The organism is Enterobacter sp. RHBSTW-00994, from assembly GCF_013782625.1.
In the GTDB taxonomy this organism is placed as follows: domain Bacteria; phylum Pseudomonadota; class Gammaproteobacteria; order Enterobacterales; family Enterobacteriaceae; genus Enterobacter.
Genome location: NZ_CP056199.1, coordinates 1,267,894 through 1,325,564 on the forward strand (window position 1 = coordinate 1,267,894; position 57,671 = coordinate 1,325,564).

General features: G+C 51.1%; 54 protein-coding genes and 7 tRNA genes (2 of these 61 only partly in view). 17 read left to right on the forward strand and 44 right to left on the reverse strand.

The window, feature by feature from the left end:
• Together HV346_RS05930 and HV346_RS05935 are read right to left on the reverse strand one after the other, a co-directional pair.
• Window positions 1–666, reverse strand: partial view of a phosphoadenosine phosphosulfate reductase gene (locus HV346_RS05930; RefSeq protein WP_181622634.1) — the 5' portion only. Its footprint begins 558 nt before the window's first position; 666 of the gene's 1,224 nt are visible here — the first part of the coding sequence; it begins with the start codon at window positions 664–666; its stop codon lies beyond the left edge, outside the window.
• Between the two features lie 167 nt (window positions 667–833).
• Entirely contained in the window at window positions 834–1,733 is a 900-nt protein-coding gene (locus HV346_RS05935; protein WP_181622635.1) for a LysR family transcriptional regulator, read from the reverse strand.
• 657 nt (window positions 1,734–2,390) lie between these two features.
• On the opposite strand from HV346_RS05935, the gene ahpC reads away from it, so the two are divergent.
• Both ahpC and ahpF read left to right on the forward strand, forming a co-directional pair.
• Window positions 2,391–2,954 carry an alkyl hydroperoxide reductase subunit C gene (gene ahpC, locus HV346_RS05940; RefSeq protein ID WP_181622636.1) on the forward strand — a complete coding sequence of 188 codons (564 nt, stop codon included), beginning with the start codon at window positions 2,391–2,393 and terminating at the stop codon, window positions 2,952–2,954.
• Window positions 2,955–3,129: 175 nt separating this feature from the next.
• A complete protein-coding gene (ahpF, locus tag HV346_RS05945; protein ID WP_181622637.1) occupies window positions 3,130–4,695 on the forward strand; it encodes an alkyl hydroperoxide reductase subunit F in 1,566 nt (521 codons plus the stop codon).
• Between the two features lie 61 nt (window positions 4,696–4,756).
• Here the strand turns inward: ahpF and uspG are convergent, their stop codons facing one another.
• From uspG to rnk, 3 genes are all read right to left on the reverse strand, one after another.
• The gene (gene uspG, locus HV346_RS05950; protein WP_181622638.1) at window positions 4,757–5,185 is read right to left on the reverse strand and encodes a universal stress protein UspG; all 429 of its coding nucleotides are present in this window, start codon (window positions 5,183–5,185) and stop codon (window positions 4,757–4,759) included.
• 127 nt (window positions 5,186–5,312) lie between these two features.
• On the reverse strand, window positions 5,313–5,402 hold the full coding sequence (gene yldA / locus HV346_RS23495; RefSeq protein ID WP_275943328.1) for a small membrane protein YldA: 90 nt from the start codon (window positions 5,400–5,402) through the stop codon (window positions 5,313–5,315).
• Between the two features lie 138 nt (window positions 5,403–5,540).
• Window positions 5,541–5,951, reverse strand: a complete 411-nt coding sequence (gene rnk / locus HV346_RS05955) for a nucleoside diphosphate kinase regulator (protein WP_181622639.1) — start codon at window positions 5,949–5,951, stop codon at window positions 5,541–5,543.
• A gap of 255 nt (window positions 5,952–6,206) precedes the next feature.
• On the opposite strand from rnk, the gene HV346_RS05960 reads away from it, so the two are divergent.
• Both HV346_RS05960 and HV346_RS05965 read left to right on the forward strand, forming a co-directional pair.
• Window positions 6,207–7,037, forward strand: a complete 831-nt coding sequence (locus tag HV346_RS05960; RefSeq protein ID WP_181622640.1) for an alpha/beta hydrolase — start codon at window positions 6,207–6,209, stop codon at window positions 7,035–7,037.
• 89 nt (window positions 7,038–7,126) lie between these two features.
• A complete protein-coding gene (locus HV346_RS05965; RefSeq protein WP_181622641.1) occupies window positions 7,127–7,738 on the forward strand; it encodes a flavin reductase family protein in 612 nt (203 codons plus the stop codon).
• Here HV346_RS05965 and rna read toward each other — a convergent pair.
• Entirely contained in the window at window positions 7,735–8,544 is an 810-nt protein-coding gene (rna, locus tag HV346_RS05970; protein ID WP_181622642.1) for a ribonuclease I, read from the reverse strand. The two genes, HV346_RS05965 and rna, sit on opposite strands and share 4 nt — an antisense overlap.
• A 91-nt stretch (window positions 8,545–8,635) precedes the next feature.
• Window positions 8,636–10,009, reverse strand: coding sequence for an anaerobic C4-dicarboxylate transporter DcuC (gene dcuC, locus HV346_RS05975; RefSeq protein ID WP_181622643.1), 1,374 nt, complete (start codon window positions 10,007–10,009; stop codon window positions 8,636–8,638).
• 343 nt (window positions 10,010–10,352) lie between these two features.
• Here dcuC and HV346_RS05980 point away from each other — a divergent pair, with 343 nt between their 5' ends.
• The 7 genes from HV346_RS05980 to cspE all read left to right on the forward strand — a co-directional run bounded on the left by HV346_RS05980 (window position 10,353) and on the right by cspE (window position 17,843).
• Window positions 10,353–10,754: a hypothetical protein gene (locus HV346_RS05980; RefSeq protein ID WP_181622644.1), complete on the forward strand. Its 402-nt coding sequence runs from the start codon at window positions 10,353–10,355 to the stop codon at window positions 10,752–10,754.
• 54 nt (window positions 10,755–10,808) lie between these two features.
• Entirely contained in the window at window positions 10,809–11,123 is a 315-nt protein-coding gene (locus tag HV346_RS05985) for a copper-binding protein (protein WP_181622645.1), read from the forward strand.
• A gap of 11 nt (window positions 11,124–11,134) precedes the next feature.
• Window positions 11,135–12,391: a TolC family protein gene (locus tag HV346_RS05990; protein ID WP_181622646.1), complete on the forward strand. Its 1,257-nt coding sequence runs from the start codon at window positions 11,135–11,137 to the stop codon at window positions 12,389–12,391.
• The gene (locus HV346_RS05995) at window positions 12,388–13,593 is read left to right on the forward strand and encodes an efflux RND transporter periplasmic adaptor subunit (protein ID WP_181622647.1); all 1,206 of its coding nucleotides are present in this window, start codon (window positions 12,388–12,390) and stop codon (window positions 13,591–13,593) included. The genes HV346_RS05990 and HV346_RS05995 overlap by 4 nt, the downstream gene beginning before the upstream one ends.
• A complete protein-coding gene (locus tag HV346_RS06000; protein WP_181622648.1) occupies window positions 13,590–16,706 on the forward strand; it encodes an efflux RND transporter permease subunit in 3,117 nt (1,038 codons plus the stop codon). The genes HV346_RS05995 and HV346_RS06000 overlap by 4 nt, the downstream gene beginning before the upstream one ends.
• A gap of 162 nt (window positions 16,707–16,868) precedes the next feature.
• Window positions 16,869–17,444, forward strand: a complete 576-nt coding sequence (pagP, locus tag HV346_RS06005) for a lipid IV(A) palmitoyltransferase PagP (RefSeq protein WP_346010420.1) — start codon at window positions 16,869–16,871, stop codon at window positions 17,442–17,444.
• A gap of 189 nt (window positions 17,445–17,633) precedes the next feature.
• Window positions 17,634–17,843, forward strand: a complete 210-nt coding sequence (cspE, locus tag HV346_RS06010) for a transcription antiterminator/RNA stability regulator CspE (protein ID WP_000034825.1) — start codon at window positions 17,634–17,636, stop codon at window positions 17,841–17,843.
• Between the two features lie 219 nt (window positions 17,844–18,062).
• Here cspE and crcB read toward each other — a convergent pair whose 3' ends face one another.
• Window positions 18,063–18,446, reverse strand: coding sequence for a fluoride efflux transporter CrcB (gene crcB, locus HV346_RS06015; RefSeq protein WP_181622649.1), 384 nt, complete (start codon window positions 18,444–18,446; stop codon window positions 18,063–18,065).
• A 67-nt stretch (window positions 18,447–18,513) separates the two neighbouring features.
• Between crcB and HV346_RS06020 the strand changes: the two genes are divergently transcribed.
• On the forward strand, window positions 18,514–19,302 hold the full coding sequence (locus HV346_RS06020) for a deaminated glutathione amidase (protein WP_181622650.1): 789 nt from the start codon (window positions 18,514–18,516) through the stop codon (window positions 19,300–19,302).
• 126 nt (window positions 19,303–19,428) lie between these two features.
• Entirely contained in the window at window positions 19,429–19,632 is a 204-nt protein-coding gene (tatE, locus tag HV346_RS06025) for a twin-arginine translocase subunit TatE (protein ID WP_014069320.1), read from the forward strand.
• An 84-nt stretch (window positions 19,633–19,716) separates the two neighbouring features.
• Here the strand turns inward: tatE and lipA are convergent, their stop codons facing one another.
• The 14 genes from lipA to leuS all read right to left on the reverse strand — a co-directional run bounded on the left by lipA (window position 19,717) and on the right by leuS (window position 34,692).
• A complete protein-coding gene (gene lipA, locus HV346_RS06030; protein ID WP_181622651.1) occupies window positions 19,717–20,682 on the reverse strand; it encodes a lipoyl synthase in 966 nt (321 codons plus the stop codon).
• A gap of 207 nt (window positions 20,683–20,889) precedes the next feature.
• Window positions 20,890–21,843 carry a YbeF family transcriptional regulator gene (locus HV346_RS06035; protein ID WP_181622652.1) on the reverse strand — a complete coding sequence of 318 codons (954 nt, stop codon included), beginning with the start codon at window positions 21,841–21,843 and terminating at the stop codon, window positions 20,890–20,892.
• Between the two features lie 301 nt (window positions 21,844–22,144).
• Window positions 22,145–22,786 carry a lipoyl(octanoyl) transferase LipB gene (gene lipB, locus HV346_RS06040; protein ID WP_181622653.1) on the reverse strand — a complete coding sequence of 214 codons (642 nt, stop codon included), beginning with the start codon at window positions 22,784–22,786 and terminating at the stop codon, window positions 22,145–22,147.
• 94 nt (window positions 22,787–22,880) lie between these two features.
• Window positions 22,881–23,144 (reverse strand): DUF493 family protein YbeD, encoded by a 264-nt coding sequence (ybeD, locus tag HV346_RS06045; RefSeq protein WP_003022706.1) that lies wholly within the window; start codon window positions 23,142–23,144, stop codon window positions 22,881–22,883.
• A 106-nt stretch (window positions 23,145–23,250) separates the two neighbouring features.
• Window positions 23,251–24,462, reverse strand: a complete 1,212-nt coding sequence (dacA, locus tag HV346_RS06050; protein WP_181622654.1) for a D-alanyl-D-alanine carboxypeptidase DacA — start codon at window positions 24,460–24,462, stop codon at window positions 23,251–23,253.
• Between the two features lie 139 nt (window positions 24,463–24,601).
• Complete coding sequence (gene rlpA / locus HV346_RS06055; RefSeq protein WP_181622655.1) at window positions 24,602–25,720, reverse strand: endolytic peptidoglycan transglycosylase RlpA; 1,119 nt, start codon at window positions 25,718–25,720, stop codon at window positions 24,602–24,604.
• Between the two features lie 16 nt (window positions 25,721–25,736).
• A complete protein-coding gene (mrdB, locus tag HV346_RS06060) occupies window positions 25,737–26,849 on the reverse strand; it encodes a peptidoglycan glycosyltransferase MrdB (RefSeq protein WP_014069325.1) in 1,113 nt (370 codons plus the stop codon).
• 2 nt (window positions 26,850–26,851) lie between these two features.
• Window positions 26,852–28,753: a peptidoglycan DD-transpeptidase MrdA gene (gene mrdA / locus HV346_RS06065; RefSeq protein WP_181622656.1), complete on the reverse strand. Its 1,902-nt coding sequence runs from the start codon at window positions 28,751–28,753 to the stop codon at window positions 26,852–26,854.
• 28 nt (window positions 28,754–28,781) lie between these two features.
• Entirely contained in the window at window positions 28,782–29,249 is a 468-nt protein-coding gene (gene rlmH / locus HV346_RS06070; protein WP_038159501.1) for a 23S rRNA (pseudouridine(1915)-N(3))-methyltransferase RlmH, read from the reverse strand.
• Window positions 29,250–29,252: 3 nt separating this feature from the next.
• Window positions 29,253–29,570, reverse strand: coding sequence for a ribosome silencing factor (gene rsfS / locus HV346_RS06075; protein WP_181622657.1), 318 nt, complete (start codon window positions 29,568–29,570; stop codon window positions 29,253–29,255).
• A 263-nt stretch (window positions 29,571–29,833) separates the two neighbouring features.
• Window positions 29,834–30,505, reverse strand: a complete 672-nt coding sequence (gene nadD / locus HV346_RS06080; RefSeq protein WP_181622658.1) for a nicotinate-nucleotide adenylyltransferase — start codon at window positions 30,503–30,505, stop codon at window positions 29,834–29,836.
• Window positions 30,498–31,529, reverse strand: coding sequence for a DNA polymerase III subunit delta (gene holA / locus HV346_RS06085; RefSeq protein ID WP_181622659.1), 1,032 nt, complete (start codon window positions 31,527–31,529; stop codon window positions 30,498–30,500). Before holA ends, nadD begins: the two co-directional genes overlap by 8 nt.
• Window positions 31,529–32,095, reverse strand: coding sequence for an LPS assembly lipoprotein LptE (gene lptE, locus HV346_RS06090; RefSeq protein WP_181622660.1), 567 nt, complete (start codon window positions 32,093–32,095; stop codon window positions 31,529–31,531). The genes holA and lptE overlap by 1 nt, the downstream gene beginning before the upstream one ends.
• Before the next feature lie 14 nt (window positions 32,096–32,109).
• The gene (leuS, locus tag HV346_RS06095) at window positions 32,110–34,692 is read right to left on the reverse strand and encodes a leucine--tRNA ligase (protein WP_181622661.1); all 2,583 of its coding nucleotides are present in this window, start codon (window positions 34,690–34,692) and stop codon (window positions 32,110–32,112) included.
• Between the two features lie 214 nt (window positions 34,693–34,906).
• Between leuS and HV346_RS06100 the strand changes: the two genes are divergently transcribed.
• Window positions 34,907–35,389 (forward strand): zinc ribbon-containing protein, encoded by a 483-nt coding sequence (locus HV346_RS06100; RefSeq protein WP_181622662.1) that lies wholly within the window; start codon window positions 34,907–34,909, stop codon window positions 35,387–35,389.
• Window positions 35,390–35,474: 85 nt separating this feature from the next.
• Here HV346_RS06100 and rihA read toward each other — a convergent pair whose 3' ends face one another.
• The 10 genes from rihA to miaB all read right to left on the reverse strand — a co-directional run bounded on the left by rihA (window position 35,475) and on the right by miaB (window position 45,770).
• The gene (rihA, locus tag HV346_RS06105) at window positions 35,475–36,410 is read right to left on the reverse strand and encodes a pyrimidine-specific ribonucleoside hydrolase RihA (protein WP_181622663.1); all 936 of its coding nucleotides are present in this window, start codon (window positions 36,408–36,410) and stop codon (window positions 35,475–35,477) included.
• Window positions 36,411–36,530: 120 nt separating this feature from the next.
• Entirely contained in the window at window positions 36,531–37,256 is a 726-nt protein-coding gene (locus HV346_RS06110; protein WP_181622664.1) for an amino acid ABC transporter ATP-binding protein, read from the reverse strand.
• Window positions 37,256–37,930 carry a glutamate/aspartate ABC transporter permease GltK gene (gltK, locus tag HV346_RS06115; protein ID WP_181622665.1) on the reverse strand — a complete coding sequence of 225 codons (675 nt, stop codon included), beginning with the start codon at window positions 37,928–37,930 and terminating at the stop codon, window positions 37,256–37,258. The genes HV346_RS06110 and gltK overlap by 1 nt, the downstream gene beginning before the upstream one ends.
• The gene (gene gltJ, locus HV346_RS06120; protein ID WP_181622666.1) at window positions 37,930–38,670 is read right to left on the reverse strand and encodes a glutamate/aspartate ABC transporter permease GltJ; all 741 of its coding nucleotides are present in this window, start codon (window positions 38,668–38,670) and stop codon (window positions 37,930–37,932) included. Before gltJ ends, gltK begins: the two co-directional genes overlap by 1 nt.
• 155 nt (window positions 38,671–38,825) lie before the next feature.
• The gene (locus HV346_RS06125) at window positions 38,826–39,737 is read right to left on the reverse strand and encodes an amino acid ABC transporter substrate-binding protein (RefSeq protein ID WP_181622667.1); all 912 of its coding nucleotides are present in this window, start codon (window positions 39,735–39,737) and stop codon (window positions 38,826–38,828) included.
• A gap of 411 nt (window positions 39,738–40,148) precedes the next feature.
• Window positions 40,149–41,687 (reverse strand): apolipoprotein N-acyltransferase, encoded by a 1,539-nt coding sequence (gene lnt / locus HV346_RS06130; protein WP_181622668.1) that lies wholly within the window; start codon window positions 41,685–41,687, stop codon window positions 40,149–40,151.
• Window positions 41,688–41,692: 5 nt separating this feature from the next.
• Window positions 41,693–42,571, reverse strand: a complete 879-nt coding sequence (gene corC / locus HV346_RS06135) for a CNNM family magnesium/cobalt transport protein CorC (RefSeq protein ID WP_181622669.1) — start codon at window positions 42,569–42,571, stop codon at window positions 41,693–41,695.
• 89 nt (window positions 42,572–42,660) lie between these two features.
• On the reverse strand, window positions 42,661–43,128 hold the full coding sequence (ybeY, locus tag HV346_RS06140; protein WP_181622670.1) for an rRNA maturation RNase YbeY: 468 nt from the start codon (window positions 43,126–43,128) through the stop codon (window positions 42,661–42,663).
• Window positions 43,125–44,171 (reverse strand): PhoH family protein, encoded by a 1,047-nt coding sequence (locus tag HV346_RS06145; protein WP_181622671.1) that lies wholly within the window; start codon window positions 44,169–44,171, stop codon window positions 43,125–43,127. The genes ybeY and HV346_RS06145 overlap by 4 nt, the downstream gene beginning before the upstream one ends.
• 174 nt (window positions 44,172–44,345) lie before the next feature.
• A complete protein-coding gene (gene miaB, locus HV346_RS06150; RefSeq protein ID WP_181622672.1) occupies window positions 44,346–45,770 on the reverse strand; it encodes a tRNA (N6-isopentenyl adenosine(37)-C2)-methylthiotransferase MiaB in 1,425 nt (474 codons plus the stop codon).
• A gap of 136 nt (window positions 45,771–45,906) precedes the next feature.
• Between miaB and ubiF the strand changes: the two genes are divergently transcribed.
• The gene (gene ubiF / locus HV346_RS06155) at window positions 45,907–47,082 is read left to right on the forward strand and encodes a 3-demethoxyubiquinol 3-hydroxylase (RefSeq protein WP_181622673.1); all 1,176 of its coding nucleotides are present in this window, start codon (window positions 45,907–45,909) and stop codon (window positions 47,080–47,082) included.
• Between the two features lie 97 nt (window positions 47,083–47,179).
• Here ubiF and HV346_RS06160 read toward each other — a convergent pair.
• The 12 genes from HV346_RS06160 to nagB all read right to left on the reverse strand — a co-directional run bounded on the left by HV346_RS06160 (window position 47,180) and on the right by nagB (window position 54,053).
• Window positions 47,180–47,254: transfer RNA gene (locus HV346_RS06160), tRNA-Gln, on the reverse strand.
• A 38-nt stretch (window positions 47,255–47,292) separates the two neighbouring features.
• A tRNA-Gln gene (locus tag HV346_RS06165) sits at window positions 47,293–47,367 on the reverse strand.
• 44 nt (window positions 47,368–47,411) lie between these two features.
• Window positions 47,412–47,488: transfer RNA gene (locus HV346_RS06170), tRNA-Met, on the reverse strand.
• Between the two features lie 20 nt (window positions 47,489–47,508).
• Window positions 47,509–47,583: transfer RNA gene (locus HV346_RS06175), tRNA-Gln, on the reverse strand.
• Window positions 47,584–47,615: 32 nt separating this feature from the next.
• Window positions 47,616–47,690, reverse strand: a tRNA-Gln gene (locus tag HV346_RS06180).
• Between the two features lie 23 nt (window positions 47,691–47,713).
• Window positions 47,714–47,798 (reverse strand) — tRNA-Leu (locus HV346_RS06185).
• Between the two features lie 8 nt (window positions 47,799–47,806).
• Window positions 47,807–47,883 (reverse strand) — tRNA-Met (locus HV346_RS06190).
• Window positions 47,884–48,107: 224 nt separating this feature from the next.
• Window positions 48,108–49,772, reverse strand: a complete 1,665-nt coding sequence (gene asnB, locus HV346_RS06195; RefSeq protein ID WP_181622674.1) for an asparagine synthase B — start codon at window positions 49,770–49,772, stop codon at window positions 48,108–48,110.
• A gap of 249 nt (window positions 49,773–50,021) precedes the next feature.
• Window positions 50,022–50,774 (reverse strand): ribonucleotide monophosphatase NagD, encoded by a 753-nt coding sequence (nagD, locus tag HV346_RS06200; RefSeq protein ID WP_181622675.1) that lies wholly within the window; start codon window positions 50,772–50,774, stop codon window positions 50,022–50,024.
• Between the two features lie 45 nt (window positions 50,775–50,819).
• Window positions 50,820–52,040, reverse strand: a complete 1,221-nt coding sequence (locus HV346_RS06205; RefSeq protein ID WP_181622676.1) for an N-acetylglucosamine repressor — start codon at window positions 52,038–52,040, stop codon at window positions 50,820–50,822.
• 8 nt (window positions 52,041–52,048) lie between these two features.
• The gene (nagA, locus tag HV346_RS06210; RefSeq protein ID WP_181622677.1) at window positions 52,049–53,197 is read right to left on the reverse strand and encodes an N-acetylglucosamine-6-phosphate deacetylase; all 1,149 of its coding nucleotides are present in this window, start codon (window positions 53,195–53,197) and stop codon (window positions 52,049–52,051) included.
• Window positions 53,198–53,252: 55 nt separating this feature from the next.
• Window positions 53,253–54,053, reverse strand: a complete 801-nt coding sequence (gene nagB, locus HV346_RS06215) for a glucosamine-6-phosphate deaminase (protein WP_181622678.1) — start codon at window positions 54,051–54,053, stop codon at window positions 53,253–53,255.
• Window positions 54,054–54,382: 329 nt separating this feature from the next.
• Here nagB and nagE point away from each other — a divergent pair, with 329 nt between their 5' ends.
• Together nagE and glnS are read left to right on the forward strand one after the other, a co-directional pair.
• Window positions 54,383–56,332, forward strand: coding sequence for a PTS N-acetyl glucosamine transporter subunit IIABC (nagE, locus tag HV346_RS06220; RefSeq protein WP_181622679.1), 1,950 nt, complete (start codon window positions 54,383–54,385; stop codon window positions 56,330–56,332).
• Window positions 56,333–56,512: 180 nt separating this feature from the next.
• Window positions 56,513–57,671, forward strand: partial view of a glutamine--tRNA ligase gene (gene glnS / locus HV346_RS06225; RefSeq protein WP_181622680.1) — the 5' portion only. The gene runs 509 nt beyond the window's last position; the window shows 1,159 of its 1,668 coding nt (coding positions 1–1,159); the start codon lies at window positions 56,513–56,515; its stop codon lies beyond the right edge, outside the window.

Consider the following 57,671-nt stretch of genomic DNA (forward strand, 5'->3'; position numbering starts at 1 on the left):
TGTTTTGGCAAACCAGGTCCAGATGTCGGCTGTTTTCCAGTCGTAAAGAGGGTAGATATACCAGGCGTGCCCACCGGGTGCGACGCTGGTCCAGGGTTTATCATCGGCAAAACGCCGTTTACGCGCGTTGGCGATAGTCAGAAAACGGTTGTAGGACTCGTCAGCGCGAATGCCGATCATGACCGTGGAGGGGCGTTGTTGCGAAAACCAATCGGAAAATGAGCGGACGAAGGCTTCAAAGGTCATGCCCTGCTGATAAAAATCGAAATATTCGGGGTCAGTAATGGCGTCTTCAGGGGGCTGACGTACCCAATGAACACCTGGCTCCCAACATTGCCATTCGGGCTGAAACTGTGAGAGTGCGTTTTGCGTAGTCAGGGGAAGTGCAACCCAGAAAAAACGATCGATAACATCGCGGTATAATGCACGCATATTTTGCACATGCTCAATGGTGCAGGAAAATTGTGCCTCCCAGTCGATAAACAACACGCTAATTTTTTTGTTCTGTTTCCTCGCATGTTGTGCAGTGAGATGCAACATGATGGTTGAGTCTTTTCCTCCGGAAAAAGAGACACAAACGTGAGGAATGTTTTCAAGCGCCCATTCAATTCGTTCTACGGCGGCTTCAAGCACATTCTGTGCAAGCGGATATTTATATATTGACACGATCAATTACTTCCTGGGTAATGAATACCGGACAGGTCTCGTCAATGGAAATGTAGCCGCAGATAGTAAAGGAAATACCGGGTGATTAAAGAATTAAATGGCTAAAAAGGATGACGTAAATCATGTTACTTAAATGTTTTGTTCGGACATTTAAGTAACATAGCCTCTCACTCCAGAGGAATTTGTTCGATGATTTGTGAGAAGACGGCGCTATTAAGCGATGCTCTATTGTAGAGCATATAGACCTCAGCGACAGGGAGTTCGAAAGGTATCTCTACTCGTTTTACATTCATTGATGTTTTATAGCTTTCATAGGCAATTTCAGGAATATAACCAATCAGATCTGATGTGCTGATAATATTGATTATCGAAATGAAAGAGTCGGAGCTGAATACAATGTTTCTGTCCGGAAATATAGATTCAGCCTGAGCCTGAAACTCTTTTACACCATGCTCATTGCTGTGAAAAAGCGTGAAATTCTCGTTCATCAGCTCTTCCCGGGTGGCCTTATCGCCGAGACGCGGGTGATCTTTATTGCAGATAAGTATCATCGGGATGACGCGAAAACGTGAGCAGATAACGGAGCGGTTATTAACAGGTGAAAAAGTGAACACCAAATCGGCTTTGCGGTAGGCGAGTAAATCTTCGGCTGACTCCGGTGAAAGCAGCATATCGCGCAGTTCGATTTTGTAATGGTGCTCTGAAATCAGGAAGTTAACCAGTGAAAGAAGCGCGCCGGGCGCAATAACCTGAGGACAGAAGATAACAAAGTTCTTCTTGAGCTCAGAACTATGCATGATGTTAATGGTTTGCTCAATCTGATTTAAGTTTTGTTCCAGATGATGGTGGAGATTGACCCCTACGGTGGTGGGCGTGATCCCCTTACCCGAACGGATAAACAGCGGGTCGTTAAGTTGATTACGCAGCCGTTGCAGTGACTGGCTGACCGCTGAAGGGGTAATGTAAAGTGTTTCCGCAGCCTTACTAATACTCAGGTGCTGATAAATACACTCAAAGATGACCAGAAGATTAAGGTCGAATTTTTTAAGATCGTAGAGATTGGCCATGGTCCATCCTGAGAGTGCGGTTTACGCCCGTCAATGTATACACATTAACTATAGAAGACGGTTAACTATTCGCAATCTTTTGCGTTAATCGACTTAATTCTTTTTTAATATTTGCTTAATATATCATGATTGCAGATTATTAAAATACGCCTGAATTTATCTTTAAGTTATTTTTATGCTAAAAACTGGATGGTCTCATCTTGAATGACAACTGTTATTTATGTTTAGAGTGATACCTATCATGTTTTTGAATTTATCAGCCGCATGATAACGCGATGCATTCTGTTATTTATATTGGGCTTACTTGCTGCAAACATGATGCTTTCTTTGGCAAAACCTATCGCAGCCATAGATAAGAATGCCTCTGCGGTGCATTGCTCAACGTCCAGACCGATGGTGTAATCACATGGCTGTTACGGCCTTGATATAGGGTATGTAGAGCGCAACGCAACGCCAGCTTTGGCTGGCACTGAAATACCAGTGGGTAATTCAGGTATCAGGGCCGCCCATTGAGGCGGCCTTTTTACTTTCAGCGGATGTTAACGGGGTCAGGCGTGTTGTTAGGTTTGACTGATTGATTTGATAAAGCGTACGCATTAGCCCTGATGAAAAAAGCGGGTTACCTTACATCTCAACGAAAACACGGAGGAAGTACAGATGTCTTTGATTAACACTAAAATTAAACCTTTCAAAAACCAGGCGTTCAAAAACGGTGAATTCGTAGAAGTTACCGAGAAAGATACTGAAGGCCGCTGGAGTGTGTTCTTCTTCTATCCGGCAGATTTCACCTTCGTATGCCCGACTGAACTGGGTGATGTAGCAGACCATTACGACGAACTGCAGAAACTGGGTGTAGACGTTTACTCTGTTTCTACTGATACCCACTTCACCCATAAAGCATGGCACAGCAGCTCTGAAACTATCGCTAAAATCAAATACGCGATGATCGGTGACCCGACTGGCGCCCTGACCCGTAACTTCGACAACATGCGTGAAGATGAAGGTCTGGCCGATCGTGCAACCTTCGTTGTTGACCCGCAGGGTATTATCCAGGCTATCGAAGTTACCGCTGAAGGTATCGGCCGTGATGCATCTGACCTGCTGCGCAAAATCAAAGCGGCTCAGTATGTTGCTTCCCACCCAGGTGAAGTGTGCCCGGCTAAATGGAAAGAAGGTGAGGCCACTCTGGCTCCATCTTTAGACCTGGTAGGCAAAATCTAAATTTAAGTCGCCTTTACGCTACAGGTTGCAACCTTCCTGTAATGCGAAATGCTTGCGAATTAATCCTTAAACGGGTGCGCCGCACCCGTTTATTTCCAGCACCATGATGCAAGTTGCATTCCGGCAGCCTGAATAAGGCAGCTTGCATGATGACGTTTTTAGAGAGGGAAGAATAATGCTCGACACAAATATGAAAACCCAGCTCAAGGCATACCTTGAGAAACTGACCAAACCTGTTGAGCTGATTGCCACGCTGGATGACAGCGCTAAATCGGCAGAAATCAAGGAACTGCTGGCGGAAATCGCAGAACTGTCGCCAAAGGTGACGTTTAAAGAAGATAACAGCCTGGCAGTACGTAAGCCGTCATTCCTGATTACGAACCCTGGTTCTGACCAAGGACCACGCTTTGCCGGTTCTCCGTTAGGACACGAATTTACCTCCCTGGTTCTGGCACTGTTATGGACGGGCGGGCATCCGTCAAAAGAAGCGCAAGCGTTGCTGGAACAGATCCGCAATATTGACGGTGATTTTGAGTTCGAAACCTATTACTCGCTCTCCTGTCACAACTGTCCGGACGTGGTACAGGCATTGAACCTGATGTCGGTTCTGAACCCGCGCATCAAACATACCGCGATCGATGGCGGTGTGTTCCAGAACGAAATTACCGATCGCAACGTGATGGGCGTTCCGGCGGTCTTCATGAACGGTCAGGAGTTTGGTCAGGGCCGTATGACGCTGACAGAGATTGTCGCCAAAGTGGATACCGGTGCGGAAAAACGGGCGGCAGAAGAGCTGAATAAGCGCGATGCCTACGATGTGTTGATTGTCGGCTCCGGCCCTGCGGGTGCGGCGGCAGCCGTTTACTCTGCGCGTAAAGGTATCCGTACCGGCCTGATGGGCGAGCGTTTTGGTGGTCAGGTCCTCGATACCGTTGATATTGAAAACTACATTTCTGTACCAAAAACCGAAGGCCAGAAACTTGCCGGTGCTCTGAAAGCCCACGTGAGCGATTACGACGTCGATGTGATCGACAGCCAGAGTGCCAGCAAACTGGTTCCGGCAGCCGTTGAAGGTGGCTTACACCAGATTGAAACCGCGTCTGGCGCAGTGTTGAAAGCACGCAGCATTATCATTGCAACTGGCGCTAAATGGCGCAACATGAACGTGCCAGGTGAAGATCAGTACCGTACCAAAGGGGTAACGTACTGTCCGCACTGTGATGGCCCATTGTTTAAAGGTAAACGTGTTGCGGTTATCGGTGGCGGGAACTCCGGTGTGGAAGCCGCGATTGATCTGGCGGGGATTGTTGAACACGTTACCCTGCTGGAGTTCGCACCTGAAATGAAAGCAGACCAGGTCCTTCAGGATAAAGTCCGTAGCCTGAAGAACGTCGATATCGTGCTGAATGCACAGACGACGGAAGTGAAGGGCGATGGCAGCAAAGTGACCGGGCTGGAATACCGTGACCGCGTGAGTGGCGATGTTCACAGTGTGCCGTTGTCGGGCATTTTCGTTCAGATTGGTCTGCTGCCGAATACCACATGGCTGGAAGGCGCAATTGAGCGCAACCGCATGGGCGAAATCATGATTGATGCGAAGTGCGAAACCAGCGTAAAAGGCATATTTGCGGCGGGCGACTGTACGACCGTACCGTACAAACAGATTATCATCGCGACAGGCGAAGGCGCGAAAGCCTCTTTAAGCTCGTTTGATTATCTGATTCGTACGAAAACAGCATAAGAAAAGAAAGTAAGGCGACACCTGCAAAATCAGAAGGCCACCGAAAGGTGGCCTTTTTTTGTTATCGGACGACCATCACCGGAATGTGCGTGTGGCGGATCACGCTTGAGGCATTTGATCCCAGCAGATGCGTGGTGATAGACGGATTACGTGAGCCGATAACAACTACGTCAGCTTTTATTTCTTCCGCCAGTTCATTGACGGCATCACGCACGCTGCCAAAGCGAACGTGCGTTTTTATACGTGATGGATCGATGCTGAAATGGCCTACCATCGTTTGCAGACGGGTTTCTGCTTCGTGCTGCAAATGCTCCTCAAAGCGGCGCACATCGGCGGCAAAACGGTGCAGGCTCAGGCTGGCCGAACCTGGCAAGACGTGCATGAGGTGAATAATGCCCTCCTGTTGCGCGAGGAATTCTGCGTGACGTACGGCTTTATCGCTTAGTTCCATTTCGAAAACATCAACCGGCATAATGATTCTCTTATACATACCCGTTTCTCCTTGTTTATAAACGCTAAAACCATTCAAGCACAAAATAGTATGCGTTTCTGATATCTGTCTGGCACTTTTTAATGCTGAGGAGGTTTTCTTTGAGTGGGGCTGTAGAGTGGAGGTGTTACCAGTAGCGCTCAAGATAAAGCACTGCCGTGACGATGATCGCCATAAAAATAAGAAATGCAATGGTGATGCCCAGCACTTCACCCATGACCGTCCCCGCGGCACTGAAACGGATTAAGCCTGGATTAAGGTGTTTTTGTGATAAATAGTAAGAATGTGTGAAATTACAGAAAGAGGATGCCTTTGCATCCTCTGTGCAGCGCAGTGAGCGCGTGTTTAGGTGGGATTAACGCAGGTAATCGCCCGCTGCTTCTGGCTGGTAGAGCAGTTCCAGCACTTCCAGGTGTGTAGAAACGCCGCCAGGCAATTCCCAGTGGATAGTATCGCCGGTACGCAGGCCAATCAGTGCCGCACCAACTGGTGCAAGAACCGAAAGCTGTGTGCTGCTGTCCGTCATTTGCGCGGGATACACCAGCGTGCGGGTACGTTCCTCACCGGTTGTGAGGTCGCGGAATTTGACCTGGCTGTTCATCGTCACCACATCATGCGGCATGGACTCGGGTGTACACATCTGTGCCCGATCCAGTTCGGCATTCAGCGCGTCGGCAATCGGCAGTGAGGCGAATTCTGGTTTTTCCAGGAGCCTGTCAATACGTTCTGCGTCGAGTTCATTAATGATAATTGTGGGTCTGGACATTTATTACTCCATGTCGTTAATGCTGCGTGTACCGCAGAAACCAATCCAAAAGAAAACCCTCGCCGTCTGGCAGCGAGGGTTTTAACTCTTCCGATGATACTGTCTGCGCGCGCAAGTTTGAAGTGATGAACATCACATTCATGGTGCATATGAATTTTTGGCGAAAAACGTGATCCCTCGCAAATTTGCATTATCCTTTTTAAGCGCCCTTTCCGGGGTGACTATCCGCATTCTGTGTTCCGTTGAGGAGATCTCATGAGCGATTACGACAAACTTACCTTGAAAGATGGCAGTTATTTGCACTTTAAGGACTGGGGAAGTGGGCAGCCGATTGTCTTTAGCCATGGCTGGCCACTGACGGCAGATGCTTTTGAAGATCAAATGTTATATCTGGGGTCAAAAGGATTTCGCGTAATTGCGCACGATCGCCGGGGTCATGGCCGTTCGGCACAGCCGTGGGACGGGCATAACATGGATCAGTACGCTGACGATCTTGCTGCGTTGACAGCACATCTGAATCTGAAAGATGCCGTTCACGTCGGCCATTCGACGGGCGGGGGAGAAGTAGCGCGATATATTGGTCGCCACGGTACTGCTCGGGTAGCAAAAGCGGTACTGATAGGTGCGGTGACACCGATTATGATCAAAACCGATTTCAACCCGAACGGGGTTCCTAAAGAGGTGTTTGATGGTATTCGGGATGGGGTGGTTAATGACCGGGCTGCATTCTTCTATGAACTTACCGCTGCATTTTATGGCTATAACCGCCCTGGTGCGAAAGAGTCAAAAGCGGTTCGGGAAAGTTTTGTTGAGCAGGGGCTTCAGGGCTCGATTAAGGCAATGTACGACTGCATAAAAGCCTTCTCAGAAACTGACCTGCGCGAAGATCTGAAAAAGATGACCATTCCGACGCTGGTGATCCATGGCGATGACGATCAAATCGTGCCATTCGAAACCTGCGGGAAAGTGGCGGCGGAGATCCTGCCTGATGCCCAACTGAAAGTGTATCCCGGCGGTTCGCACGGGATCTGCACCACCGAAAAACAGCAGATTAATGACGATTTGCTGAAATTTATTCAGTCTTAATCTGGGGCGGATTGCGTTACGCTGATCGTCCTGAATCAGGGCAATGAGCGAAGCGTATTTCGTGGCTGCCCCACCATTGAGAGAGCAATATGTACTTTTATCAACCTTCTCAGGGACACGGCCTGCCGCATGACCCGTTAAATGCCATTATCGGCCCACGGCCAATTGGCTGGATCTCTTCACGTGATAACGCCGGTCAGGCGAATCTCGCCCCCTATAGCTTTTTTAACTGCTTTAACTACCGCCCGCCAATCATTGGTTTTTCCAGCAACGGCTGGAAGGACAGTGTGCGAAATATTGTCGAGACGGGTGAGTTTGTCTGGAATCTTGCAACACGAGATCTCGCCGAAGCCATGAACCAAACATCAGCGATGTTACCGCATGGGGAGAATGAGTTTGCCTTTGCCGGGCTGACGCCAGCGGCGAGTCATCTGGTGAGCGCGTCCCGAGTGGCAGAAAGCCCGGTGAATTTTGAATGTCGTTTGTCGCAGTGTATTCAGCTAACCGGCGCAGACGGAACGGCGATTGATACCTGGCTGGTGTTAGGGGAAGTTGTCGGCATTCATATTGCCGAGTCGTTACTGGAGGACGGTATCTACCAGACCGCGAAAGCGCGGCCCATCCTGCGCGCAGGTGGACCATCGGCGTATTACGGCATCAGCGATGAGCACCGCTTTGACCTGGTGCGTCCTGGGGCTTAGTAACCCACTTTATCGATCACAAACTGTTTTCCGCAGTTACCCGGGTGTGGCTGTGGGGCGAAGGACGCGGAGGAGAGTGGCGCGTTGATGGTCGCGGCGTTAAGGGAAATTTGCATTTCCGTCAGATAAGCCGGGTTCCCGTCACAACTGAGTTTCACCGCGTTAACGCTGGCTTTGCCCCAGCTTTTGGCTACGGCATCATTGAAATCGCGGCGAGACACCGTTTTACCGTAGTTTTCCGCTAAAAAGTGTCCCAGGGCACTGCTCCTCACATCCTGATTCATGCGCACCATTGTGCCGAAATAGGCGTCAGGATCGAAGCCAAAGCAGACCCCATGCTTGGCATATTCATACCGTTCAAGACAGGCGTTACCGCCCGCGCCGGGCATCACGTTGCTGAGCTTTGCCGCCGTTTCCAGTGACAAACCCGTTTCAGCCGCCGAACATTTCCGGCTACCTTTCACCTCTGGCATGTTGGGGATCGGGCGCGTGGCACAACCAAAACGCATCCAGCGACGTTCATCGACTCCACGAGCGGCAATCGATTTTGGTAGACCAGGCCACAAGCCGTGAACCGTGAGGAAATCCGTTTTGGTCGCACTCTCTTTTTGCAGTCGACACTCGTCAGGCTCATTACGATTGCGATCGTGCATGCTCTGACAGAACCCGGTTTGCCAGGAAAGCGCCAATACATAGCGGTCGAAATCCGTATACTGAGTGGCCTTAAGCGGTTCTGCCTGTGCGGAGAAAACGCAGAGTGCAAGCGCCATCGCGCCAGACGGGATAACGACATCCTTTCTGAACATTTGAATTCCTGATTAATTAAGAGAGAGTGATTTACGGGAACGATTAAAGCACAAAAAGCGCCCGTAGGCGCTTTTTGTGTGCAGAGAACCGTTAGCTGACGGCAGTTCCTGGAACCAGAATTTCAGTCGCGATGATCACGATGATCAGACCAACAAGGACCGGAACCGATGTGCGTTTTACCACTTCAAATGGCGAGATTTTTGCCATCCCGGCAACGGCTACCACTACGCCGGAAACCGGGGAAATGGTGCGTCCCAGGTTTGACGCCTGCAACATCGGGATAGAGAGATAAGCCGGGTTAATGCCGGAAGAGTGCGCCAGTTTAGGGATCATTTCGACAAAGGCGTAGAACGGGGCGTTACCGGAGCCGGTCGTCATTGCCGCTAGCATGGTCAGAATGACCAGCACCAGCATCAGGATGATACTGGCTGAACCAAACGACGTGGCGATGGAGATCAGACTCTGGATAAAGCCAATTGTGCTAAGCCCCTGAGCAAAGACGCCCGCGGCGACCAGCAGCATGACCACGCCCGCAAAGGCGTCCGCCATACCACGATAGGCCACTTCCAGACCCGAGAAAACCTTCTGTGTATTAAAGCCACGCACGAATTCCAGAACCGCAGCCAGCAGCATACAGATGACCAGAATGGTGATGATATGTAGCTGAGGGCCCCATTTCCCGTCAAAAATCAGCACCCCGATGATCGGAGTAAAGGGCAGGATGGCGTAGAACGACGGTGCAGTGGTGGTGATTTCGCTCACATCCAGCATCTCGTGGCTGATGTTCTCTTTTTTGTCGAGATAGCGCTGCCAGAAAAAGTGCGCAACTGCCATGCCGATAATGGCGGCAATGGAAATTGGCAGCGTGGTTTTAAAGGCAAAGTCGATCAGCGACATTTCAGCGGCTTTAGCGGCGAGGACCACGTCGCCTGATGTTGGCGAAAGAATAATGGCTGCCGGAGAGGCACAAATGGCGGCGGCTGCACCACGGCTAATTCCTACGTTGACCATCACCGGGAACAGGGTCGCCATTAACAATACGCCAAGCCCCGTCGCGGAGGAGACGGCTAGTGACATCAGGCAGGCAACGAAATAAGCCGCAATCATCAGCAGGTAAGGAGAGTTAATGTACTGCAGTGGTTTAGAGGCGAGCTTTACGACCATATCATTTGCACCGATATGGGTCATGTAGGCGGCAAAACCACACAGCATCATGATCATCATGCCGAGATCACCGCCGCGGCTCATCAGCAGGATCTTGATGTATTCCACGATGTCGGTTGCGGTGTACCCCGTCGTGGTCTCACTGGCCGGTAAGACCTTATGACCCATCAATGCGCTGATTATGAGTAGCGTCAGACCGCCAACGAATAAGACGCCGGTTGCTGAGTAGCCTTTGATGATGTAGCGCGCGACACCGACGATGACGACGACTCCGATAAGGAGCTCGATAAACGTAAGCATGGTTTCCCCTGTATCCTTGCTGCCCGAGAGCACAAATAGTCAATAAAAAAAGAAGGAAGAAATGTGCCGAAATAATGGTCTGTCATTGCTGATTAAAATCAATAAACAGACTACTAAAGAAGATATCGACGATATTTTGCCATTGCTGCGTCATTTATGTCATGACGCGATTGACCATCTTAATCATGATTGTATGTCATTAAATTGAAACTGAAATGTTAGATAGTTGGGTGTGTTTCATCAGGCAATTGATTAAGAAAGTAAAACTATTTAAAAGCACTTTTCATTCATTTCACTCCCTGCCTATACTCGAGCCACTTTCGTTCACTCTGATGACGCTGATATGCACGCCAACTGGACCTATCGTCTGCGCTTTCTCAAAAAACATCTGCTGATGTTTTTGATTGCGTTTGGCTGGTTGTTGATCCAGAGCCAGGTTGCTGTCGCTTCTCACGATTGCTCAATGAACCTTCGGGGAGACGTCGCCGCTATCCAGCATATGGATATGGTGGCAAAACCCAGCCCTCATAACGCTGTCGATGCCTCCGCGCTGTGTGAAAAACATTGCGTGCCAGAGCAGGCACAAAAAGATCCGGCACAGCCGCATCTGGTCGCACTTCCTGCGGCGATGAGCCTTTCCCTCAATACGCCAGAATGCACCTCAGTTCGTCATTCAGTATGGTCTGTTACCCCTCCCGCAGCAGGGCCGCCGGCAACGATCCGTTTTTGCCGGTTTAGAGAGTAAAAACCTGTTAATTCGTTGAATTTATTTTAATTTACGTTTAACAGGAGCTTTATCATGCGTGCATTATTCTTTTCCGCGCTGCTTGGCGCATCGCTGTCCTTTTCACCTCTTGCCGCTCAGGCAAACGAGGTATCCGTACCGTCTGTCCAGCGTTGGCAGGGACAAGGCGTTGTTCAGTCTCTTTCCGAACAGTCTGTCATGCTCCAGCACGATGCCATTCCAGAACTGAAATGGCCGGCCATGACGATGCCTTTTACCTTGTCTGCGAATGCGGCGCTGAATGGCGCAAAACCGGGAGACAAGGTGACCTTCACGCTTGAACGGTCGGGTGACGGTTTTCACATCGTCTCGCTGACGCCACTGCGCTAAGCGAGGTTTCCATGAAACAACACACACTGAGCCTGTGGCTCGGTGGGGTGTTGTTCGGGCTGCTGAGCTCTGCCGTACAGGCGGAGCCGTGGACGCTCGAACAAACCCTGACCGAAGCCCAGCGTTATTCTGCTGAACTATCTGCCAGTCGTAACGAAGCACAGGCGCTGGATGCAATGGCCGATTCTGCCACCCAGCTTCCCGATCCCAAACTGAAATTTGGTATTGAAAACGTCCCCGTACAGGGCAGTAACGACCGCAGACTGACGCGTGAAGGCATGACGATGCAAAAAATAGGCATCATGCAAAGCTACGTCAGTTCGGAAAAGCGGGAGCGTAAGGCGCAAACATTTCAGGCGCAGGCCAGGGGCGTCCTGGCAAAATCTGAAGCCATTCGTGCGGCCCTTCAACGTGATACCGCACAGGCATGGCTGGATCTGGCTCTGGCGCAGCAGGGGCTGAAAATGGCTAAAGCGGTGGTGAGCGAGACAGAGCGCCAGGGAGGTGTGCAAAAAGCCAGCGTAGGGGCAGGAAGTTCAACCCCTGATAGTGTTCTGGCATTGCAGATGACACTGAGCGCCATGCGCGATAAAGAGACGCTTGCCCTTCGTGATGTTCAACTGGCGCAAAGTCGTTTGTTGCAACTGACGGGGCAATCAATCTCAGCGGTGAGCGGACCTCTCCCACGCTATCAGCGTTTGCCTGCGGATGAAAAAATGCTTGAGGAGGCCATCATTCAGCATCCGGAAGTCGAAGCTGCCCGGCGCGAGGCGGAAACCGCGAAAGCCCGTTCTGCTCAGTCCGCAGTTGCCGCTATTCCTGATGTCGACGTTGAGGTGTTCTACGCTCACCGGGCTGAAGGATATGACGATATGGCGGGGGTGATGTTCAGCGTTGACCTGCCTATTTTCCAGTCTAAACGCCAGGATAAAGATTATGCCGCAGATGTTTCCCGCTCAATGCAGGCCGTCGACCAGCTCACGCTGATCAAACGTGAGCACGTTGCGCAGGTTCAGTCACTGGTTGCGCAGTACCAGGCGGCGCAAACGCTGTGGCAGAGACAACGCCAGGAGGTATTGCCGTTACAGCGCCAGCGTCTGGATGTGATGACGGCGCAGTATCGCTCGGGACAGACCGATCTTCCGGGGCTGCTGGAGGCACGCCGCAGCGTGCTGGATACCGAACTGGCGGCCAATCAGGCTGAGCGCGAAATGGCGCGAACCTGGGCCGCGATCCAATGGCTGATCCCGCAGGAGCTGGCTCGATGAAAAAAACAACCTTAACGGCGATCGCGATCGCTGTCCTGCTGGCGGCCAGTGGCGGTTACTACGCAGGGCAAAAGCAGACTCATCAACCAGCGACGTCTTCTCAATCCGCTGAGCGCAAAGTGCTTTACTGGTACGACCCGATGATGCCTGGCCAGCGTTTTGATAAACCCGGTAAATCACCTTTTATGGATATGGAGCTGGTTCCACGCTATGCCGATGAGGAGAAAGGGGCTGCCCGTGTGGGAATTAGCACGCAGCAGCAACAAAACCTCGGCATGAAAACGGCCAACGCACAAATGCGGCAGTTAGTTTCACCCTTCTCGGCGTTTGCCACAGTAACAACCGATGAACGCAGTGTGACGGTGGTGTCTGCACCAGCAAACGGTGTGGTGTCACGGTTGTTTGTCAGTGCGCCGCAGCAACAGGTGAAAGCGGGTGAACCTTTGGCGCAGCTCTGGCTTCCGCAATGGACGACTGCGCAGCAGGAATATCTGGCCGTGCGCAAGCTTGGTGACCCTGGTCTGACTCGTGCAGCCCGCGAACGACTGGCATTGCAGTTTATGCCTGAAGAGGTGATTCGCGCGCTGGAACGAAGTGGAAAACCCCAGACCACGCTAACCCTTCGGGCAACAAAAGCGGGTTATGTCGTGAAACTCGATGTGCGGGAAGGCGCACAAATTGCCGCCATGACACCGCTTTTTGAGATAGCTCAGCGCGATCCGGTATGGCTGGTGATCGACTACCCGCAAACGCAGGCGCAGTCCCTTACCGTGGGCAGCAAAATGGTGGCGACAACGGAGAGCTGGCCGGGAGAGCAATTCCACGGCACGGTCAGTGAATTGCTGCCGCAGATGGAAACCACCACGCGAACACTGAAAGCCCGTATCGTGCTGGATAATTCCGGGCAGAAGCTCAAACCGGGCATGTATCTCAACGTGTCACGAAGTGAGGTGGTGCAGCACGCTCCGGTGCTGGCTGTGCCGGAAGAGGCGGTCATTAACAGTGGTGAGTCAACCCGGTTGTTGCTTGCCACGGGGGATGGCTACTTCCGACCCATAGAGGTGACTACGGGGATCACGGCTCAGGGATGGACGGAAATTCGCTCGGGGTTAAACGTGGGGGATAGCGTGGTTACCTCTGGGCAGTTCCTGATTGACTCTGAGGCCAGCCTCCGTAGCGTGATACCGGAGGTGGCGCAATGATTGCGGCGATTATTCGGGCCTCATTACGTAACCGGCTGCTGGTGATCCTCGCCGCAGTCGTTATGGCGGGCTGGGGGATGTGGGCAGTACAGCGTGCTCCACTGGACGCACTGCCGGACTTATCGGACGTGCAGGTTATCGTCAAAGCGAGCTACCCAGGCAAAGCGCCACAGGTGATTGAAGATCAAGTAACCTGGCCGCTCACCACCTCGATGCTCTCTGTTCCTGGCGCCAAAACGGTACGTGGCTTTTCGATGTTTGGTGATGCCTATGTCTATGTGCTGTTTGAAGATGGCACAGATCTCTACTGGGCGCGCGCCAGAGTATTGGAGTATTTAAGCCAGGTGCAGTCGCAATTTCCGGCGGGTGTAAAAGTGTCGCTGGGGCCGGACGCCACGGGCGTCGGCTGGATCTACGAATATGCGTTGATCGACCGAAGCGGCAAACATAGCCTGGCAGATTTACGGGCGTTGCAGGACTGGACGCTGAAGTTTGAACTGAAGACGGTTCCCAACGTTTCGGAAGTGGCCAGCGTTGGCGGAATGGTTCGTCAGTACCAGATTGTGGCGGACCCTGCGAAGATGCGCGCACTGAATATAACCCATAGCCAGTTATCCAGTGCCGTTCAGGCGGCCAATAAGGAGAGTGGCGGTGCATTGCTGGAAATGGGCGAAGCGGAGTATATGGTGCGCACCACCGGCTATTTACGTTCACTGGACGATTTCCGCAATGTGGTGATCACCAGCCGTGATGGTGTGCCGATTCTCTTAAAAGATGTGGCGACCATCGGCTTTGGTCCTGAAATCCGTCGCGGTGTGGCTGAGCTGAATGGCGAGGGTGAAGTGGCAGGCGGTGTCGTGGTGATGCGCTACGGGCAGAATGCGCTGGAGACGATCCATGCCGTGAAAGATAAGCTGCGCGAACTGCAAAAAGCCTTGCCGCAAGGGGTGGAGATTGTCCCGGTCTATGATCGCTCAACGCTCATCGAAGAGTCGGTCAAGACGCTGACCCATAAACTCCTGGAGGAGTTTGCTGTCGTCGTCGTGGTTTGTGCGCTTTTCTTGTTCCACTTCCGTTCTGCACTGGTGGCCATTGTTTCGCTCCCACTCGGGATTTTGGGAGCGTTTGTGGTGATGCATTATCAGGGCATCAACGCCAACATCATGTCGCTTGGCGGAATCGCGATTGCCATTGGGGCAATGGTGGATGCCGCGATTGTGATGATTGAAAATATGCATAAGGTACTGGAGCAGTGGCGGCATGATCATCCCGATAAAACGCCATCGTCAGCGGATTACTGGCATCTGGCTGAACGCGCGGCAGTGGAAGTGGGGCCTGCACTTTTTTGCAGCCTGCTGATTATTACGCTGTCGTTCATTCCTGTGTTTTCCCTTGAGGCGCAGGAAGGGCGCATGTTCTCGCCGCTGGCGTTTACCAAAACCTGGTCAATGGCGGTGGCAGCGGGGCTGGGGATTACTTTGGTTCCGGTTTTGATGGGATATTTTATTCGCGGGAACATTCCGGATGAAAAGGCAAATCCTGTTAATCGGGTGTTGATCCGTCTGTATGAGCCGATTCTGGATCGGGTGCTTTCTTTCCCAAAAACCACGCTGGCGCTTGCATTTGTGTTACTGCTCGTTACGTTCTGGCCATTAAGCCGCCTGGGCAGTGAGTTTATGCCGCCGCTGGATGAGGGCGATTTACTGTATATGCCATCAACGCTGCCGGGGATTTCCGCCCGTGAAGCATCAAGACTACTCCAGCAGACAGATCGGTTGATCAAAAGCGTACCAGAAGTGGCGAGTGTGTTTGGTAAAGTGGGAAGGGCAGACACGGCGACCGATCCTGCGCCGCTCACGATGCTGGAGACGACGATTCACTTTAAACCGCGTGACCAGTGGCGGCCTGGCATGACGACGCAAAAACTGGTGGAAGAGCTGGATAAAACGGTGTCAGTTCCGGGGATTGCCAACGTGTGGGTTCCGCCGATCCGTAACCGGCTGGATATGCTGGCGACGGGGATAAAAAGCCCGGTAGGGATTAAGGTGAACGGCAATAATATTGCTGACATTGAGCGTGTTGCACAGCAAATTGAGCATGTGGTGAAACAGGTCCCAGGGGTAACATCAGCACTTGCAGAGCGGCTGGCGGGTGGCCGCTATGTGGATATTCGTATCGACAGGCAGAAAGCGGCGCGTTATGGCGTTTCGGTCGACGAACTGCAAAGTATGGTCTCTACGCTGGTGGGAGGCGATAACATCGGCGAGGTGATTCAGGGGCGGGAGCGCTACCCTGTCAACCTGCGTTACCCACGTGATTTGCGCGATAATATCGATAAGTTACGGGTACTGCCGGTGGTGACCGCGAATGGTAGCCAGGTGGCGCTGGGCGAGTTGGCGGATATTGTTGTGACCGAGGGGCCGCCGATGCTTAAAAGCGAGAACGCGCGGCTTTCAAACTGGATTTATGTCGACCTGCGTGGGCGAGATTTGAAGTCTGCCGTTGATGAGATGCAGAAGCGAGTGGCGGAGCATGTGGTGTTGCCGCAAGGGGTTTCCCTCTCCTGGTCAGGGCAATTTGAATATCTTGAGCGTGCAACGGCTAAGCTGCAAATAGTCCTGCCGGTAACGCTAATGATTATATTTATACTTCTATGGCTCACCTTTAAACGTATTTCAGATGTCCTGATAATAATGGGGACATTACCCTTCGCGCTTATTGGTGGAGTATGGTTGCTATGGTTGCTTGAATATAACCTTTCCGTGGCGGGGGCGGTTGGCTTTATAGCCCTCTCCGGTGTCGCCGCCGAGTTTGGCGTAATAATGGTTCTCTATTTAAATCATGCTCTGGATAAATATCATAGCCGCGAACCTGAGGGAGGAAATGCGATGCTGATGCGGGCTATCCACGAAGGCGCGGTGCTGAGAGTCAGGCCGAAAGTGATGACCGTTGCGACCATCATGGCAGGATTGTTGCCCATTATGTGGGGAGGCGGCAGTGGATCAGAGGTGATGCAACGCATTGCTGCACCTATGATCGGAGGCATGGTGACTGCGCCGTTGTTGTCCATGCTGGTTATTCCTGCACTCTATAAGTTGTTACATCAGCGTTAAAGGTACATCCTGCATGCTATTATTTTGGCATGCAGGTATTCATTTCTCAGAATATTCCCAGATTTATCGTGGTTAATTAGGAATGACGGCGATGCTGTTAAGTATCCATTCAACTATTCTGTGGTAAACTTTGCCTCGAATACTAAAAATGGTAATTGCATTGTGATCGTACGAAATAAATTTTTCCTGATTTTATTGTTTATTTTTGGGCAGTTAACGTTTTCCTCTGTGGCAACGGCAGGCGAAAACGCGACGGACAAAGGGTGGTTCTCAACCTTTACGGATAACGTTGCGCAAACCTGGAAGGAGCCAGAGCATTACGATCTCTATATTCCGGCAATAACGTGGCACGCACGTTTTGCTTACGACAAAGAAAAAACAGATAAATACAACGAACATCCATGGGGGGCTGGTTTTGGTCAGTCCCGGTGGGATGAGCAGGGCAACTGGCACGGCTTGTATCTGATGGCGTTTAAAGACTCTTTCAACAAGTGGGAGCCGATCGGCGGTTACGGCTGGGAGAAAACCTGGCGTCCACTGGCTGATGACAACTTCCGCCTGGGCCTGGGGTATACTGCGGGTTTTACCGCTCGAGATAACTGGAAATATATCCCTATTCCGGTCCTGTTGCCGTTGGCTTCTGTTGGTTATGGCCCGGCAACATTCCAGATGACGTACATTCCGGGGACATACAATAACGGAAACGTTTACTTTGCCTGGATGCGGTTCCAGTTTTAACTGAAAAAATGCGGTGTTCTGGCGGAAAAAGAGACTGGCTTTGAATCCAAAAGGATAAAAAGCCAGCAAGAAAAATTAACGCGACTTTTGTCACTTTTTATCAAAGATCCACTGGACAAAACGTCCCACAATTGTTGTACTGATACCGACACAGCATTTGTGTCGTTTTTTCATGTAAAGGTAATTTTGATGTCTAAGATTAAAGGTAACGTTAAGTGGTTTAATGAGTCCAAAGGATTCGGTTTCATTACTCCGGAAGATGGCAGCAAAGACGTGTTCGTACACTTCTCTGCAATCCAGACTAATGGTTTCAAAACCCTGGCTGAAGGTCAGCGTGTTGAGTTTGAAATCACTAACGGTGCCAAAGGCCCTTCTGCTGCTAACGTAATCGCTCTGTAATTCAGACGTGTCAGCAAGAATTTCAAAACCCGCTCATTGAGCGGGTTTTTTTTCGTTATAAATCAGCCAATCAGATACATTTTCAGAAAACTGGCTATGATAAGAACGCTCAGCAACACCATCCCCGCACTCATCAAACTCTCTTTCATACCATCACCCTCATTCAGTCTTGCAGCCAGAGTGACAGAGAAAAATTAAGCCAACATTAACGTTTTGTTGTTATTGTGGGCTGGCAGAAGAAAAAAGCCAAAATGCGATCGCCGTCATCGCAAATGAGCCGAACAGATTGATGGCAATGTTGGTTAGTGCCCATGTCACGCGGCCTTCCTGAAAAAGGAACACCACTTCCGCCGAGAATGTCGAGAAAGTCGTCAGGCCGCCGCAGAAGCCGGTTGTGAGCAGCAACTTCCATACCGGATCGATATTTGTCATCCGGTTAAACCAGGCGAGCCCCATACCAATAATAAATGCACCAATAAGGTTTGCCGCCAGAGTCCCCATTGGAATCGCCTGATGCATGGGATTAAACCGCATGCTTAAGAACCACCGCGCAACGCTACCCGTGCCACCACCAATAAAAACGGCTAAAAGTAGTTGAAACACTGTAAATACCTGCTATTTGATGTGTAAGGACATCGAGTGTAACGCTGTTTTCGCTGAGGGGACAAATATGTATGTTGCGGTAGGGCAGTTTGCGGTGACTCCTGTCTGGGAAGAGAACGCGCAGATATGCATCGATTTGATGGCACAAGCGTGGCGAAAAGGGGCCTCTATGCTGGTGCTGCCCGAAGCTCTGCTGGCACGAGCTGACGATGACCCAGATTTATCAGTAAAGTCGGCTCAGCCTCTGGAAGGGGGGTTTTTACAATCACTGCTGGAGGCCAGTACCGGCAAAACCATGACGACCATCCTGACTATCCATATTCCTTCTGCGCCGGGACGTGCGGTCAATACGCTGGTGGCAATACGTGATGGTGTCGTTATCGCGCAATACGCCAAGTTGCATCTCTATGATGCCTTCAATCTTCAGGAATCAAGATTGGTCGATCCGGGAAAGCGGGTTCCGGAATTGATCGATGTCGCAGGTGTCCGTATTGGGTTGATGACTTGCTATGATGTACGTTTCCCTGAGCTGGCACTGAATTTAGCCTTAAAAGGTGCTGATGTGCTGGTTTTACCTGCTGCATGGGTTAAAGGTCCGCTCAAGGAGCATCACTGGGCAACTTTGCTTGCTGCACGCGCACTTGATACCACGTGTTATGTCGTGGCTGCGGGAGAATGCGGTAATAAAAATATCGGCCAAAGCCGGGTTGTGGATCCATTCGGTGTCACCGTAGCCGCTGCTGCTGAAGGTCCTGCACTGTTGCTCGCTGAGATTGATACGAAGCGGGTTGCACAGGCGCGCCAGCAGTTACCGGTTCTTCGTAATCGCCGGTTTGCGCCACCGCAATTATTGTGATGTTTTTTTCAACAATGCTTGATTCACCTTGTTACAGATTGCTATTGTGTGCGCGCGTCAAATGACCGTTAATAAGATCAGGTTTTGGGTGCTGAATGCAGCCTGTTTTATGTGAAGAAGGTATCTATGGGTGAGATTAGTATTACCAAACTGCTGGTGGTTGCCGCACTGGTTGTCCTGCTGTTTGGTACCAAGAAGTTACGCACATTGGGTGGCGACCTGGGTGCTGCAATTAAAGGCTTCAAAAAAGCGATGAATGACGATGACGCGGCAGCGAAGAAAAGCGCCGAAGATGATGTCCCTGCTGAGAAGCTTTCTCACAAAGAGTAATAGCATTGCCTGTGGGCTTGCGAAAAAAAACCGGCTTAAATGGCCGGTTTTTTTATCTCGGAACTGTAAATAAATATTACCGTGTTATTTTACTTCTTCGCCTTTCGCCTGCATGTCAGCGTGATATGACGAACGAACAAATGGACCGCACGCTGCGTGGGTAAAGCCCATCGCCATTGCTTCGGCTTTCATTTCGTCGAATTCATCCGGGCTGACGTAACGTTGTACAGGCAGGTGATGGCGGCTCGGCTGCAGATACTGACCTAATGTCAGCATCGTTACGCCATGACGACGCAGATCGCGCATGACTTCTACGATCTCGGCATTTGTTTCACCTAACCCAACCATCAAACCTGATTTAGTTGGGATATGCGGATGCGCTTCTTTAAAACGCTCCAGCAGCTTAAGTGACCAGTTATAATCAGCTCCAGGGCGAACCTGACGGTAAATGCGTGGCACGTTCTCCAGGTTGTGGTTAAACACATCTGGCGGCGTGGCAGTCAGAATTTCCAGCGCACGATCCATACGGCCACGGAAGTCAGGAACCAGCGTTTCAATTTTAATGCTCGGGCTCTTTTCTCTAATGGCGGAGATGCAGTCAGCGAAGTGCTGAGCACCGCCATCACGCAGGTCATCACGGTCAACGGATGTAATGACCACATAGCGCAGTGCCATATCGGCAATAGTTTGAGCCAGTTTTTGTGGTTCGTTAGCATCTGGCGCAACAGGGCGGCCATGAGCAACATCACAGAACGGACAACGACGGGTACAGATTGCACCCAAAATCATAAATGTGGCTGTGCCGTGGTTGAAACATTCAGCAAGATTGGGGCAAGAGGCTTCTTCACAGACAGAATGAAGACCATTTTTGCGCATCGCCGCTTTGATCCCCTGGATACGCGAAGAGTCTGCCGGTAGTTTGATTTTCATCCATTCCGGTTTTCTTAACAGCGCTTCGCGCTCTGTAGCCACGTTTTTAACCGGGATAAGGGCCATTTTATCGGCATCGCGGTATTTAACACCGCGTTCCATCACAATGGGTTTACTCATAGCGTGCGTGTTCCAGTTGCGAATATCGAAGGAAAGCGTTTCAATTCAAGGGAATGTTGTATTTATCAACTATTTTTGAACTAACGACAGGCAGTATATCATTGAAACGGTCGATAAAGCAGCCTGTCAGGTCGCCAATTTGTAAAATAGTTGTTGGTTTGTGCCTTTTGCCCTGCATAAGGCAGGGGCTTATGTTGAACACCCAGGTCAGAAGGCCTGGCGAATGATGTTGATGACGTTTTCGAGGACCGGATCGCGCAGGCTGAGTTTGTTGTAATGAAGAGATATTTCAATAGATTCGGTGTTCAGCGGGTCAAAAGGAATGCTTTCAAGTGGCCAGCACTGGCGAAGCAGATTGTACAAGCGCGATGGCATAACACACAGCATGTCACTGCTACCAATCATAGACGCAATAGTAAACATATTGTAACTGCTGAAGCTAACCTGACGCTCAGGGAAGATTTCATCAACTCGCTGTCGAAGAGGGTTCAGGCGTTGCCCTTCGGCCATAAAAGATGAATGTTCATAGCTGCGAAGATTATCCACCGTTAAAGGCTGACTGAGAGCCGGGTGCTGCTTACGACACACCAGCAAAAGGTGGTCTGCATAGAGTACATTTTGCCCTAATGCTCTGGCGCCAAAATGGTTGCTATCGATAATCAGGTCGGTCTGGAATTGTGCAAGTTGCGTTTCGGCATCGCTTACGGGAATGTTGCGAAGCAACAGCTGAGGAGCATGCTGCTTCACAGCCTGGTAAATGGCTGGCAGAACAAGTACACCAACAGAGGGCGATGTTCCTATGGTGATGGTTCTTTGCTTGTCGTAACTCCCGGTTAAGTCCAGAGCCCCCAGAATAGATTCTAGCCCCTGGCTAATGTACTCGTGAAGGTGGGTCGCATAGGCAGTAGGCGTGACGCCCTGGCCTTTACGAATAAATAACGGATCGGGAAATATGGCACGCAATTTTTGAATTGACTGACTAATAGCAGAAGGCGTGAGATTAAGAATTTTCGCAGCGTTAACGATACCCTTATGGACATATACTGCCTCAAAAATAGTCAGCAAATTGAGGTCAATATTACGTAAAGTCCGAAAAATTTGCGGCTTATCTTCGCCGCCAGGTTCATTCAGGCGTTTGGCTGGTAAATTATTATACTCCACGCTTTCACTCCGTATTCATTCACAATATGAATGATAGTTGAATTTATTTATTGTGCTTGTAGATATTCGTAAAGTGTTTTGTAGGTATCACTTGTTTATCAAAAACAGACAGTTGTGTGATAATCACGCAAGTTACACGAGTCCCGCAGGAAGCACGGTCAGGGGGATGAATAATATGTAACGCTAATATGCAGGCGTGTTTAGGCGCTTCGAAAATATAGAATCTGCGGAATATTGTAAAGCGTAAAAACGGTAAATAAGCGGTGGCTCGTCAAATAATCGAGCCATAATGTATAATATATTAAGCAGGGATATATTCGTGGGGAGGATTGTTAAGTAGTGCTAACAAGTTGTTCAAAAGCACAGGACGAATAATATCAGGAGTAGCCGTTTCGACCCACTGGCGCATTTGCGTCATTTCCATTCCTGCATAGCCACATGGATTGATGCGCAAAAAGGGGGCGAGATCCATATTTATATTCAGGGCAAGTCCGTGAAATGAGCAGCCTTTACGGATACGCAGTCCCAGTGAGCAGATCTTCATCTCACCGACGTAGACGCCGGGTGCGTCAGCACGTGGATGGGCATCAATACCATATTCAGCAAGTGTGTTAACAACGGTCTGTTCCAGGACTGTGACCAACTCACGTACGCCCAGTTTTCTGCGCTTAAGGTTAAGCAATACATACATGACCTGCTGACCAGGACCATGATAAGTGACTTGCCCGCCGCGATCGCTTTGTATTACCGGGATATCACCCGTCATCAACAAATGTTCAGCTTTGCCAGCTTGCCCCTGAGTAAACACGGGCAGGTGTTCAACCAGCCAGATCTCATCGGGTGTTGTGTCATCGCGTGAGTCAGTAAAGTCGTGCATCGCCTGGGAGACAGGCTCGTAAGGTTGTAGCCCTAGATGGCGGACAAGAATTTTATCCTGGTACAAAACAACGTCTCCGAAGAGAAGGTATAAAAGGTGACGAGGAGTATATCACAGCGAGGAGATGGGTTACCCGGCAAACCGGGCAACCGCAGAGGGACTACAGTACCATACGAACAATATCTATGTTGCCAAGTTCTTCGTACAGCGTCTCAACCTGCTCAATATGAGTAGCGGTGATAGTGATTGAGACAGAGTGATAGTTGCCTTTGCTGCTTGGTTTCACTGTCGGAGAGTAGTCACCTGGCGCATGGCGCTGTACCACTTCAACCACCTGATCAACCAGCTCAGGCAACGCCTGCCCCATTACTTTGTAAGTAAATGGCGTAGGGAATTCAAGCAGTTCGTTAAGTTTGGTTTTCATGTCAGCTCCGGCATTGCATCTAAAAAGAATAACTCCCACTGCGTGTGGGAGTTATCAGGTTACTTAGTATATGGGGATCAAAATCACACTTTCAAGTGTTCAATTTTTAGCCAAACCAGTGATGGAACATCAATTTAATGTAATCAATGATTTTGCCGAAGAAATTACCTTCCGGGATTTCTTGCAGGACCACTAATGGGCGTTGATCGATGGTTTTACCATCCAGCTGGAAGTTAATCGTACCCACAACCTGATTTTTCTGCAGTGGTGCATGCAGTTCAGTTGTGTTCAGCACGTAGCTGGCCTTCAAATCTTTCATACGGCCACGTGGGATAGTCAGGTACAGATCCTTGTCCACGCCCAGCGAAGCACGGTCATTATCGCCAAACCACACAGGCTCGGATGCAAACTCTTTACCGGCTTTCAGTGGGTTCACGGTTTCGAAGAAACGGAAGCCCCAGGTCAGCAGTTTTTTACTCTCAGTTTCACGACCTTTAAAGGTGCGACCACCCATAACGGCTGAGATCAGACGCATCTGACCTTCCGTCGCTGACGCAACCAGGTTGTAACCTGCTTTGTCCGTGTGACCCGTCTTAATACCGTCAACATTCAGGCTGTTATCCCACAGCAACCCATTACGGTTGGTTTGGCGGATACCGTTGAAAGTGAACTCTTTTTCTTTGTAGATAGAATATTCGTTAGGCACATCGCGGATCAGCGCTTGACCAATCAGCGCCATATCGCGTGCGGAGCTATACTGCCCATCAGCATCGAGGCCGTGAACGGTCTGGAAGTGACTATTCTTCAGACCGAGGGCGGTAACATAGCTGTTCATCAGGCCTACGAATGCATCCTGGCTGCCCGCTGCGAAATCAGCCATGGCGACGCAAGCGTCGTTACCGGATTGCAGGTTAATGCCACGAATAAGCTGAGAAACGGGAACCTGCATGCCTGGTTTCAGGAACATCAGCGATGAACCCTTAAAGACCGGGTTACCGGTAGCCCATGCATCATTACCGATCGTGACCAGGTCGCTTTCTTTAAATTTACCTGCTTTCATTGCCTGGCCGATAACATAACTGGTCATCATCTTAGTCAGGCTGGCGGGATCACGGCGGGCGTCAGCATTCTGTTCTGCCAACACTTTGCCAGAGTTGTAATCGATCAGGACGTAGGACTCCGCGTCGATTTGCGGAACGCCAGGGATCATGGTCTTGATATTCAGGTCATCGGCGTGAGCAGCAGAGAATGCAACTGCGCAAAGGGCCGTGGTCAGCGCCATGCGCTGCACAAAACGAGCAGAAAAAGTGGTCTTCATGGTCAGAACTACGACATCCGTGATGGAATTAAAAAAAGTGCCTTACTATAGCAAATGCTATACAGGCAGGCATCCGACTTTCGGCATGACTTTGTGAATGTTGGTTACACAAATTGACAATTCGGATACCGCCGATTATTTACTTTGCAACAGCAATAAATGACTGCAGTTGAGCTTCATTTTGCAGGCGTTGTTGTAGCGCTGTGGCTTGAGGTTTGCTGGCGAATGGCCCCATCTGGATACGCCATACCGCACCGTTTTGCTCCACGCGGCCTGGGACCCCAAATCGCTGGCTCAACTGCTGTTGGTACTGCTGCGCACGGGTATGATCGCTAACAGCACCCACCTGAACAACAAAGCCACCATTGACACTACTGGTTGCAGCGGGAGCGGATACTGCTGCGCTTTGCGTGGTTGCTGGTGCAGTCACAGGTGCAGTCTGTGTCGCGGGTGTTGTAACAGCAGGTGCTGGGGGGGGCTCGCTGCCTTCCAGTACGCCCGCCGCTAAGGTGGTTGGCGCACCTAAAAAGCCACTGCTTTTTACCGGCGCACCTGTTGCGTCGTCGCTCTGCAACGTATCGTTACTGATAGCGCGCACCTCACCCTGAGGCTGAACAGCCTCTGCTGGTGAAGAGGCGGCTCCCATCCCGCCACTTAAATCCGGGCGAGAGGGCAGGGCATAGGTCTGTTTTGCCACGGTCGTACAGGCCATACCCGGGCCAGACAGCGAACCATCCTGGGCCACAATGATAGGGTCGATCCGTACTTTGGTATTATTTGAGGTATTCAGGCGGTCAGCGGCTGCACGCGACAACGAGATCACACGGTCATTACCATAAGGGCCGCGATCGTTAATACGCACGACGATCATACGGCCGTTTGCCAGGTTAGTGACACGGGCATAGCTTGGGATCGGCAGCGTAGCGTGTGCGGCGGTGATCTGCATAGGGTCGAACGCCTCGCCAGATGCCGTTAGATTGCTACCGGGTTCCGCATCATAGATGGCGGCAAAACCGGCCTGACTGAAACGGGATGGATCCTGAACGATTTTGTAGCTTTTGCCATCACGCTGATAGTCCTGATTCGCCGTTGCATTCAGCGGTTCAAACGTTGGGTCAGCGCCGCTGATTTCAACGATCGGGCCATTACAGACCGCAGGCTGCGGCGGCGCGATGGTCGCCTGCTGCTGACCATCATCACTTGAACAGGCTGCCAGCAAACTTGCTGCGATGCAGATACCCAGCCACTGCTTACGCATTGCGATCCCCTTATTTTTATACGCTCTTGGACAACATTTTTCTGTGGGTATGGATCGACATCACGATACCAAACCCGGCCATCAACACGATCAGTGCCGAGCCTCCGTAACTGACCAGTGGCAGCGGTACGCCTACAACAGGCAGAATACCACTCACCATACCAATATTTACGAAGACATAAACGAATAAAATCAACATCAATCCACCCGCCATGACGCGGCCAAAGGTGGTTTGCGCACGAGCCGCAATCCATAACCCGCGCATGATGAGCAGCACATAGAGTGCCAGCAGGATTAAAATACCAACCAGTCCCAGCTCTTCCGCCAGTACCGCAAAGATAAAGTCAGTGTGGCGCTCAGGTAAAAATTCCAGCTGCGATTGCGTACCGTGGAGCCAGCCTTTGCCGCGCAAGCCACCAGAGCCAATGGCAATCTTCGACTGAATTATATGATAGCCTGCTCCGAGTGGGTCGGTTTCAGGATCTAACAGCATCATGACGCGCTGACGCTGGTAATCATGCATCAGGAAGAACCAGAGAATTGGAATAAAGGCGGCTATCAATACCACTGCAATCCCAATCAAACGCCAACTCAATCCGGATAAGAACAGAACAAACAGACCGGACAACGCAATAAGGATAGACGTACCGAGGTCAGGCTGTGCCGCGACCAGCAATGTTGGCAGGAAAATCAGTACCAGTGCTATAGCCGTATTTTTGAGCGATGGCGGGCAGACATCACGGTTAATAAAGCGGGCGACCATCAGTGGTACAGCAATTTTGGCGATTTCCGACGGCTGGAAACGCACAATCCCCAGATCCAGCCAACGCTGTGCGCCTTTTGATATTGCACCAAAGGCATCTACGGCCACCAGTAACACAATACAAAAAATGTACAGATATGGTGCCCAGCCTTCATAAACGCGAGGCGGGATTTGTGCCATCACGACCATAATGACCAGGCCCATCGCGATTTGGCCGATTTTGCGTTCCATCATGCCGATATCCTGGCCGCTGGCGCTCCAGATCACTAATGCACTGTATACCAGCAGGGCTAGCAGGATCAGTAGCATCGCTGGATCGATGTGGATTTTATCCCACAACGATTTTTTATTCGGATTATCTGTCATGGTTATTGGTCCTCCGCCGCAGCGGATACCGGATTTTCAGCCGGCAGTTCGGTGTTGTTATCACCCAGCATAATATGGTCCAGGATTTGGCGCATGATCGTACCTACGGCCGGACCTGCGCCGCCATTTTCCAGAATCATCGCCACCGCAACCTGCGGGTTATCGTAAGGGGCAAACGCTGTCATGAGCTTATGGTCGCGCAAACGTTCAGCGATGCGGTGCGCGTTGTAGGTTTCATTCGCTTTAAGACCAAATACCTGCGCAGTACCTGACTTCGCCGCTACTTTATAAGGTGCGCCTGCAAAGTATTTATGGGCAGTGCCGTTCGGGCGGTTTGCCACACCGTACATACCGTCTTTGGCGATTTCCCAGTACCCTGAATGAATATCACCTACTGGAGCTTCGTGCGGCTGTGACCAGGGGACTTTTTTACCGTCTTCTACTGTGCTCATCAACAGATGGGGCACTTTCACAACGCCATCGTTGATGAGAATCATCATTGCTTTATTCATTTGCAACGGGGTAGCTGTCCAGTAGCCCTGGCCAATACCGACCGGGATGGTGTCACCCTGATACCATGGTTTTTTAAAGCGTTTTAGTTTCCATTCACGGGTTGGCATGTTACCTGAACGCTCTTCAGACAAATCGACGCCAGTATAATGGCCGTAGCCGAATTTGCTCATCCACTGTGACAGGCGGTCGATTCCCATGTCGTAAGCCACCTGATAGAAGAAGGTATCCGCTGACTCTTCCAGTGACTTCGTGACGTTCAGATGGCCGTGGCCCCATTTTTTCCAGTCGCGATAACGTTTATCTGAGCCTGGTAACTGCCACCAGCCTGGGTCAAACAGGCTGGTATTGCGGTTGATCACGCCCGCGCTAAGTGCGGATACTGCGACATAGGGTTTTACCGTTGATGCTGGAGGATAAACCCCCTGCGTCGCACGGTTTACCAGAGGGGTGTTCGGGTCGTTTAGCAGGCCAGAATAATCTTTGCTGGAGATCCCATCGACGAACAGGTTTGGATCGTAGCTTGGCATTGAGACCAACGCCAAAATACCGCCCGAGCGAGGGTCAGTAACCACAACGGCGGCACGACTGCCTGCCAGTAACGTTTCGATGTACTGCTGAAGTTTAAGGTCAAGTGTCAGATAGACATCATGACCGGCCTGCGGAGGCACTTCTTTTAGCTGACGGATAACACGGCCTCGGTTGTTAACTTCAACCTCTTCATAGCCCGTCTGCCCGTGCAGAACATCTTCGTAAAAGCGTTCAATGCCGAGTTTACCGATATCATGCGTCGCGGCGTAGTTCGCCAGCTTGCCATCTTTATCGAGTCTGTCGACATCTTTATCGTTTATTTTGGATACGTAGCCGATAACGTGCGTCAGTGCTGAACCGTAGGGATAATAGCGACGCTTATAGCCTTTAACTTCTACGCCGGGGAAGCGATATTGGTTCACGGCAAAACGGGCAACCTGAACTTCTGTCAGGTTGGTTTTTACCGGAATGGAGGTGAAGCGGTGCGAACGTGCGCGCTCCTTTTTAAAGGCTGCGATATCGTCGTCATTGAGGTCGACCACGCTTTTGAGTGCATCCAGCGTATCCTGAACGTTATCGACCTTCTCCGGCATCATCTCGATTTGGTAGATGGTGCGGTTTAACGCCAGCGGAGTGCCGTTACGATCGTAAATAATGCCACGGCTGGGTGCAATAGGAACCAGTTTGATACGGTTTTCGTTTGAGCGCGTCTGGTAATCGGTAAAACGGACAATTTGCAGATTATAAAGGTTGGCGATCAGCACGCCAGTAAGCAGCAAAATCCCCGTAAAGGCGACCAGCGCCCGGCGCACAAACAGCGCGGACTCAGCCGTATAGTCGCGAAAAGAATTCTGTAGTTTCATCCGCTGCTTAATCTACCCTGGTCAGTCATTACTCGCGGTGATAAGGGTGGTTGGTAGTAATGCTCCACGCACGATACAGGCTTTCCGCTACCAGAACCCGAACAAGCGGGTGGGGTAGCGTTAGTGCGGAGAGGGACCAACTTTGTTCTGCTGCCGCTTTGCAGGCGGGGGATAACCCTTCTGGCCCGCCAATCAACAGACTGACGTCACGACCATCCTGCTTCCAGCGCTCCAGTTCGAGCGCCAGTTGCGGCGTATCCCAGGGTTTACCTGGAATATCAAGAGTGACGATGCGGTTCTTGCCTGCGGCAGCCAGCATCAGTTCACCCTCTTTATCGAGAATACGTTTGATATCAGCGTTCTTGCCGCGTTTTCCTGCTGGGATCTCCACCAGTTCAAACGGCATGTCTTTTGGGAAACGACGCAGATATTCAGTAAAACCCGTTTGTACCCAGTCCGGCATTTTTGTGCCGACGGCTACTAGCTGCAACTTCACGCATTAACCCCAGAGTTTTTCCAGCTCATACAGGCGACGGCTCTCTTCCTGCATAACGTGGACAATAACATCTCCGAGGTCGACAACTACCCAGTCTGCGGTCGCTTCACCTTCTACGCCAAGTGGCAGCAGGCCTGCTGCACGCGATTCCTGAGCAACGTGATCAGCAATCGAAACAACATGACGAGTAGATGTGCCTGTGCAAATAATCATGCAGTCGGTGATACTGGATTTACCGTGAACGTCGATAGCGATAATGTCCTGACCTTTCAGGTCATCAATTTTGTCGATAACAAAATCCTGGAGTGCTTTACCCTGCAAGTTTTCCCCCTGGGTGAATGAGATTGTACAACTATGAATTCGTGGCCAGACAGTATACCTGAACTGACGCCCGTGTCGGGACAAATGTCACCGCCCGGGCTTTTGAAGGCGGGTATCATCCCACCCTCCGCCTGAGATTGCATCGCCATTTTTGTAAAACAATTTCTGTAAAGCAATGAGTGGCGGGAAAGTCTGGCAGCGGAGGATATCAGCATGGCTTGACCTGTCAAGGCAGGATAGTAAATAACACGCGTTTTCGCGGGTTATGCTGATGTTTCTGCGCTTTTCTGATACAGCCCGTGATGGTGGATATACTCCAGAACCGACAGTGGAAGCAGGTCGTCGCAAGGTAAATCGTGTTGCAGACGTTCGCGAATTAGCGTCGCAGAAATATCAAACCACGGTGTTTCTGCCAGATAAATCTTTCCTGCAGGCAGTGCATGCAAATCTTCAATGTCATCCGTGAGATGCGCATCCAGCCATTGCTGATGCTGCGCTTCTTTCATCGTCAGTGGATAGCCAGGACGACGACAAACCAGAAGATGGCTGTTTTCCAGAATCGTTTCATACTGATGCCAACTGGGGAAACTAAGCAGCGAGTCCTGACCAATGATAAACGCCAGCGGCTTTTCCGGCCCTTGTTCTGCGCGCCATTCTTGCAATGTTTGCGACGTCCAGGAGGGCGTGTCCCTGCGCAGTTCCCGCTCATCAAGTGTAAACAGAGGTTTGTCTGCTATGGCCAGTTCCAGCATACATTTACGTTGCTCACTGGTGGCTTCGGGTTGAGGGCGGTGCGGTGGGACATTGTTGGGCATGATAATCACGCGTTGCAGGCCAATAAGATTGGCCAGTATTTCAACCGGTTTCAGATGCCCATAATGCACGGGGTCAAACGTGCCGCCGAAGAGTGCCTGTAAAGAGCTCATATTATCCATCGATAAAAACGTCTGCCAGCGCCTTGTGGCAGAGCAGTAAGGACAGACTTTCCAGTTCGCCCCAGATCGATTGGCCGTAGTCTTGCTTTAGGGTCAACTCGGCACGCATCAATAATTGAACGGCCTGGCGAAGCTGTTCGGTGCTCAGGCGATTTATCGCTTCGGTGGTCATCGCCCGACGATTTTGCCAAACGCGGTGTTTATCAAACAACGTACGCAGAGGCGTCTGTGCAGACTGGCGCTTAAGATTGTTCAGCAGCAACAGTTCACGTTGCAATGTGCGAAGCAAAATAACCGGCTCACTCCCCTCAAGACGCAGTTGCTGCAAAATATGCAGAGCACGTTTGCTCTTCGCTGAAAGTAATGCATCAACCCAGTGGAATGGGGTGAAGTGAGCAGCATCATTAACGGCTTGCTCAACGCGCGGTAATGTCAACTTTCCATCTGGCCACAACAGCGAAAGCCTTTCCAGTGCTTGCGAGAGCGCCAGTAAGTTACCCTCATAGCAGTAGCAAAGCAGCTGATTGGCCGCATCATCCAGTTGCAGTTTTTGTTGTTTTGCTCTTGCCGCGACCCATTTGGGTAAATGCGCCTGCTCAGGTGTTTGGCAGGTAACCAGAACAGAATGAGGAGAGAGCTGGGTAAACCACGCAGCATTTTCTTGCGCTTTTGTGAGCTTATTTCCGCGTACAATGAGCAAAAGGTCACTGTGCAACAGACTGACGAGCGTTGTCAGTTGTTCGTTGATCGCCGCGTTAGGCCCATTATCCGGCAGAAGAATCTGGATAGTTTGCCGCGACGCAAACAGACTCATGGCCTGGCAGAGTGAAAAAAGAGACTGCCAGTCGGTGCTGTTATCAATCTGGAAAGTGTGGTGTTCATCAAAGCCTTGCGTTGCTGCCACATCTCGAATGGCGTCAAGGCTTTCCTGAAGTAATAACGGATCGTTTCCGAGTAACAGATACGCCGCGCGCAGCCCTTCAGTGAGCTGCGCGCGGAGTTGTTCAGGATACAACTTGAGCATCAGTTACCCATAGACGTAGGAACCGGAGAAGAGATCTCCTCAGGTTGCGCTACTGTGGCAGCTTCTTTGGAAGTCGCCTGGATACTTGGCAATTGACGAATCAACTGCTCCGCCGCTTTGTCGTACATTTCGTTGATGATAATGGTCTGCTCAGCATCTTTTGCCAGCGCAGTTTGCGGGTTATCAAAGAACGAACGGTAGACTTTCGTACTGATTGGGTAAATATCTTTACCTGGAATTAATACGGCAGCGCTCACCGACATAACCAGCTGATACTCCGCCGTACGCCCGTCCTGGAAGATGGACGCGGTGTCTCTGTTCAGTGCTGCATTCAGGACGCGGAACGACGGTATGTCCTTACGTAACGATCCTTTTTCCACAAGCTCAACACCATTCAGGCGCAGCTGGTTACGAATCGCCCGACTCAATGGGCCATTCGGATCCCCGGAATCGAAGATCATCGTTTTCATCTGAACAGGCACTGCCGTGGTATTGCGCAAGTGCCAGCCACAACCTGCGGTGACGAGCACCGACAGAGATAAGAGTAATGTTGCCAGTTGTCGCACGTTTCCTCCCGCGCTTAGCCAACGACCAGATTCAGCAATTTACCTGGTACGTAGATCACTTTACGTACGGTAACGCCCTCAAGATATTTCGCAACCAGATGCTCCTGGCCTGCGCGCTCGCGAACCTGTTCTTCAGTAGCATCGACTGCAACGGTGATTTTACCGCGCACTTTGCCGTTTACCTGCACCACAACCAGCGTGGTGTTTTCCACCATCGCAGATTCATCGGCGACTGGCCATGGCGCGTTGTCGATATCGCCTTCGCCTTTCAGCTCTTGCCACAGGGTAAAGCTTGCGTGTGGCGTGAACGGGTTCAGCATACGTACTACGGCCAACAGCGCCTCACGCATTAACGCACGATCCTGTTCGCCTTCTTGTGGTGCTTTCGCCAGTTTGTTCATCAGTTCCATAATAGCCGCAATTGCGGTATTGAAGGTCTGACGACGACCAATATCATCGGTCACTTTTGCAATCGTTTTATGAACATCACGACGCAGAGCTTGTTGATCTTCGCTCAGTGCATCGACATTCAGCGCTGGCGCATCACCCTGAGAGGTGTGTTCGTAAACCAGTTTCCAGACACGCTTCAGGAAGCGGTTAGCCCCTTCAACGCCGGATTCCTGCCACTCCAGCGTCATATCCGCTGGTGACGCGAACATCATGAACAGACGCACGGTATCTGCGCCATAGCGCTCAACCATTTCCTGCGGGTCGATGCCGTTGTTTTTGGACTTGGACATCTTGCTCATGCCGGTATACACCAGCTCGTGACCTGCAGCGTCGCTCGCTTTCACGATGCGACCTTTTTCATCACGCTCAACAATCGCTTCTTTCGGTGAAACCCAATTACGCTCGCCGTTCGCGCCGACATAGTAAAATGCATCCGCCAGAACCATACCCTGACACAGCAACTGTTTTGCAGGTTCGTCAGAGTTCACGAGGCCTGCATCACGCATCAGTTTGTGGAAGAAGCGGAAGTAGAGCAGGTGCATGATGGCGTGTTCGATACCGCCGATGTAGATGTCAACCGGCAACCAGTAGTTCGCGGCATCTGAATCCAGCATACCTTCCTGATATTGCGGGCAAGTATAGCGCGCGTAGTACCAGGAGGATTCCATAAAGGTGTCGAAGGTGTCAGTTTCACGCAGCGCAGGTTGACCGTTAACGGTCGTTTTTGCCCACTCTGGATCGGCTTTAATTGGGCTGGTGATACCGTCCATCACGACGTCTTCCGGCAGGATCACCGGCAGTTGATCTTCTGGCGTAGGCAATACCGTACCGTCTTCCAGCGTAACCATTGGGATTGGTGCACCCCAGTAGCGCTGACGGGAAACCCCCCAGTCGCGCAGACGGTAATTGACTTTACGTTCGCCTACGCCGAGTGAGGCCAGTTTGTCGGCAATAGCGTTGAAGCCATCTTCGAAGCTCAGACCGCTGAATTCACCGGAGTTGAACAGCGTACCTTTTTCGGTCAGCGCTTGCTCGGACAGATCTGGTTCAGAACCATCGGCAGCCAGAATAACCGGTTTGATGTTCAGACCGTATTTTGAGGCAAATTCATAATCACGCTGATCGTGACCCGGAACGGCCATTACCGCACCTGTACCGTATTCCATCAGCACAAAGTTGGCTGCCCAGACGGGAATCGCTTCGCCCGTCAGTGGGTGAATCGCTTTAAATCCGGTATCGACGCCTTTTTTCTCCATGGTCGCCATGTCGGCTTCGGCCACTTTGGTGTTACGGCATTCGTCGATAAAGGTGGCCAGTGCCGGATTGTTCGCAGCCGCTTTTTGCGCCAGCGGGTGACCTGCGGCAACGGCCAGGTAGGTCGCCCCCATGAAGGTGTCCGGACGGGTTGTGTAAACCGTCAGCGTTTGATCGTAGTTCTCAACGTTGAAGGTAATTTCTACACCTTCAGAACGACCAATCCAGTTGCGCTGCATGGTTTTAACGGTATCTGGCCAGTGATCCAGGTTATCCAGATCGTTCAGTAGTTCGTCCGCATAGGCAGTGATTTTGATAAACCACTGAGGGATCTCTTTGCGCTCGACTTTGGTGTCGCATCGCCAGCAACAGCCATCAATGACCTGTTCGTTCGCAAGAACCGTCTGGTCATTTGGACACCAGTTAACCGCAGAGGTCTTTTTGTAGACGAGGCCTTTTTTGTACAGCTCGGTGAAGAACTTCTGTTCCCAGCGGTAGTATTCAGGCGTGCAGGTCGCCAGCTCGCGGCTCCAGTCATAACCAAAGCCCAGCATTTTGAGCTGGTTTTTCATGTACGCGATGTTGTCGTAAGTCCATGGGGCAGGTGCGGTATTGTTTTTTACCGCTGCGCCTTCCGCAGGCAGACCAAATGCATCCCAGCCGATAGGCTGTAGAACGTTTTTGCCCAGCATGCGCTGGTAGCGCGCAATCACATCGCCGATGGTGTAGTTACGCACGTGGCCCATGTGTAGTCGACCAGAAGGATAGGGAAGCATCGACAGGCAGTAATACTTCTCTTTGCTCTCGTCTTCGGTAACTTCAAAGGTACGCTTCTCGTCCCAGTGTTGCTGGACTTTTGATTCTATCTCTTCCGGGCGGTATTGCTCTTGCATGGCAGCCAGTGGTCCTGTTTTCAATACAGCTACAAATGTAGCCAATGGATGTGGTATCTCAGATCCGCATAGCATAGCCCAAACGCCCGCGCCAAAACAGCCTTTCACACAAATGCGCTTTGCAGGAATTTACAGGGTCTGTGGCTCACCTGACAAAGCGGCGCTGAAATAAGGTCTATCATTAGAAACAGTTACTCACCCTGGAGGCAAAAAGATGAACAAGGTTGCTCAATTTTACCGCGAACTGGTCGCCACGCTCACGGAACGCCTGCGTAACGGCGAACGGGACATCGATGCGCTGGTTGAACAGGCACGATCGAAGGTCATGCAGACGGGGGAGTTAACGCGTACAGAGGTTGAAGAGGTGACGCGCGCCGTGCGCCGAGACCTTGAGGAATTTGCGCGAAGCTACGAAGAGAGCCAGGATGACATTACCGATAGCGTGTTTATGCGAGTGATCAAAGAGAGTCTGTGGCAAGAGCTGGCGGATATCACCGATAAAACACAGCTGGAATGGCGTGAAGTGTTTCAGGATCTCAACCATCATGGGGTTTATCACAGCGGTGAAGTAGTGGGACTGGGTAATCTGGTCTGCGAGAAATGTCATCATCACATTGCAGTTTATACGCCGGATGTCTTACCGCTGTGCCCGAAATGTGGGCACGACCAGTTCCAGCGTCGGCCATTTGAGCCGTAGATAAAAGTAAAACGGCAACCAGGATGCCGTTTTGAGTGTTTGTCCCCTCTCCCATGGGGAGAGGGCATCAGGCCGCACTGATTTTTCAGTGATAAAACGCCAACCGTTCAGCCAGAAGATCCACAAATCCCTGCCGGTCGATATCCACCATCAATGTCGTGTTTGGTTCATTACCGGTCAGGAAGTAATAATCCACCACTGTCATGCCCTGCGTGTATTTCCCTTGTGTCTCCACGCCGACCCATCGGTCCACTGTCGTAAATAATTCCGGTTTCAACAGCCAGGCAATCGTGCAAGGGTCGTGCAGTGGCGCACCGTGGAAGCCCCATTTTTCGGCCTTGTGATACTCCATAAAGAAGTCGAGCAATTCTGCGACGGTAATTGCGATGGGGTTATCAATCGCGCGAAAGCGCTCAATGTCTGCCGCCATAATCTGCGCACGGTGGGTAACGTCTAATCCAGCCATCACAACGGGCAAACCTGACTGGAAGACAATCTCGGCGGCTTCCGGGTCGACAAATATGTTGAATTCAGCAGCTGGCGTCCAGTTTCCCAGATTCATTGCGCCACCCATAATGACGATACGGGCGATTTTGCTGTGCAGTTCCGGGTGGCTGTTAAGCAGCAGCGCCACGTTGGTCTGCGGACCGGTTGCCACCAGTGTGACGGGCTCAGCGCTCTCGCGCAGTACCTTCGCCATCAGTTCAACGGCGGTGCAGCTTTGCGGCGCGAAACCCGGTTCGGGTAGCGCAGGGCCATCCAGCCCGCTCTCACCGTGAACGTTGTCAGCGATGATCAACTCGCGCATGAGCGGCTTCACCGCACCGCCAGCGACGGGAATATCTGTACGTTTTAATAACGTCAGCATTCGCAGAACATTACGCAGGGTTTTTTCTGGTGTCTGGTTTCCGGCCGAAGAGGTGACGGCCTTGAGTTCCAGTTCAGGGGAGGCGAGAGCAAGGACAAGTGCGATCGCGTCATCATGACCCGGATCGCAATCGAGGATGATCGGCTGTGCCATAGAGTTCTCCATTCTTAGCGTTATTTTGTGACAAGGTTAATGCTGCAACGTGGAGGCGACGAGGAAAAGAGATCCAAAGCGTGAAGCAGTGCGCAATCTATTGATTGCGCACTGGAAACATTAATGCAGGATTTTAGCGAGGAAGTCTTTTGCGCGGTCGGATTTAGGGTTGGCAAAGAACTCTTCTTTCGGTGAGTCTTCGACGATTTTACCTTCATCCATAAAGATCACCCGGTTTGCCACTTTACGGGCAAAGCCCATTTCGTGGGTAACAACCATCATGGTCATCCCTTCATGTGCCAGCTCGACCATAACATCCAGAACCTCGTTGATCATTTCTGGATCAAGTGCAGACGTTGGTTCATCGAACAACATCGCAACAGGATCCATGCACAGAGCGCGAGCGATTGCGACACGTTGTTGTTGGCCACCAGAGAGCTGCGCAGGAAACTTATTAGCATGCGCAGAGAGCCCGACTCGATCCAGCAATTTCAGCCCTTTTTCACGTGCAGCTGTTTTGTCGCGTTTGAGCACTTTGACTTGTGCCAGCGTCAGGTTCTCGATGATCGACAAGTGTGGGAACAGCTCAAAATGCTGGAATACCATCCCAACGTGCGAACGTAGTTTGGCAAGATTGGTTTTTTTATCGTTAACTTTGGTGTCGTTAACGAAGATCTCACCTTGTTGCACAGGCTCCAGGCCATTGACCGTTTTGATCAGCGTGGATTTACCGGAGCCTGATGGCCCGCACACCACCACAACCTCACCTTTTTTGACTTCGGTGGAGCAGTCGGTCAGCACCTGAAAGTGCCCATACCATTTAGAAACATTTTTCAGGGAAATCATTACACAGTCCTTTTCTTCAGCCAACTGACCAACAGCGACGCGCTTAAACTAATTGCAAAATAGACCCCGCCTGCAAAGAGGATCATCTCGACCTGCGTACCATCACGCTCACCGATAGTGGAGGCGGTACGGAAGAAGTCTGCCAGGCTGAGGACATAGACCAGCGAGGTATCCTGGAACAGAACGATGCCCTGGGTGAGCAGGAGCGGAACCATGGCGCGAAACGCCTGCGGCAGAATAATGAGCTTCATTGACTGCCAGTGTGTCATTCCCAAAGCCAGTGCAGCACTGGATTGTCCGCGGGAAATACTCTGAATACCGGCACGAATAATTTCTGAATAGTAAGCCGCCTCAAACATCGAGAACGCAACCATGGCAGAGATGAGGCGAATATCGGTTTTCGGCGAAAGCCCCAGTACGTTTTGCAACAGACCCGGCACGATCAAGTAAAACCACAGCAACACCATTACCAGAGGAATAGAGCGGAATACGTTCACGTATGCCGTCGCAAACCAGGCGAAAGGCTTAAAGCTCGACAGGCGCATTACGGCCAGTATTGTGCCCCAGACGATACCAATGATGATGGCGATGATGGTGATTTTTAATGTAATCACCAGACCATCCAGCAGATATGGCATCGACGGGATAATGGAACTCCAGTCATAATCGTACATTATTTGCCTCCCAGATTGCCCGGCAGGCGAATTTTGCGTTCAACCAGGTTCATCACCAGCATGATGACAGCGTTAATCAGGACATATGCGAGCGTAATAGCAGTAAAGGATTCCCATGCATGGGCAGAATAATCAAGCAGCTTACCGGCCTGTGCCGCCATATCAACCAGGCCAATGGTGGAAGCGATGGCCGAGTTTTTGACCAGGTTCATCATCTCCGAGGTCATCGGTGGAACGATGACGCGGTAGGCATTAGGCAGCAGCACATAACGATAGGCTTGCGGTAATGTCAGGCCCATGGCCAGCGCTGCATTTTTTTGACCGCGAGGCAGAGACTGGATGGCGGCGCGCACCTGCTCGCAGACACGAGCAGCAGTAAACAGCCCCAGACACAGCATTGAGGAGACAAAGAACTGAATGTTAGGGTCCAGTTCTGACTTAAACCACATGCCGATATTTTCCGGTAACAGTTCGGGAACGACCAGATACCAGGTGAAAAACTGCACAATTAATGGAACGTTACGGAACAATTCCACATAGAGCGTGCCAAGGGTTGAAAGAAAACGGTTTGGGACGGTACGCAGAATACCGAACAGAGAGCCGACAAGAAATGCGAGTATCCAGGCCGTTATGGATAGTGCAACGGTGACCTGAAAGCCACTCCATAGCCAGCCGAGATAAGTGGTGTTGCCGAACGGGGCTTGTTGCAGAAAAATGCCCCAGTTCCAGTCGATTGACATAATAAACTCCAGAAAAAAAAGGGTAGCAGCGCTACCCTCGAAGATTGGTGAGAAGCTCAATGTTTGCGCTGAGTGGGGAACGACCACTCAGCGTATAGTCTGTCCATGCTTCCCGACAATCGAGAGGGCAGGAGATCCCGCCCTTGTCGTTCTAATTAGTTAAGAGCCTTGTCGTTTGGTGTTTTGAACAGCGCTTTCATGTCGTCAGACAGTTCGAAGTTCATGTTGAGGTTTTTAGGTGGAATCGGGTTCTTGAACCATTTATCGAACCATTTTTCCGCTTCACCAGACGTTTGCGTCTGAGCAATGGTGTCATCGATCAGTTTCTTAAACTCCGGATCGTCTTTGCGCAGCATGCAACCGTAGGCTTCTTTTGATTGCGCAGTGCCGACGATTTCCCAATTATCTGGTTTCTTCGCTTTCGCACGTTCGCCAGCCAACAGAGCGTCATCCATCATGAACGCGACAGCGCGCCCGCTTTCCAGCGTACGGAAAGAGTCACCATGGTCTTTTGCGCTGATGATGCGCATATCCATTTTCTTCTCGTCGTTCAGCTTGTGCAGCAGAACTTCAGAGGTTGTACCGGACGTCACCACAACCGCTTTGCCTTTCAGGTCAGCAAAATCTTTAATTTCGCCGCCTTTCTTCGTCAGCAGGCGCGTGCCTACAACAAAGATAGTGTCGGAGAAGGCAGCCTGTTTCTGGCGCTCAAGGTTATTGGTGGTCGAACCGCACTCAAAATCGAATGTACCGTTTTGCAGCAGCGGAATACGATTTTGAGAGGTAATTGGGATCAGTTTTACCTGAATATCAGGCTTGTTCAGCTTTTTCTTGACCGCTTCGACGATTGCGTTGGAGTAGTCCTGAGAATAGCCGACGACTTTCTGTGTGTTGTCGTAGTACGAGAACGGCACAGAAGACTCACGGTGGCCGACCACGATCACGCCGTTTTTAGCAATCTTGTCGAGAGTGCTTTGCCCGGCAGCGGGTGCGGCGTCCTCAGCGTGAACGACGCTTGCGGACATTCCCATCACCAGCATTGCTGTGGCCAGTTTACGTAATTGCATACCCAACTCCTTTTTTCATCTGCGCCAGAGACGCATAGAGACCCAGTGTGATGTTGTTATAGCTCGCTCAAAACGAGTGCAGTGTTATGCATGTTTGTTAACATTTAGTTTGGCTTAATGTAAAGATTTTGCTGCGTTATTGTTTATTTTTGCGAAGCGCGCCGCACCATTTAGAGGCAAAAATCTTTCGTTGCACTCTTGTGGTGCTGTCGATGACCTGTGCTGGTGCGACAAAGTTTCACGTTAAGCCAAATTACGTTTGCGTGAATTAACAAAGCAATAGGCGTGCCAGAAATGCTCTTTCCCCTGAACCTGTTCTTAAAAGGAAGAGGGGAAAAGGTGAGGCTGGATGGTGAAAGAGGGCGCGTAGGATCCCCTCTCCCGGTTGAGAGAGGGGAAGGGGGGAGAAGATTACTTACGACGCTGACGAAGGCTCATTAGCACTGCGCCAAAGCCAAACAGTGCCGTCAGGATCCACAATGGCCAGTTACCGGTGCGGGCATACGGTGTCAGGCCTGTTGTCGGTGTAACTTTAGCAGTCAGTACATCGCGGGTGAACTGCGGGATCATGGCCTGAATTTCACCCTGCGGACCAATCACGGCGGTAATACCATTGTTGGTACTGCGCAGTAACGGGCGTGCTAATTCCAGGGAGCGCATGCGTGCCATCTGGAAATGCTGCCACGGGCCAATGGATTTACCGAACCATGCATCATTGGAGATGGTCAGCAGATAATCGGTATCCGGACGGAAATTATCGCGCACCTGTTCACCGAGGATAATTTCGTAGCAAATGGCGGCGGTCAGTGCAAAACCATGCGCATGCAACTGTGGCTGAACATACGGACCACGGCTAAATGATGACATCGGCAAGTCAAAGAACGGCGCGAGCGGGCGCAGAATCGATTCCAGCGGAACAAACTCGCCAAACGGGACAAGATGGTTTTTGTTGTAGCGGTCAGTGGAGTTGTAGCTGTACGGATTATCCTTACCAAGCGTAATGATCGTGTTGTACGTGTCATACCTGTTTTGCTGGTTCAGACGCGCATCGACAATTCCGGTTATCAGCGTGCTGCCACGGGCGCGCAGCAAATCATCCATCATGTTCAGGAAAGGTTGCTGGTTAATTTCCAGGTCAGGGATCGCGGATTCTGGCCAGATGATCAACTGTGATTTCCCCATCACCTGCTCGGTAGCGTCGGCATAGATTTTGAGCGTGTTCAGCAGTTGCTTCTCATCCCATTTCATCGCCTGCGGTATGTCGCCTTGCACCATGGATACTTGCATCGCACGCTCAGGCTCAAGGGTGTACCACTGAATATAACGAAGCGGGAAAGGAAGGGTGAAGAGCACGATTGCTGTCACCAGTGGTCGCCAGTTGCGTGTGATCATCGCCAGCACCAGCAAACCACTGACCACCATCAGGAGGAAGTTAATTGTCTCAACGCCCATAACTGGTGCGAGACCTTTCAACGGACCATCAATCTGGCTATAGCCGAACTGCAGCCACGGGAAGCCGGTCAGAACCCAACCGCGCAGAAACTCGGTGATTTGCCACACCACGGGTGCGGCAATGGCGACACGCAGCCAGGTGGTTTTTGGCCACAGGCGCGAAAGAATACCCGCAAATAAACCGGTGTAGAGCGAAAGATAAGCCGCCAGCAAAACGACCAGAAAAACGTTAACGGGCCCTGGCATCCCGCCAAACTGCGCGATACTGACATAAACCCAGTTAATACCGGACCCAAACAGACCCAGGCCCCAGAAATAACCGATGGCTGCAGCCTGTAATGGACGACGATTGAGGGTCAGGCCTTGCAGCCCCATCAGAGAGATAATGGCCGCAGGCCAGATATCGTAAGGAGAAAAAGCCAGCGTACCGCTGGCTCCAAGTAACAGCGCCAGCAGCAAACGGACGCGCTGGCGTTCAAGTAATGAGGCAAATGCCATTTACATTAATCTTCCAGTTTCGGAACCGGGGAGTCGTCCGGCATTTTGACGTGAACCTGAATAATACGTCGGCTGTCAGCCATAGCGACTTTGAATTGGTAACCATCAATGTCAACAGATTCGCCGCGAGCCGGCAGATGGCCAAACGCCTGCATCACCAGACCCCCAATGGTATCCACCTCTTCATCGCTGAAGTGAGTACCGAAGGCATCGTTGAAGTCTTCAATCGAGGCCAGTGCGCGGATAGTCCAGGTGTGACGGCTTAACTGACGGAAGTCGATATCTTCTTCTTCGTCATACTCGTCTTCGATTTCACCTACGATCAGCTCAAGAATATCTTCGATGGTGACAAGACCCGAAACACCGCCAAATTCATCAATAACAATTGCCATATGATAGCGCTGAGAACGGAACTCTTTCAGCATGCGGTCAACACGCTTACTTTCCGGAACCACAACCGCCTGGCGTAACACTTTTTCCATGCTGAAGGCTTCGGCATCGCTGCGCATAAACGGCAGCAGATCTTTGGCCATCAAAATCCCTTCAATGTGATCTTTGTCTTCGCTGATGACCGGAAAACGGGAGTGAGCCGATTCGATGATAACATCGAGGCATTCGTCCAGCGTCTGGTTGCGTTTCAGAGTGATCATCTGCGAGCGGGGAATCATGATATCGCGTACTCGCTGGTCTGCGATGTCCATGACGCCTTCGAGCATTTCACGTGTATCTTCGTCGATAAGATCGTTTTGCCCGGAATCACGAATCAGCTCCAGCAATTCATCGCGGTTTTTGGGCTCACCGTGGAAAAGCTGGCTCAGGATAAGGGAGAAAAATCCCTTTTTACTGTTTGTCGTGTCGCTACTGTGTGAATTGTCGTCGCTCATGGCGTTTGTTAAGGGTTCTCATGGTTGTTCAACGTTTACTGCCGCGGAATGTCCTCACGCGGCAGCATATTAGTCAGTCAGCAGACAGACTATTCTTTCTCGGCAATGTACGGATCCTCATAGCCCAGAGCAAGCATTATCTCTGTCTCGAGAGATTCCATCTCTTCTGCTTCGTCGTCTTCGATATGATCATAACCCAGAAGATGGAGGCTACCGTGTATGACCATATGCGCCCAATGCGCATCAAGTGGCTTCTGCTGTTCTTTTGCTTCCTGCTCAACGACCTGGCGGCAGATGATCAGATCGCCCAGCAACGGCATCTCAATACCCGGTGGTGCTTCAAACGGAAACGAGAGCACGTTAGTCGGCTTATCTTTCCCGCGGTAGGTCAGGTTAAGCTCGTGGCTTTCAGCTTCATCCACCAGCCGAATCGTGACTTCTGACTCTTCCTGAAATTGCGGGATAACCGCATCCAGCCATTTCTGAAACTGGCTCTCTTCCGGCAAACCGGAATTGTCTTCACAGGCCAGCTGTAAATCGAGGATCACCTGACTCATTTTTGCTCCTGCTCCTGGGCTTCGCGTTTACGTTCCGCGGCCAGTTCTGCTTTACGTTTTTGTTCGGCTTCTTCCCATGCTTCATAGGCGTTAACGATACGTGCCACCACTGGGTGACGGACAACGTCTTCGCTGTGGAAGAAGTTAAAGCTAATTTCATCGACATCGGCCAGCACTTCGATCGCATGACGAAGGCCTGATTTGGTGCTGCGCGGCAGGTCGATCTGGGTGACGTCACCGGTGATAACGGCTTTCGAGTTAAAACCGATACGTGTCAGGAACATCTTCATCTGCTCGATGGTGGTGTTCTGGCTTTCATCAAGAATGATAAATGCGTCATTGAGCGTACGACCGCGCATATAGGCCAGTGGTGCGACTTCGATGACATTACGCTCGATGAGTTTCTCAACTTTCTCAAAGCCCAGCATTTCGAACAGTGCGTCGTAAAGTGGGCGCAGATAAGGGTCCACTTTCTGGCTCAGGTCGCCTGGTAAGAAACCGAGTTTTTCACCCGCTTCAACCGCCGGACGCGTCAGCAGAATACGGCGCACATCCTGTCGCTCCAGCGCATCTACCGCTGCTGCTACGGCCAGGTAGGTTTTCCCGGTCCCTGCTGGGCCTACACCGAAAGTGATGTCGTGATCGAGGATATTGGCGATGTACTGTGCCTGATTTGGCGTACGTGGTTTGATGACGCCACGCTTGGTTTTAATGTTGATGGCTTTGCCGTACTCCGGCACGCTGTCAGCACTTTGCTCAAGCACTCGCGCTTCTTTGATCGCCAGATGGATCTGTTCCGGCTCGATATCCTGCGTTTGGCCGCGCATCGGGGCGGTATCGACATACAGGCTGAGCAGAATATCGGCTGCGGCATTAACGCAAATAGGGCGGCCAGTGAGTTTGAAATGATTATCGCGACGATTGATTTCGATACCCAGACGTCGCTCCAGTTGTTTGATGTTGTCATCAAACGGCCCGCACAGGCTCAGCAGGCGAGCGTTGTCTGCTGGCTCAAGGGTAATTTCACGCGTGTCTATGTTCAAACTGTTCCTCTTAATATGTGTATTGCCGGAGGGCAACTTGCACATCCGGCCACAGACGAGTCGTCGTCATAACGAAATTATTCACGCCATAGAATAAAGGCGCAAGCATTGCAATGGATATTGGGGACGGAGAGAGGAAATACAAGGCCTGCCAGAAAGGCAGGCCTGAACGAATTAAGGCTGGTAGATACCGACACCTGAATCGTTTTCTTTGCGGGTACGTGAAATCACAGACTCTGGCGATTCAACGACGCGCAGGCCCATCTCTTCTTCGGTACGGACCAGCTTCGCGCGCAGGGAGTTTGTCAAAACTTCAACAATTTCCACGTCAACGAATTTACCGACCATATCTGGTGTGCCTTCAAAGTTGACCACGCGGTTATTTTCAGTGCGGCCAGACAGTTCCATCACGCTTTTACGGGATGTACCTTCGACAAGAATACGCTGGGTTGTACCGAGCATGCGACGGCTCCAGGCGGTGGCTTGCTGGTTAATACGCTCCTGCAAAATATAGAGACGCTGCTTTTTCTCTTCATCAGGTACATCATCAACCATATCGGCCGCAGGTGTGCCTGGGCGCGCAGAGAAGATGAAGCTGTAGCTCACGTCGAAATTCACTTCGCCGATGAGTTTCATGGTGCGCTCAAAATCTTCGGTCGTTTCGCCAGGGAAGCCCACGATAAAGTCAGAGCTTATCTGGATATCCGGACGTGCTTCGCGCAGCTTACGGATAATTGATTTGTATTCCAGCACCGTATGAGGACGGCCCATCAGGTTGAGAACCCGGTCCGATCCGCACTGAATCGGCAGGTGCAGGAAGCTCACCAGTTCCGGCGTATCGCGATAAACATCAATAATGTCATCGGTAAATTCGATCGGGTGGCTGGTGGTGAAGCGAATACGATCGATACCATCAATAGCGGCGACCAGACGTAGCAGTTCAGCAAAACTGCCGGTGCTACCGTCATAGTTTTCACCGCGCCAGGCGTTGACGTTTTGACCCAGCAGGTTAACTTCGCGTACGCCTTGAGCAGCCAACTGGGCGATCTCAAAGAGAATATCATCGCTCGGGCGGCTCACTTCTTCACCACGGGTATAAGGCACGACGCAATAGGTACAGTATTTATTGCAGCCTTCCATGATCGACACATACGCAGCCGGACCATCGGCACGCGGTTCCGGCAGGCGGTCGAACTTTTCGATCTCAGGGAAACTGACGTCAACCACAGGTTTGCGATTACCGCGTACGGCATTGATCATTTCTGGCAAGCGGTGCAGTGTCTGCGGGCCAAAAATAATATCAACATAGTGAGCGCGGCTTCGAATCAGTTTCCCTTCCTGTGAGGCTACGCAACCGCCGACACCGATGATCACGTCAGGTCTTTTTCGTTTTATTAGCTTCCAGCGACCTAACTGATGGAATACTTTCTCCTGCGCCTTCTCACGGATTGAACAGGTATTCAACAACAACACATCGGCTTCGTCAGCATTGTCGGTTAGTTGATACCCGTGCGTGGCATCCAGCAGATCGGCCATCTTTGATGAATCGTATTCGTTCATCTGACAGCCCCAGGTTTTAATATGGAGTTTTTTTGTCATCGACTTGCTCATGCTCAGGATTGCAGGGCGCGTATTGTAATGCTTTGGTGCGGTTGTGACCAGTATGAAGGTTGTCAACCTCAAAGAGATAAAAATCCGGTAAACTTAAGGGATTCTCCAATAAGGATTATTGACCATGACTATCCAAAAAACCGGGGTTGCTGTTGTTGGCGGCGGTATGGTCGGCAGCGCACTGGCGCTCGGACTGGCGCAGCAAGGATTTGACGTTACGGTAATCGAACAAGCGGCTCCAGCGGTGTTTGATGCAATGGCAAAACCGGATGTGCGTATATCCGCTATCAGTGCGGCATCGGTTGAACTGCTGCGTGGGCTTGGAGTGTGGGATGCGGTGCTGGCTATGCGTGCTCATCCATACAGCCGGCTCGAAACCTGGGAGTGGGAAAACGCGCACGTGGTGTTCGATGCTGCCGAGCTAAAATTACCTCGTCTTGGCTATATGGTGGAAAACAATGTTCTGCAGCAGGCGCTTTGGCAATCGCTGGAAGCCCATCCTGATGTAACACTGTGCGTTCCGGCATCACTCAAGGCTCTGCATCACCATGAGGGCGGGTATTTGCTGACACTGGATAATGGTGATGAGCTGGCTGTGAAGCTGGTGGTGGGGGCGGATGGTGCGAACTCGCAGGTCAGGCAGATGGCGGGGATTGGCGTTCATGCCTGGCAGTATCAGCAATCGTGCATGCTGATCACCGTACAGTGTGAAAATGAACCGGGTGAGAGCACCTGGCAGCATTTCACCCCCGACGGTCCGCACGCCTTTTTACCGTTGTTCGATAACTGGGCGTCGCTGGTGTGGTACGACACACCAGCGCATATTCGTCAGTTGCAGGGGTTATCGATGGAGCAACTTCAGCGCGAAATCATCCACCATTTTCCGAACCGTCTGGGGCGCGTGACGCCCGTCGCTGCGGGAGCATTTCCTTTAACGCGTCGCCACGCTCTGCAGTATGTGCGTGAAGGGTTAGCGCTGGTGGGGGACGCGGCGCATACCATCCATCCACTGGCAGGGCAGGGAGTTAACCTGGGGTATCGTGATGTGGAAGCGCTGCTTGATGTGTTGGGTAATGCCCGTAGCCACGGCGAGGCATGGGCGAGCCACCAGGTACTGAAGCGTTACCAGACGCGTCGGATGGCAGATAATTTCATCATGCAATCTGGGATGGATCTGTTTTATGCCGGATTCAGCAATGACTTAGGTCCGGTACGTATTCTGCGTAATATTGGATTGATGGCTGCTGGGCGTGCAGGTGTGCTGAAAAGGCAGGCACTGAAATATGCGCTAGGCCTTTAATTTTTGCGGCCTCTCCTTGTGGGAGAGGCATCTGGCTATGCCATTATTAATGTACAAAAACAAAAAAGCCCGCAGAGCGGGCTTTTTTGTTTTTAAGTGGCTGGGGTACGAGGATTCGAACCTCGGAATGCTGGTATCAGAAACCAGAGCCTTACCGCTTGGCGATACCCCAATAGGGACTGCAAACAGATTGTAATACTACTTCAAAATTGGCTGGGGTACGAGGATTCGAACCTCGGAATGCTGGTATCAGAAACCAGAGCCTTACCGCTTGGCGATACCCCAATTTTTCTTTTGTGATATATCGCTTACCGCAATACATCAAATTATGGTGGCTACGACGGGATTCGAACCTGTGACCCCATCATTATGAGTGATGTGCTCTAACCAACTGAGCTACGTAGCCAACTTTACTGCATTCTTCGATGGCTGGGGTACCTGGATTCGAACCAGGGAATGCCGGTATCAAAAACCGGTGCCTTACCGCTTGGCGATACCCCAATACCGCGGAGAACCGCAAATCGAAGAAAAAATGGCTGGGGTACCTGGATTCGAACCAGGGAATGCCGGTATCAAAAACCGGTGCCTTACCGCTTGGCGATACCCCATCCGTGCAACGCTTACTTGGGAATGGTGCGGGAGGCGAGACTTGAACTCGCACACCTTGCGGCGCCAGAACCTAAATCTGGTGCGTCTACCAATTTCGCCACTCCCGCAAAAAAGATGGTGGCTACGACGGGATTCGAACCTGTGACCCCATCATTATGAGTGATGTGCTCTAACCAACTGAGCTACGTAGCCATCTTTTTTTCGCGTTACCTTATCGGCGTTGCGGGGCGCATTATGCGTATTGAGCTTTGAAGCGTCAACACCTTTTTCATCGAAAATGGCTGGAATGTGACTGTTTGGTTAGGTTGCGAACAGCGTGACCGAATATTCGGCAATTATCGGTTATTAATCGCTTTTGAACCGTTAAGTTCGGGGTAAAAAAAAGGCCCCGAAGGGCCTGTTAACGATCAGAATGTTCATTTGTACGCGGACTGATGGACGCCTACCGCACGTCCTGATGGATCGTTCATGGACTTGAACGATTCGTCCCATTCAATCGCTTTTGCAGAAGAACACGCGACGGATGGGCCACCCGGCACACATTCGGCTGCACTCGGAACCGGGAACAATTCTTCAAAGATTTCGCGGTACAGATACGCTTCTTTGGATCCCGGTGTGTTATATGGGAAGCGGAAGCTAGCGGTTTCCAGTTGTTGATCAGAAACCTGTTTTGCAGCCACTTCTTTCAGCGTGTCGATCCAGCTATAACCTACGCCATCAGAGAACTGCTCTTTCTGACGCCATGCAACGCTTGCTGGCAGGTAGGATTCAAAACATTCACGCAGGACATGTTTTTCCATTTTACCGTTGCCGCACATTTTATCCTGCGGGTTGATGCGCATAGCCACGTCGAGGAATTTCTTATCCAGGAACGGAACGCGGGCTTCCACACCCCAGGCGGACATCGCTTTGTTAGCTCGCGCACAGTCAAACATATGCAGCGCCTGCAGTTTGCGCACAGTTTCTTCATGCAATTCTTTGGCGTTTGGCGCTTTGTGGAAGTAAAGGTAGCCGCCAAATACTTCGTCAGACCCTTCGCCTGACAGCACCATCTTGATGCCCATCGCTTTGATCTTACGGGACATCAGATACATTGGAGTGGAAGCACGGATGGTGGTCACATCATAAGTTTCGATGTGATAGATAACATCGCGGATCGCATCCAGGCCTTCCTGCACAGTGAAGTGAATCTCATGGTGTACTGTGCCAAGGTGGTTTGCTACTTCCTGCGCGGCTTTCAGGTCAGGTGCACCTTCCAGGCCAACAGCGAAGGAGTGCAACTGCGGCCACCAGGCTTCAGAGCGTTCCTGATCTTCAACACGGCGTGCGGCATATTTCTTGGTGATCGCGGAGATGACGGAAGAATCCAGGCCGCCGGAGAGCAGTACACCATAAGGCACGTCTGACATCAGGTGGCTTTTTACCGAATCTTCCAGTGCCTGGCGCAGCTCGGCTTTATCTGTCACGTTGTCTTTTACCGCGTCAAAGTCGAACCAGTCACGCTGATAGTACTGACGAATCTCACCATCTTTGCTCCACAGGTAGCTACCTGCCGGGAACTCTTTAATGGTGCGGCAAACCGGAACCAGGGCTTTCATTTCAGACGCAACATAGAAGTTGCCGTGCTCATCGTGGCCCATGTACAGCGGGATAATGCCGATATGGTCGCGGCCAATCAGGTAGGCATCTTTTTCACTGTCGTACAGAGCGAAAGCAAACATGCCCTGCAGGTCATCCAGGAACTCTGGCCCTTTCTCCTGGTACAACGCCAGGATGACTTCGCAGTCAGAACCTGTCTGGAATGCATAGCGATCGCCGTACTCTGCGCGCAGTGCCTGATGGTTGTAAATTTCACCGTTAACAGCCAGCGCGTGTGTTTTTTTCTCGTTATACAGTGGCTGCGCACCTGCGTTGACGTCAACAATGGACAGACGTTCGTGCGCCAGAATGGCTTTATCGCTGGCGTAAACGCCCGACCAGTCCGGGCCGCGATGGCGCATCAGGCGGGACAGTTCGAGTGCTTTTTTACGCAGTTCGCCCGCGTCAGTTTTAATATCCAGTACGCCAAAAATTGAACACATAACCTTCTCCGTTAACTCTGTTGCAGTGTGATGTCGCTTGCTTATGAAAATGCCGCAAAGGGGAAGGGCGCGCAAGGGTTTTACGGGGTAAAAAGGAAATAACGCAATGGTGATTGCTGAATGTTGAAAAAAGAGTATGTCGTGAACAGTTTTATTGATGATTATTCAATGGATGGTAATTTTTGTTAGATGGAGTTGTGTTTATCCGAGCGGAAAATGAAAAACCACGCCCTGGGGCGTGGTTTTGAATCAGATAACGTCGATCTCGGCGACAGAAGGATAAATCCAGCTAGGCCGGAAAGGCATCGAATCAATGTCGTCCAGAGTCGATACCCCGGAAAGTACAAGGATAGTCTCCAGGCCTGCCTGGAACCCGGCCAGAATATCGGTACGCAGGTTGTCACCGACAATGACGGTTTGTTCGGAGTGCGCCTGCATCTTATTCAGCGCCGCACGGACTATCCAGGGGCTCGGTTTTCCGACGACGAATGGCTTACGGCCAGAGATTTTTTCGATGCCGGCACACAACGCACCACACGCCGGGTAAAAACCACGCCCATGAGTATCCGGATTAGTTGCAATAAAGCGCGCGCCGTTGGCGACAAAGTACGCTGCTTTATGCATCATCTCCCAGTTAAAGGATCGTGTTTCGCCCACGATCACAAAATCTGGGTTCACGTCTGTAATGGTGAATCCGGCTTTATACAGTTCATGGATCAGTGCGCCTTCACCCACGACGTAAGCTTTTTTTCCTTCCTGACGCTTCAGGAAATCCGCCGTAGCCATTGCGGAGGTATAGAACACGCTATCCGGCACGTCGACGCCGGCAGTCGCAAAGCGATTTGCCAGGTCCTGACCGGTTTGGGAAGGATAGTTCGTGAGGAGAACCAGCGGCATTCCTTTGTCCATGACACGGTGAAGAAACTCAGCAGCACCCGGCACAGCAACGTTGTCGTGCATCAGCACGCCGTCAATATCACAAATTACGTTCTTAATGGTCATGGACTTTCCGACATCAAAAAAAGAAGGCGTTACTATAAAACCCGATCAACTTTCCAGCAAATGTTGCAGCAGAATACCGTTGAGCATGGCGCGTTTTACCAGAGCAAATGCGCCAATAGCGGAACGGTGATCAAGCGTTGATCGTACAACTGGCAAATTCTGGCGAAATGCCTTGAGGGCCTGGGTGTTGATGCACCCTTCAATTGCAGGCAACAAAACTTTTTCAGCTTCAACTATTTCGCCTGCGATCACCACTTTTTGCGGGTTAAACAGGTTGATGGCAATAGCGATGGTTTTACCCAGGTGACGCCCGACCTGCTCTATGACTTCACAGGCTAGTGCATCACCTTTATTTGCAGCTTTGCAAATCGGACCGATTTTGCAGTCATCCAGCGTAACGCGGCTTTGATAACCCTGCTCCAGCAGGTGACGAACGCGATGCTCGATGGCGGCATTCGCAGCAATGGTTTCAAGACAGCCAAAATTACCGCAATGGCAGCGCTCACCCAGTGGCTCAACCTGAATGTGGCCTATCTCGCCGACATTTCCGTTGCGGCCAATAAAAATCCGGCCATTAGAGATGATTCCTGCCCCTGTCCCCCGGTGAACACGCACCAGAATAGAGTCTTCACAATCCTGGCTCGCACCAAAATAGTGCTCCGCCAGTGCCAGACTGCGAATATCATGTCCAACAAAGCAGGTCACTTTAAATTGCTTTTCCAGTGCATCGACCAATCCCCAGTTTTCCACCTGAATATGCGGCATATAGCGGATAACGCCGCTTTCAGGGTCAACCAGGCCTGGCAGAATCACGGAGATAGCAATCAGCTCACGGATTTTACGCTGGCAGGTTTCGATGAATTTCTCGATGGTATTAAGCAGCGCATGTTCCAGCGTTTCCTGAGTGCGTTCAGGCAGAGGATAATGCTCTTCAGCGATGGCCTTGCTGCTCAGATCGTAGAGCGTGAGGGTGGTGTCATGGCGACCAAGACGTACGCCAATGGCCTGGAAGTTGCGGGTTTCAGTGACTATAGAGATAGCGCGGCGACCCCCTGTGGAGGCCTGCTGATCGACTTCTTTGATCAGGCCGCGCTCAATAAGCTGGCGGGTAATTTTTGTCACGCTGGCGGGAGCAAGCTGGCTCTGTTCGGCTATTTGAATACGTGAGATTGGCCCATGTTGGTCAATCAGGCGATACACTGCCGCGCTGTTAAGTTGTTTAACGAGATCGACATTACCGATTTGAGCTTGTCCGCCAGGTGTCATACTTTTACTTACTCAGTGACGACCTCGTTACCATTAACGATGGTCTTAGTAATTTTAAAATCGCGTGTGAAAGCTGTCAGGTTAGCAACCATGCCCGGTGCAATGCCACCCAGTTGTTTTGCAACACCGATTGCACGCGCCGGGTAAAGCGTTGCCATGCGCAGCGCCTCATCAAGAGCAATGCCGCAATGTTCAACCAGGTTACGAACCCCTTCGATCATCGTCAGTGCAGAGCCGCTTAACGTACCGTTTTCATCCACACACAGTCCATTGCGGTAGTATATTGTTTTACCAGCAAAAATGAACTGCTCAATATTTGCCCCTGCTGGCGCTGTGGCATCGGTTACCAGGCACAACTTATCGCCTTTCAGACGTTTAGCATTGCGAATATTGGTGTAATCCACATGTAATCCATCCGCGATGATACCGCAGTAGACGTCTGGCTCATCCAGAATCGCACCAACCAGGCCCGGTTCACGGCCCGTAATGTACGGCATGGCATTATAAAGATGGGTTGCGAAGGTAATGCCAGCGCGGAAACCTGCTTTCGCCTCTTTCTGCGTGGCGTTTGAGTGGCCTGCTGAAACCACAATTCCGGCTGCAGCCAGTTTGCTGATAACGTCAGTCCCGGTCATTTCGGGGGCCAGCGTCACTTTGGTAATCACATCGGCATTAGCACACATGAAATCAACCAGTTCTGCATCTGGTTTACGGACGAAGTCTGGATTGTGTGTTCCTTTCTTGACCATGTTCAGCCAGGGTCCTTCCAGATGCAGACCCAGAGCCTGATGAGGATGTTTCGCCAGGTATTCACGCATGACGTGGATGCCTTGTTTCATCAGTTCATCGCTGGTGGTGATGAGCGTAGGAAGATAGCTGGTGCAGCCAGATTTCTCATTGGCTTTTTGCATGATTTCCAGCGTTTCCACGCTAACCGCTTCAGCCGTGTCATTAAACTGCACACCGCCGCAGCCGTTCAACTGAACGTCGATGAAACCGGGGGAGATAATTGCTCCATTGAGTGAGCGTTGTTCAATCTCCGGCGGCAACTCCGCATGCGGGCAAACACGTTCAATCAGGCCATTCGCGATCACAATCGCGTGGTCATCCAGAATTTCATGGCCGGTATAAATCCGACCGTGGGTTAAAGCGTACATAACGACCCCCGGTTTAAAAAAGCGACCGTCTCTTTATAAAGAGACGGTAATTTACTTAAAGACCTTTGATATTTTCAGCTTCTAATTCATTGAAGTATTTCAATGTTTTTACTTTCAGTTCCATTGTGGACGGCTCGTCACACACGATGACTGATTTCGGATGCAGTTGCAGACAGCTGATCGTCCACATGTGGTTCACGTTGCCTTCAACAGCAGCCTGAAGCGCCTGCGCTTTCACGCCGCCCAGCACCAGAATCATCACTTCTTCGGCATCCAGCAGTGTGCCCACGCCGACGGTCAGCGCATATTTTGGAACCTGGTTAACATCGCCGTCAAAGAAACGTGAGTTTGCCACGCGGGTGTCATGGGTCAGCGTTTTAATGCGGGTACGAGACGCCAGAGAAGATGCGGGTTCGTTAAAGGCGATATGACCATCGTTACCAACGCCGCCCATGAACAAATTGATTTTACCGTAAGAACGGATTTTTTCTTCATACTGACGACATTCTGCGTCAATATCAGGCGCATTTCCATTCAGCAGGTTAATATTTTCAGCAGGGATATCAACGTGATCAAAGAAATTACGGTGCATAAAGCTGTGATAGCTTTCCGGATGGTCCTTTGGTAAGCCAACATATTCGTCCATGTTGAAGGTGACGACATGTTTGAAGCTAACCTGGCCCGCTTTGTGCATTTCAACCAGGGCCTTATAGGCTGTCAGCGGTGTACCACCTGTTGGCAGACCAAGAACGAAAGGACGGTCGGCAGTGGGTTTGAACGCATTAATGCGGTTAACGATATGACGAGCAGCCCATTTACCGACTTGTTCAGCTGTAGCCAGGGGAATCAGTCTCATTGTTCACCTCTAGAGTTAACGTAATAAAAGTGTGCAGATAACATGCCTGGACCTGAACTAAGCGTAACCTGGATCACGTCGGGCAGCATGAATCCGTCTTGATTTTTTGAATGATAAAATAAGTTTTCATTGTTAGCCAGAGAAAGGGAGGGTTATTAACGATATTTGGTGACAAAAATCACAAAAAGTATGCATTTAATTTGCGATACGAATTAATTTTTCACACACTCAGAAGGCCAGTGAATCATCAACTGTATGTATAAGTTAATGACACAATAAAAACACAGATTAAGCACGAGCCTTTCATGGGGTCTCGTAGGGGGAATAGGATGAATATTTTAGGTTTTTTCCAGCGCCTCGGTAGAGCTTTGCAGCTCCCTATCGCCGTGCTACCGGTTGCTGCGTTGCTGCTGCGATTCGGGCAACCTGATCTTCTTAACGTACCGTTTATTGCTCAGGCAGGCGGTGCGATTTTTGACAACCTGGCGCTGATTTTCGCCATCGGTGTGGCATCAAGCTGGTCAAAAGACAGTGCGGGTGCAGCAGCCCTGGCTGGGGCAGTCGGTTACTTCATCCTAACGAAAGCGATGGTAACGATTAACCCGGAAATTAACATGGGCGTACTGGCAGGTATTATTACTGGTCTGGTCGGTGGTGCAGTCTATAACCGCTGGGCGAACATTAAGCTGCCAGACTTCCTGAGCTTCTTTGGGGGCAAACGTTTCGTGCCGATCGCGACAGGCTTCTTCTGTCTGGTACTGGCCGCCATATTTGGCTACGTTTGGCCGCCAGTGCAGCACGCTATCCATGCGGGCGGCGAGTGGATCGTTTCTGCCGGCGCAATGGGTGCAGGTATTTTCGGCTTTATCAACCGTCTGCTGATCCCAACCGGCCTGCATCAAGTGCTGAATACCATCGCTTGGTTCCAGATTGGTGAGTTCACTAACGCTGCTGGCGCAGTATTCCACGGTGATATCAACCGTTTCTATGCAGGTGACGGCACTGCGGGCATGTTCATGTCTGGTTTCTTCCCAATCATGATGTTTGGTCTGCCGGGTGCTGCGCTGGCAATGTACCTGGCTGCGCCGAAAGCGCGTCGCCCAATGGTTGGCGGTATGCTGCTGTCCGTTGCGGTAACGGCCTTCCTGACCGGTGTGACAGAGCCGCTGGAATTCCTGTTCATGTTCCTGGCTCCGCTGCTGTATCTGATGCACGCGGTGCTGACCGGTATCAGCCTGTTTGTTGCCACCCTTCTGGGTATCCATGCTGGTTTCTCCTTCTCAGCAGGCGCGATTGACTATGTGTTGATGTACAACCTGCCAGCGGCAAGTAAGAACGTCTGGATGCTGGTAGTGATGGGCCTGGTCTTCTTTGTTGTCTACTTCCTTCTGTTCAGCGCGGTTATTCGTATGTTTAATCTGAAAACGCCGGGCCGTGAAGAGACGAATGAGGATGTCGTTACTGGTGAAGCAAATAGCAATACCGAAGAAGGCTTGGCCCAGTTGGCAACCAGCTATATTGCCGCAGTCGGCGGTACTGATAACCTGAAAGCTATTGATGCCTGTATTACCCGTCTGCGTTTGACCGTGGGCGACTCTGCGCGTGTCAGCGATGCTATGTGCAAACGTCTGGGTGCATCGGGCGTGGTAAAACTGAACAAACAAACCATCCAGGTGATTGTGGGGGCAAAAGCTGAATCTATCGGCGACGAAATGAAAAAAGTGGTTGCCCGTGGACCGGTAGCCGCGTCCTCGACTGACAGTGCGCCAGTGGCTGAAACTCCAGCAGCAAAACCTCAGGCTGTACCAAACGCAACTACCATTGCTGCACTGGTTTCCCCAGTGACCGGTGAAGTGGTTGCCATTGAGCAGGTTCCTGACGAAGCCTTCGCCAGCAAAGCTGTCGGTGACGGTGTGGCGGTGAAACCAACGGAAAAAACCGTGGTATCTCCGGCAGCCGGTACGATTGTGAAGATCTTCAACACCAACCACGCGTTCTGCCTTGAAACCGAAAAAGGCGCGGAAATCGTCGTCCACATGGGCATCGATACCGTCGCGCTGAACGGTAAAGGCTTTACCCGTCTGGTAGAAGAGGGGGCTGAAGTGGTTGCAGGCCAGCCGATTCTGGAAATGGATCTGGACTTCCTGAACGCGAATGCGCGCTCCATGATAAGCCCGGTTGTTTGTAGCAACATCGACGACTTCAGCGGCCTGGTTCTGCAGGCAAAAGGTCAGGTTGTTGCGGGTCAAACACCACTGTATGAGATTAAAGGCAAGTAATCGCTCCTGAGTAGAGTGCGTGCCTTAAGCGGCGGGGGAGATCCTCCGCCGCTTTTTTTTGCAGCAAATGCCCCCAATATTCACCTCAACGCCGTTTTTTGCATAACTAAAGGTTGTCACTACGTCCGGCTTATAAGATCATATGCCGTTATACGTTGTTTACGCTTTGAGGAATCTACGATGAGTGAGGCTGAAGCCCGCCCGAGTAACTTTATTCGTCAGATCATCGATGAAGATCTGGCCAGTGGTAAGCACACCACAATCCATACCCGTTTTCCGCCGGAACCGAATGGTTACCTGCATATTGGCCATGCGAAATCTATCTGTCTGAACTTTGGCATTGCGCAAGACTACAAGGGTCAGTGCAATCTGCGTTTCGATGACACGAACCCTGTAAAAGAAGACATCGAATACGTTGAGTCAATTAAGAACGACGTGCAATGGCTCGGTTTCAACTGGTCTGGCGATATTTGCTACTCCTCAGATTATTTTGATCAACTCTTTGCCTACGCAGTTGAGCTGATTAACAAAGGTTTGGCTTATGTTGATGAGCTGTCTGCTGACGAAATCCGTGAATACCGCGGCTCGTTGACTGCGCCGGGAAAAAACAGCCCATTCCGCGATCGCAGCGTTGAAGAGAATCTCGCGCTGTTCGAAAAAATGCGTGCGGGTGGCTTCGAAGAAGGCAAGGCTTGTCTGCGTGCCAAAATCGATATGGCGTCTCCGTTCATCGTGATGCGCGATCCGGTGTTGTACCGTATCAAGTTTGCAGAGCATCACCAGACCGGCAATAAGTGGTGCATCTACCCGATGTATGACTTTACCCACTGCATTAGCGATGCGCTGGAAGGCATCACGCATTCGCTGTGTACGCTGGAATTCCAGGACAACCGTCGTCTGTACGACTGGGTGCTGGATAACATCACTATTCCGGTGCATCCGCGCCAGTACGAGTTCTCTCGTCTGAATCTGGAATACACCGTGATGTCCAAGCGTAAGCTGAATCTGCTGGTGACTGACAAACATGTTGAAGGCTGGGACGACCCACGCATGCCGACCATCTCCGGTCTGCGCCGTCGTGGTTACACGTCTGCATCCATTCGCGAGTTCATCAAACGTATCGGTGTGACCAAGCAAGATAACACCATCGAAATGGCGTCTCTGGAATCTTGTATTCGTGAAGATTTAAACGAAAATGCACCGCGCGCGATGGCCGTTATTGACCCCGTTAAGCTGGTTATCGAAAATTATCCTCAGGGCGAAAGTGAACTCGTCACGATGCCTAACCATCCGAGCAAACCAGAGATGGGCAGCCGTGAAGTGCCGTTTAGCGGTGAGA

Excerpts from the sequence above, each read along its gene's own strand:
- HV346_RS05935 (WP_181622635.1), bottom strand. The coding sequence starts at position 1,733 with ATGGCCAATCTCTACGATCTTAAAAAATTCGACCTTAATCTTCTGGTC.
- ahpC (WP_181622636.1), top strand. The coding sequence starts at position 2,391 with ATGTCTTTGATTAACACTAAAATTAAACCTTTCAAAAACCAGGCGTTC.
- ahpF (WP_181622637.1), top strand. The coding sequence starts at position 3,130 with ATGCTCGACACAAATATGAAAACCCAGCTCAAGGCATACCTTGAGAAA.
- uspG (WP_181622638.1), bottom strand. The coding sequence starts at position 5,185 with ATGTATAAGAGAATCATTATGCCGGTTGATGTTTTCGAAATGGAACTA.
- yldA (WP_275943328.1), bottom strand. The coding sequence starts at position 5,402 with ATGGGTGAAGTGCTGGGCATCACCATTGCATTTCTTATTTTTATGGCG.
- rnk (WP_181622639.1), bottom strand. The coding sequence starts at position 5,951 with ATGTCCAGACCCACAATTATCATTAATGAACTCGACGCAGAACGTATT.
- HV346_RS05960 (WP_181622640.1), top strand. The coding sequence starts at position 6,207 with ATGAGCGATTACGACAAACTTACCTTGAAAGATGGCAGTTATTTGCAC.
- HV346_RS05965 (WP_181622641.1), top strand. The coding sequence starts at position 7,127 with ATGTACTTTTATCAACCTTCTCAGGGACACGGCCTGCCGCATGACCCG.
- rna (WP_181622642.1), bottom strand. The coding sequence starts at position 8,544 with ATGTTCAGAAAGGATGTCGTTATCCCGTCTGGCGCGATGGCGCTTGCA.
- dcuC (WP_181622643.1), bottom strand. The coding sequence starts at position 10,009 with ATGCTTACGTTTATCGAGCTCCTTATCGGAGTCGTCGTCATCGTCGGT.
- HV346_RS05980 (WP_181622644.1), top strand. The coding sequence starts at position 10,353 with ATGCACGCCAACTGGACCTATCGTCTGCGCTTTCTCAAAAAACATCTG.
- HV346_RS05985 (WP_181622645.1), top strand. The coding sequence starts at position 10,809 with ATGCGTGCATTATTCTTTTCCGCGCTGCTTGGCGCATCGCTGTCCTTT.
- HV346_RS05990 (WP_181622646.1), top strand. The coding sequence starts at position 11,135 with ATGAAACAACACACACTGAGCCTGTGGCTCGGTGGGGTGTTGTTCGGG.
- HV346_RS05995 (WP_181622647.1), top strand. The coding sequence starts at position 12,388 with ATGAAAAAAACAACCTTAACGGCGATCGCGATCGCTGTCCTGCTGGCG.
- HV346_RS06000 (WP_181622648.1), top strand. The coding sequence starts at position 13,590 with ATGATTGCGGCGATTATTCGGGCCTCATTACGTAACCGGCTGCTGGTG.
- cspE (WP_000034825.1), top strand. The coding sequence starts at position 17,634 with ATGTCTAAGATTAAAGGTAACGTTAAGTGGTTTAATGAGTCCAAAGGA.
- HV346_RS06020 (WP_181622650.1), top strand. The coding sequence starts at position 18,514 with ATGTATGTTGCGGTAGGGCAGTTTGCGGTGACTCCTGTCTGGGAAGAG.
- tatE (WP_014069320.1), top strand. The coding sequence starts at position 19,429 with ATGGGTGAGATTAGTATTACCAAACTGCTGGTGGTTGCCGCACTGGTT.
- lipA (WP_181622651.1), bottom strand. The coding sequence starts at position 20,682 with ATGAGTAAACCCATTGTGATGGAACGCGGTGTTAAATACCGCGATGCC.
- ybeD (WP_003022706.1), bottom strand. The coding sequence starts at position 23,144 with ATGAAAACCAAACTTAACGAACTGCTTGAATTCCCTACGCCATTTACT.
- dacA (WP_181622654.1), bottom strand. The coding sequence starts at position 24,462 with ATGAAGACCACTTTTTCTGCTCGTTTTGTGCAGCGCATGGCGCTGACC.
- rlpA (WP_181622655.1), bottom strand. The coding sequence starts at position 25,720 with ATGCGTAAGCAGTGGCTGGGTATCTGCATCGCAGCAAGTTTGCTGGCA.
- mrdB (WP_014069325.1), bottom strand. The coding sequence starts at position 26,849 with ATGACAGATAATCCGAATAAAAAATCGTTGTGGGATAAAATCCACATC.
- mrdA (WP_181622656.1), bottom strand. The coding sequence starts at position 28,753 with ATGAAACTACAGAATTCTTTTCGCGACTATACGGCTGAGTCCGCGCTG.
- nadD (WP_181622658.1), bottom strand. The coding sequence starts at position 30,505 with ATGGATAATATGAGCTCTTTACAGGCACTCTTCGGCGGCACGTTTGAC.
- holA (WP_181622659.1), bottom strand. The coding sequence starts at position 31,529 with ATGCTCAAGTTGTATCCTGAACAACTCCGCGCGCAGCTCACTGAAGGG.
- leuS (WP_181622661.1), bottom strand. The coding sequence starts at position 34,692 with ATGCAAGAGCAATACCGCCCGGAAGAGATAGAATCAAAAGTCCAGCAA.
- HV346_RS06100 (WP_181622662.1), top strand. The coding sequence starts at position 34,907 with ATGAACAAGGTTGCTCAATTTTACCGCGAACTGGTCGCCACGCTCACG.
- rihA (WP_181622663.1), bottom strand. The coding sequence starts at position 36,410 with ATGGCACAGCCGATCATCCTCGATTGCGATCCGGGTCATGATGACGCG.
- HV346_RS06110 (WP_181622664.1), bottom strand. The coding sequence starts at position 37,256 with ATGATTTCCCTGAAAAATGTTTCTAAATGGTATGGGCACTTTCAGGTG.
- gltK (WP_181622665.1), bottom strand. The coding sequence starts at position 37,930 with ATGTACGATTATGACTGGAGTTCCATTATCCCGTCGATGCCATATCTG.
- gltJ (WP_181622666.1), bottom strand. The coding sequence starts at position 38,670 with ATGTCAATCGACTGGAACTGGGGCATTTTTCTGCAACAAGCCCCGTTC.
- HV346_RS06125 (WP_181622667.1), bottom strand. The coding sequence starts at position 39,737 with ATGCAATTACGTAAACTGGCCACAGCAATGCTGGTGATGGGAATGTCC.
- lnt (WP_181622668.1), bottom strand. The coding sequence starts at position 41,687 with ATGGCATTTGCCTCATTACTTGAACGCCAGCGCGTCCGTTTGCTGCTG.
- corC (WP_181622669.1), bottom strand. The coding sequence starts at position 42,571 with ATGAGCGACGACAATTCACACAGTAGCGACACGACAAACAGTAAAAAG.
- ybeY (WP_181622670.1), bottom strand. The coding sequence starts at position 43,128 with ATGAGTCAGGTGATCCTCGATTTACAGCTGGCCTGTGAAGACAATTCC.
- miaB (WP_181622672.1), bottom strand. The coding sequence starts at position 45,770 with ATGACAAAAAAACTCCATATTAAAACCTGGGGCTGTCAGATGAACGAA.
- ubiF (WP_181622673.1), top strand. The coding sequence starts at position 45,907 with ATGACTATCCAAAAAACCGGGGTTGCTGTTGTTGGCGGCGGTATGGTC.
- asnB (WP_181622674.1), bottom strand. The coding sequence starts at position 49,772 with ATGTGTTCAATTTTTGGCGTACTGGATATTAAAACTGACGCGGGCGAA.
- nagD (WP_181622675.1), bottom strand. The coding sequence starts at position 50,774 with ATGACCATTAAGAACGTAATTTGTGATATTGACGGCGTGCTGATGCAC.
- HV346_RS06205 (WP_181622676.1), bottom strand. The coding sequence starts at position 52,040 with ATGACACCTGGCGGACAAGCTCAAATCGGTAATGTCGATCTCGTTAAA.
- nagA (WP_181622677.1), bottom strand. The coding sequence starts at position 53,197 with ATGTACGCTTTAACCCACGGTCGGATTTATACCGGCCATGAAATTCTG.
- nagB (WP_181622678.1), bottom strand. The coding sequence starts at position 54,053 with ATGAGACTGATTCCCCTGGCTACAGCTGAACAAGTCGGTAAATGGGCT.
- nagE (WP_181622679.1), top strand. The coding sequence starts at position 54,383 with ATGAATATTTTAGGTTTTTTCCAGCGCCTCGGTAGAGCTTTGCAGCTC.